The sequence below is a fragment of the Sorangium sp. So ce327 genome (assembly GCF_051530205.1).
In the GTDB taxonomy this organism is placed as follows: domain Bacteria; phylum Myxococcota_A; class Polyangia; order Polyangiales; family Polyangiaceae; genus Sorangium; species Sorangium cellulosum_B.
Genome location: NZ_CP150330.1, coordinates 865,071 through 922,741, shown reverse-complemented (window position 1 = coordinate 922,741; position 57,671 = coordinate 865,071). Strand labels below are relative to the sequence as shown.

39 protein-coding genes and 1 tRNA gene (2 of these 40 cut by a window edge) are annotated in these 57,671 nt (G+C 72.3%); 13 read left to right on the top strand and 27 right to left on the bottom strand.

What is annotated here, in order from left to right:
* From WME95_RS03395 to WME95_RS03320, 16 genes are all read right to left on the bottom strand, one after another.
* Positions 1 to 23, bottom strand: the 5' end (the start) of a protein-coding gene (locus WME95_RS03395; RefSeq protein WP_437906979.1) for a CPBP family intramembrane glutamic endopeptidase. It extends 940 nt beyond the left edge of the window; only the first 23 of its 963 coding nucleotides appear in the window; the start codon lies at positions 21 to 23; its stop codon lies beyond the left edge, outside the window.
* On the bottom strand, positions 20 to 1,702 hold the full coding sequence (locus WME95_RS03390; protein ID WP_437906978.1) for an L-aspartate oxidase: 1,683 nt from the start codon (positions 1,700 to 1,702) through the stop codon (positions 20 to 22). Before WME95_RS03390 ends, WME95_RS03395 begins: the two co-directional genes overlap by 4 nt.
* A gap of 1,262 nt (positions 1,703 to 2,964) precedes the next feature.
* Positions 2,965 to 3,729: a PP2C family protein-serine/threonine phosphatase gene (locus WME95_RS03385; protein ID WP_437906977.1), complete on the bottom strand. Its 765-nt coding sequence runs from the start codon at positions 3,727 to 3,729 to the stop codon at positions 2,965 to 2,967.
* Positions 3,730 to 4,595: 866 nt separating this feature from the next.
* The gene (locus WME95_RS03380; protein WP_437906976.1) at positions 4,596 to 5,411 is read right to left on the bottom strand and encodes a hypothetical protein; all 816 of its coding nucleotides are present in this window, start codon (positions 5,409 to 5,411) and stop codon (positions 4,596 to 4,598) included.
* Between the two features lie 767 nt (positions 5,412 to 6,178).
* Positions 6,179 to 6,727, bottom strand: coding sequence for a hypothetical protein (locus WME95_RS03375; protein WP_437906975.1), 549 nt, complete (start codon positions 6,725 to 6,727; stop codon positions 6,179 to 6,181).
* Positions 6,728 to 7,292: 565 nt separating this feature from the next.
* Positions 7,293 to 8,828: a hypothetical protein gene (locus tag WME95_RS03370; RefSeq protein ID WP_437906974.1), complete on the bottom strand. Its 1,536-nt coding sequence runs from the start codon at positions 8,826 to 8,828 to the stop codon at positions 7,293 to 7,295.
* A gap of 53 nt (positions 8,829 to 8,881) precedes the next feature.
* Positions 8,882 to 9,505, bottom strand: a complete 624-nt coding sequence (locus tag WME95_RS03365) for a hypothetical protein (RefSeq protein ID WP_437906973.1) — start codon at positions 9,503 to 9,505, stop codon at positions 8,882 to 8,884.
* 1,026 nt (positions 9,506 to 10,531) lie between these two features.
* Entirely contained in the window at positions 10,532 to 12,139 is a 1,608-nt protein-coding gene (locus WME95_RS03360) for a hypothetical protein (protein WP_437910945.1), read from the bottom strand.
* On the bottom strand, positions 12,139 to 12,753 hold the full coding sequence (locus WME95_RS03355) for a hypothetical protein (RefSeq protein WP_437906972.1): 615 nt from the start codon (positions 12,751 to 12,753) through the stop codon (positions 12,139 to 12,141). The genes WME95_RS03360 and WME95_RS03355 overlap by 1 nt, the downstream gene beginning before the upstream one ends.
* A gap of 478 nt (positions 12,754 to 13,231) precedes the next feature.
* Positions 13,232 to 14,812, bottom strand: a complete 1,581-nt coding sequence (locus WME95_RS03350) for a hypothetical protein (protein ID WP_437906971.1) — start codon at positions 14,810 to 14,812, stop codon at positions 13,232 to 13,234.
* 20 nt (positions 14,813 to 14,832) lie between these two features.
* Positions 14,833 to 15,774: a PEGA domain-containing protein gene (locus tag WME95_RS03345; RefSeq protein WP_437906970.1), complete on the bottom strand. Its 942-nt coding sequence runs from the start codon at positions 15,772 to 15,774 to the stop codon at positions 14,833 to 14,835.
* A 576-nt stretch (positions 15,775 to 16,350) separates the two neighbouring features.
* Positions 16,351 to 17,907, bottom strand: coding sequence for a hypothetical protein (locus tag WME95_RS03340; protein ID WP_437906969.1), 1,557 nt, complete (start codon positions 17,905 to 17,907; stop codon positions 16,351 to 16,353).
* A gap of 59 nt (positions 17,908 to 17,966) precedes the next feature.
* Entirely contained in the window at positions 17,967 to 19,055 is a 1,089-nt protein-coding gene (locus tag WME95_RS03335; RefSeq protein WP_437906968.1) for a PEGA domain-containing protein, read from the bottom strand.
* A 41-nt stretch (positions 19,056 to 19,096) separates the two neighbouring features.
* Positions 19,097 to 20,197 carry a hypothetical protein gene (locus tag WME95_RS03330; protein ID WP_437906967.1) on the bottom strand — a complete coding sequence of 367 codons (1,101 nt, stop codon included), beginning with the start codon at positions 20,195 to 20,197 and terminating at the stop codon, positions 19,097 to 19,099.
* A 29-nt stretch (positions 20,198 to 20,226) separates the two neighbouring features.
* Positions 20,227 to 22,863 carry a protein kinase domain-containing protein gene (locus WME95_RS03325; protein WP_437910944.1) on the bottom strand — a complete coding sequence of 879 codons (2,637 nt, stop codon included), beginning with the start codon at positions 22,861 to 22,863 and terminating at the stop codon, positions 20,227 to 20,229.
* A complete protein-coding gene (locus WME95_RS03320) occupies positions 22,863 to 24,062 on the bottom strand; it encodes a serine/threonine-protein kinase (protein ID WP_437906966.1) in 1,200 nt (399 codons plus the stop codon). The genes WME95_RS03325 and WME95_RS03320 overlap by 1 nt, the downstream gene beginning before the upstream one ends.
* 346 nt (positions 24,063 to 24,408) lie before the next feature.
* Here WME95_RS03320 and WME95_RS03315 point away from each other — a divergent pair, with 346 nt between their 5' ends.
* The 6 genes from WME95_RS03315 to WME95_RS03290 all read left to right on the top strand — a co-directional run bounded on the left by WME95_RS03315 (position 24,409) and on the right by WME95_RS03290 (position 31,895).
* Positions 24,409 to 24,717 (top strand): hypothetical protein, encoded by a 309-nt coding sequence (locus tag WME95_RS03315; RefSeq protein ID WP_437906965.1) that lies wholly within the window; start codon positions 24,409 to 24,411, stop codon positions 24,715 to 24,717.
* A gap of 50 nt (positions 24,718 to 24,767) precedes the next feature.
* Positions 24,768 to 25,406 (top strand): sigma-70 family RNA polymerase sigma factor, encoded by a 639-nt coding sequence (locus WME95_RS03310; protein ID WP_437906964.1) that lies wholly within the window; start codon positions 24,768 to 24,770, stop codon positions 25,404 to 25,406.
* A 266-nt stretch (positions 25,407 to 25,672) separates the two neighbouring features.
* A complete protein-coding gene (locus WME95_RS03305; RefSeq protein ID WP_437906963.1) occupies positions 25,673 to 26,488 on the top strand; it encodes a hypothetical protein in 816 nt (271 codons plus the stop codon).
* Between the two features lie 540 nt (positions 26,489 to 27,028).
* The gene (locus WME95_RS03300) at positions 27,029 to 27,856 is read left to right on the top strand and encodes an electron transfer flavoprotein subunit beta/FixA family protein (RefSeq protein ID WP_437906962.1); all 828 of its coding nucleotides are present in this window, start codon (positions 27,029 to 27,031) and stop codon (positions 27,854 to 27,856) included.
* A gap of 105 nt (positions 27,857 to 27,961) precedes the next feature.
* Positions 27,962 to 28,966: an electron transfer flavoprotein subunit alpha/FixB family protein gene (locus WME95_RS03295; RefSeq protein ID WP_437906961.1), complete on the top strand. Its 1,005-nt coding sequence runs from the start codon at positions 27,962 to 27,964 to the stop codon at positions 28,964 to 28,966.
* 181 nt (positions 28,967 to 29,147) lie between these two features.
* A complete protein-coding gene (locus WME95_RS03290) occupies positions 29,148 to 31,895 on the top strand; it encodes an ATP-binding protein (RefSeq protein ID WP_437906960.1) in 2,748 nt (915 codons plus the stop codon).
* Between the two features lie 214 nt (positions 31,896 to 32,109).
* On the opposite strand, the gene WME95_RS03285 is transcribed toward WME95_RS03290, so the two are convergent.
* Positions 32,110 to 32,183 (bottom strand) — tRNA-Pro (locus WME95_RS03285).
* A 457-nt stretch (positions 32,184 to 32,640) separates the two neighbouring features.
* Here WME95_RS03285 and WME95_RS03280 point away from each other — a divergent pair.
* Complete coding sequence (locus WME95_RS03280; RefSeq protein WP_012233257.1) at positions 32,641 to 33,249, top strand: response regulator; 609 nt, start codon at positions 32,641 to 32,643, stop codon at positions 33,247 to 33,249.
* A gap of 82 nt (positions 33,250 to 33,331) precedes the next feature.
* Here WME95_RS03280 and WME95_RS03275 read toward each other — a convergent pair whose 3' ends face one another.
* Positions 33,332 to 34,069 (bottom strand): TlpA family protein disulfide reductase, encoded by a 738-nt coding sequence (locus WME95_RS03275; protein ID WP_437906959.1) that lies wholly within the window; start codon positions 34,067 to 34,069, stop codon positions 33,332 to 33,334.
* A 65-nt stretch (positions 34,070 to 34,134) separates the two neighbouring features.
* Between WME95_RS03275 and WME95_RS03270 the strand changes: the two genes are divergently transcribed.
* A complete protein-coding gene (locus WME95_RS03270; protein ID WP_437906958.1) occupies positions 34,135 to 35,376 on the top strand; it encodes a chorismate-binding protein in 1,242 nt (413 codons plus the stop codon).
* Positions 35,377 to 35,386: 10 nt separating this feature from the next.
* Here WME95_RS03270 and WME95_RS03265 read toward each other — a convergent pair whose 3' ends face one another.
* From WME95_RS03265 to cysS, 4 genes are all read right to left on the bottom strand, one after another.
* On the bottom strand, positions 35,387 to 36,832 hold the full coding sequence (locus WME95_RS03265; RefSeq protein ID WP_437906957.1) for a protein kinase domain-containing protein: 1,446 nt from the start codon (positions 36,830 to 36,832) through the stop codon (positions 35,387 to 35,389).
* 200 nt (positions 36,833 to 37,032) lie between these two features.
* Positions 37,033 to 37,938 (bottom strand): AgmX/PglI C-terminal domain-containing protein, encoded by a 906-nt coding sequence (locus WME95_RS03260; protein WP_437906956.1) that lies wholly within the window; start codon positions 37,936 to 37,938, stop codon positions 37,033 to 37,035.
* A gap of 224 nt (positions 37,939 to 38,162) precedes the next feature.
* Positions 38,163 to 39,128 carry a DnaJ C-terminal domain-containing protein gene (locus tag WME95_RS03255; RefSeq protein WP_437906955.1) on the bottom strand — a complete coding sequence of 322 codons (966 nt, stop codon included), beginning with the start codon at positions 39,126 to 39,128 and terminating at the stop codon, positions 38,163 to 38,165.
* A gap of 158 nt (positions 39,129 to 39,286) precedes the next feature.
* Entirely contained in the window at positions 39,287 to 40,867 is a 1,581-nt protein-coding gene (gene cysS, locus WME95_RS03250; protein WP_437906954.1) for a cysteine--tRNA ligase, read from the bottom strand.
* Positions 40,868 to 40,930: 63 nt separating this feature from the next.
* On the opposite strand from cysS, the gene WME95_RS03245 reads away from it, so the two are divergent.
* The 5 genes from WME95_RS03245 (at position 40,931) to WME95_RS03225 (ending at position 45,534) form a co-directional block, all read left to right on the top strand.
* Complete coding sequence (locus WME95_RS03245) at positions 40,931 to 41,707, top strand: rhomboid family intramembrane serine protease (RefSeq protein ID WP_437906953.1); 777 nt, start codon at positions 40,931 to 40,933, stop codon at positions 41,705 to 41,707.
* Positions 41,708 to 41,787: 80 nt separating this feature from the next.
* Positions 41,788 to 42,348 (top strand): hypothetical protein, encoded by a 561-nt coding sequence (locus tag WME95_RS03240; RefSeq protein WP_437549412.1) that lies wholly within the window; start codon positions 41,788 to 41,790, stop codon positions 42,346 to 42,348.
* Positions 42,345 to 43,295 carry an MlaE family lipid ABC transporter permease subunit gene (locus WME95_RS03235; RefSeq protein WP_437906952.1) on the top strand — a complete coding sequence of 317 codons (951 nt, stop codon included), beginning with the start codon at positions 42,345 to 42,347 and terminating at the stop codon, positions 43,293 to 43,295. The genes WME95_RS03240 and WME95_RS03235 overlap by 4 nt, the downstream gene beginning before the upstream one ends.
* A gap of 26 nt (positions 43,296 to 43,321) precedes the next feature.
* Entirely contained in the window at positions 43,322 to 43,789 is a 468-nt protein-coding gene (locus WME95_RS03230) for a hypothetical protein (protein WP_437906951.1), read from the top strand.
* A gap of 107 nt (positions 43,790 to 43,896) precedes the next feature.
* The gene (locus tag WME95_RS03225; RefSeq protein ID WP_437906950.1) at positions 43,897 to 45,534 is read left to right on the top strand and encodes a phytoene desaturase family protein; all 1,638 of its coding nucleotides are present in this window, start codon (positions 43,897 to 43,899) and stop codon (positions 45,532 to 45,534) included.
* A gap of 35 nt (positions 45,535 to 45,569) precedes the next feature.
* Here WME95_RS03225 and WME95_RS03220 read toward each other — a convergent pair whose 3' ends face one another.
* The 5 genes from WME95_RS03220 to WME95_RS03200 form a co-directional block, all read right to left on the bottom strand.
* Positions 45,570 to 45,986 carry a YkgJ family cysteine cluster protein gene (locus WME95_RS03220; RefSeq protein WP_437279621.1) on the bottom strand — a complete coding sequence of 139 codons (417 nt, stop codon included), beginning with the start codon at positions 45,984 to 45,986 and terminating at the stop codon, positions 45,570 to 45,572.
* A 20-nt stretch (positions 45,987 to 46,006) separates the two neighbouring features.
* A complete protein-coding gene (locus tag WME95_RS03215; protein ID WP_437906949.1) occupies positions 46,007 to 52,030 on the bottom strand; it encodes a hypothetical protein in 6,024 nt (2,007 codons plus the stop codon).
* The gene (locus WME95_RS03210) at positions 52,027 to 56,799 is read right to left on the bottom strand and encodes a hypothetical protein (protein ID WP_437906948.1); all 4,773 of its coding nucleotides are present in this window, start codon (positions 56,797 to 56,799) and stop codon (positions 52,027 to 52,029) included. The genes WME95_RS03215 and WME95_RS03210 overlap by 4 nt, the downstream gene beginning before the upstream one ends.
* 435 nt (positions 56,800 to 57,234) lie before the next feature.
* A complete protein-coding gene (locus WME95_RS03205; protein ID WP_272097713.1) occupies positions 57,235 to 57,531 on the bottom strand; it encodes a polyhydroxyalkanoic acid system family protein in 297 nt (98 codons plus the stop codon).
* Positions 57,532 to 57,587: 56 nt separating this feature from the next.
* On the bottom strand, positions 57,588 to 57,671 hold the 3' portion of the coding sequence (locus WME95_RS03200; protein ID WP_437906947.1) for a peptidyl-prolyl cis-trans isomerase. Its footprint extends 516 nt past the window's final position; 84 of the gene's 600 nt are visible here — the last part of the coding sequence; its start codon lies beyond the right edge, outside the window — the gene reads right to left on this strand; it ends in the stop codon at positions 57,588 to 57,590.

Here is a 57,671-nt window from a genome sequence, read left to right as displayed (position 1 = left end):
GGGGTGCCGTGCAGATCGCTCATCGACCTCGCAGATAAGGCAGGACGCCCCGCTTCACGACCGTGTCCGTGCCGAGGCGATCGCTCGTCTCCGGGTAGTCGATCGTCGTGTGCAGCCCCCGGCTCTCGTGCCGGGCGGAGGCGCAGCCGACGATGAGCTCGGCCACGGTGGCGATGTTGCGCAGCTCGAGCAGATCCCGGGTGACAAGGTGCTTCCAGTAGTACTCGCGGATCTCCTCCTGGAGCAGGGAGATCCGCCGGGCGGCGCGCCGGAGGCGGGCGTCCGACCGGACGATGCCGACGTAGTTCCACATGGTGCGGCGCAGCTCGTCCCAGTTGTGGGCGACGACGACCTCCTCGTCGCTGGCGACCGCGTTGCCGACCTGCCACTCGGGCACCTCGGGGAACGGGCTCTGCCGGAGCTCGGCGATCTGGGTGCCGAGGCGCGCGGCCGCGCGCTGGCCGAAGACGAGCCCTTCGAGCAGCGAGTTCGAGGCGAGCCGGTTCGCGCCGTGCAGCCCCGTGCACGTGCACTCGCCGATCGCCCAGAGCCCGGGGATCGTCGTCCTGCCGTAGAGGTCGGTGGTGATCCCGCCGCACATGTAGTGGGCAGCCGGCACGACGGGGATCGGCTGCGCGGTGATGTCGATGCCGTAGCGGAGGCACTGCGCGTGGATGGTCGGGAAGTGCTCGCGGATGAAGCTCGCGGGCCGGTGGGTGATGTCGAGCAGCACGTAGTCCGAGCCGGTCCGCTTCATCTCGAAGTCGATGGCCCGCGCCACGATGTCGCGCGGCGCGAGGTCCTTGCGCGGATCGTGGCTGGCCATGAAGGCCGTCCCGTCGGGCAGCCGGAGGATGGCGCCCTCGCCGCGCAGCGCCTCGCTCACGAGGAAGCTCTTTGCCTCCGGGTGGAACAGGCACGTCGGGTGGAACTGGTAGAACTCCATGTTCGCGATCTCGGCGCCTGCCCGGTAGGCCATGGCGACGCCGTCGCCCGTCGCGACGTCGGGGTTCGTCGTGTAGAGGTAGACCTTGCCTGCGCCGCCGGTCGCGAGCACGGTCGCCCGCGCGAGGTAGGTCTCGACGACGTGCGGCTTCGAGGCTGGCCGGTGCCGGGGCGCTGGCCGCTCCGAGTCGCGCGGCCGCGGCCTGCCCTGGTTCAGCGCGGCGTCGGTCTCGTCGAGCACGTAGGCGCCCGCGCAGATGTCCGGCCCCCCGAACCGGGAGAGCGGGATGAGGTCGATCGCCGTGTGGTGCTCGGCGAAGCGGATGTTCGGGTTCTGCCGGGCCTGCTCGAGGAGCGCGCGCTCGATCTCGAGGCCGGTCGCGTCGGCGGCGTGCACGATCCGCCGCGCGGAGTGCCCCCCTTCGCGCCCGAGGCGCACCTGGCCGTTCTCGTGATCGAACTGGGCGCCCCGCGCGATGAGCTCGCGCACCCGCTCGGGCCCCTCCCGCGCGCAGATCTCGACGACCACCTCGTGACAGAGGCCGGCCCCCGCCTCGAGCGTGTCGGCGATGTGCGCCTCGGGGGAGTCGTCCGGGGCGAAGACCGCGGCGATGCCGCCCTGGGCGTACTTCGTGTTGGATTCGTCACGCGCGCGCTTGGTGACGATGATCACCTCGCCGTGCTCGGCCGCCTCGAGCGCGAAGGTCAGCCCAGCCACACCGCTACCGATGACGAGGAAATCGGTCGTTATCGCCACGGCCAGGAGGGTAGCAGGAGCGGGGCGCACGGAGGTAGGCCGTGGTGCGCTTCCTGCGTGCGACGGCGCTGCGGCCGGGCGTTCGGGCGGGAGGCCGGCGTGGCCGGGGAGAGCCGAGCGCTGGCGTGAGCCTGCTCGAGGTGTGGGCGCGCGCACGGGCTGATCGCGCTCATGGAGGAGCGCCTCGGCCGTTGTCGACGCGCGCCGGGGCGCACGTCGCGCGCTCGTGCTCGCAGCGCGAGCTCATGAGCGCAGTCCATCCATCAGCAGCCGCGACTCGCGAAGACGCGACTCGCGCAGCAACTCGCGAGACGCAGCGAGGATGCCCGAGATGCGGTGTTCTGGCACGACACGACAGGTTCCCGGAGAGCACATCAGAGCCAGCGTCCCCCACACCCTCTGGTCGACTCGCTCGATCCAGACCCTTCGTGAAGGGGCCTCTCGCTCAAGAGTCCTCGCTTCTGCGGTGCACCGAGGGCACGAGCATCAGCTTGGGGTGACGCTTGCTTCGCGCTTTGGGGCCACCTGCCAGGCGTGGGTTCTTCGCCCACAAGAGGCTCTGCGACGCGGGCAGTCTGGGCCCTGACGGCGGCGCAAGCTCCTCCGCTGCCGCCTCTTCGCGAGCGGCCCGCTCCGCGATGCAGTGCATACAATACTTCTCAGGATCCCAGTCGATGTCCTCGAGACCCAGCCTCCGTACCCACATCCGCTCCCACTCCCCCATCTTGCTCAAGCTGGGGCGCTTACCAGAGGGAGGGGGGTCGTCTCCGCGGGACCTTCGGCGCTTCGGCATGGGACTCCTTGAATTCGGGCGGCGCCCATTCTGCCGGCAACGAATGAGCTCGCCAAGGGGTTTCTTCGAATCAGCGTTGCCGTTTTGCCGAGTTACGTTCAGCCCTCCGAAATTGCCACGAAATCATACCGTCTCTCATTTTTTCTGGAGCGCTCGCCGCGATCAGCAGTCCAGCGGGCTCTGCTCGCCGCTCCACCCCTTCGCCGGGCAGTCCGCCGAAGCCGCGGGTCTGCCGCTAACTCCGCTCGCTCCGGCGCCCGGCCTGGCTCCCGGGAAGATCGCCGCCCCGCCCTTCGCGCCACGACGTTCGCCCCCCAAGAACGCTGCCCACCCCCGGCCCGTGCTCGGCCCTCCGGGCCTGCGCGCGGTCCGCCCCTCCCAAGTCCCGCGCTTCGCGCGGGACGGGAGGGGCCGCCTCGCCACAGCCTCGCTGCGCTCCGGCGCTTCTGCGCCGCTCCTCCTTACGAAGTCAACCCACAGACCCCGCCACACGTGCCAGGACGCACATTGCCTGCTCGAGCTCGCCGTTCTCATGAGCGCACTCCATCAGCAGGCTCGCCGCCAGGCGCAGCTCACGGTGCGCTGCGAGGATGCCGGCGATGCGCTGCTCGGACATCGAACCCCAGAGGCCCCCCGAGCACGCCAGGAAAATGTCGCCCGGCTCCGTGTTCTCGACCTGAGCCGTCACCTCCACCGCTGCGTCGCAGCCGAGCGCGCGAGTGGCCGCGCTGGCGAGTTGCCTCAGCACGGCTGCGGCATCCGGCGAGATGGATCCGTTCAACGCCCCACCGTCGGGCGCCGCAACCTCACGCGTTCGCGCCTGCAGCTTCCCCCCACGGAACCGGTAGATGTGCATATCGTCGGCGTAGGCGATATACGCCGCCCCTGGCGCGAGGAGTACACCGGCGAAGCTCACCTGCACGCCGCTCGGTCGCGGCCCCAGACGTTCATCCTCGGAGCGGCCTGTTCGGCGCGGGCTCATCATGAGCCGCACTTCGTCCCGGCACTGCGACGCAATCATCTCACCAGCACCAAGGTCGTCCACGCAATCTGCCTCGACAGCGGGATGCACCATCTCGATCGCCGTGCGGGAGACGACCTCTCCGCCAGGCCGGCCCGTGACCAGGAAGAGGCCCAGGCAAGGCAACTCCCCGGAGCGCTCCTCGTTGCTCGCACGACGCCTCGACACAAGGGCCTCCGCCCCTGCCTCGATGGCGAGCGTTGGACGCACCATCCTCCACCTCGCACGCTCGTCGCAAGGACGAGCCGAGTCAGCGCGCACCACGCTCGCGGTGCGCCGGTCTCCTGTTCTGTCGCCCAGCGCGCTGCGCCGCCGCCGTGCGCCCTCTCGGCGTGCTCAGGTCGTCAGCGGCTGCTCGCTCGAGCTGGGAGCTCGCGACGGGACCTCTCGCTCAAGCGCTCAAAAATCGTCGCGCACGAGACGCGCCAGTCGCACCATCTTCAGCAGCAGCCGCCTGCAGCGGCCCTTGCTACGCCTGCTTCGCCTACCCGCCCTCGGTGGAATCTTCTCCCACCCAGGGCTCAGCCGCAGCTTCGGTCGGTTCCCCGACCTTGCGGCAAGCTCCTCCATCACCGCTTCCCAGGCCGCTCGCTTCGCGATGCAGTGCTCGCAGTGCAGCTCGGGGTCCCACTCCACATCCTCAAGGCCCAGCCTGCGTACCCACATCCGCTCCCATTCCCCCATCCCGCTCGGACTCGGGCTGGGGCGTCTTCCGGAGGGAGGGACGTCGTTTCCACTGGAATTCCGGCGCATCGGCAGGGCGCTCCTTGGATCGAGCGGCGCGCATACTGCCGGCCATGAAAGAGCTCGCCAAGCGTTTTCGTCCAGAAATCGATATCTTTCGACTACTTACGCGAAGCCAGGCCGGGTCGTCACAAGATCGTACGGTCATCCTCACTTTCTCCACCGCTCGCCGGTGGCAGCGGTCCAGCGGGCGCGGCTCGCCGCCGTACGCGTCGCCTGCGGGAGATGCGTCGCCTCCTTGATGGCGCGTCGCGCGATCGTCGGGGTCGCCTCCGCCACACGTCGCGGCGGCAGGCGGCACCAGCGACGAGAGCGCCCGCTGCTTCGTCGCTCACTTACGGAAGTTGTTGCTCCGCCGCCGCCGTGCCTGTCGCGCCTGCGTTGTCCGCCACGTTGTTGCTGCCGCCGGGGCCCCCGGCGCCCGGCATGCCGGGTTCCAGCGTGGTCTGCCCTTCCTGCTTCACCGCCTCGCCTCGGTACGCGATCGCGAACGACTGCCCGCCGAGGCCTCCTCCTCCTGGGCCGCCGTTACCTCCCTGACCTCCATGCCCACCAGCGCACGCGTGCTTCGACCCGCCGACCCCTACGCCACCAGCGCCGCCGAGTCCGCCCGATCCGCCCGGCTGGAGGTTGCCGCCGGCACCTCCTTTGCCCCCATCGCGTGCCTTCAGCACGCAGTCCTTCAGCGTCACTTTCCCCTCCACGCTCGCCAGGGCGATGCTCGCTCCGCCCGCTCCACCCCCTTGGCCGGGCTGCCCGCCGCAACCACCAGGGCCGCCGCTGCCGCCGCTCGCCCCAGCTCCCGGCATGGCGCCTGGGCAGATCGCCGCGCCACCCTTCGCACCCCCGCCTCCGCCGCCGCCCTGCGCTGGCTTCCCCGTTCCGCCGGCTCCGCCGCTCACGCCCACGTAGCCCGACGAGTTCAACGTGCCGAGGCCGCTCGCGGCGACGCCGGCGTCGCCAGGAGCACCGTTGTCGCCGCCCTGGCCGGTGCCAGCCGCGGCGCAGCTCCAGGCGCCTGTCGCCGGCTCTCCAGAGCCTGCCGCGCCGAGCGCACCAGGCTCTCCGACCTGTCCACTGCCACCGTTGTTCACCCTTCCAGCGCCGCCTTCTCCGCCAATCGACAGCGCGCCGCCGCACGCGTTCTCCACCTGCGCGCCTCCCGGTAGTCTTTCATCGGGCGCTCCTGATGTATCAACATCGCTGCACGCGTTCGTTCCGGCGTTCCCGGGAGGCGCCGGCGCCGGCCTCTCACTCGGCGCATCCTCTCCCTCCGCGCCATCCGCTCCGTTCCCCGCGATCAACTCGCACCGCGCCAACTCAGCCGTTGCTCCATCCACCAGCACCGCGATCGACGACCCGCCTGCCTTCGTCGCGCTCGCAGCGCGCACCGCGAAGCTCCGCACCTTTGCCCCGCTCGCTCCCTCCCCCAGCGTGAGCGCGATCTGATCCGCGGGCCCCTCGATCGCGCTCCGCGCCTCTTCGCTCCACGTCCACCCCGCCCCGCAGTCAAAGCCCCCGATCATCTCGACCCCGGCCTCGATCGTCACGCTCTCAGCAAACGGCTCGATCGCGCACGCGAGCACCCGCTTGCCGTTCGCTTTTGCTACTGCCTCCCCGAGCGACGCGAACGGACTCGCCTTCGTCCCGTCTCCCCCCGCTTCCGCTGTCGCGCTCGCGAACACCGCGCACTCGTCCGTCACCGTGCTCGCGTCCTTCGTAGGGTCCGCCTCGCATGCGGGGTTCGGCACGCTGCCGCCACCCCCGTCGAGATAATGGGGACACGTGAGCAGGAACTCGCAGTCATCCGTCAGCCCGACAGACAGGTAGTCGCAGCCGCTCGCCGCCACGGAAACTGCACCCCAGCTCATCAACCACGTCATCCATCTGTTCCTCATTGTGCTCACCCTCGCCCCGCTCACCACACTCCCACCACGAAGACACCGCCCCCGTCTGCGTACGTCTGGGGCAACACGCGCAGCGCGCGACCCGCCGATGTGGCGCGTTGAGGCCACAGCGCATACGTGGCTGCGGCGATCGCCAGCGCTCCCGACGCCGCATAGCTGACCACGGACACCGTGCCGAAACGAGCCGCGCGCCCCGCCTCACGCTCCACGTCGCGACATCTGTAGATCAAGTCGCTCGGCGGCTCGATGCACTGTCCGTGCACCTGCTCGATCTGCGCTCGATGTCCATCCGCGTCGCTCCGCGCGTTTCTCGACGCCACCGTCATTCCGATCCCCACGCCGAGCCACACCGCGCTCGCCGCCCCCAGCGTGATCACCGGCACCCAATTCCTTCTCTTGTCCGGCAGCGGTCGCGGCTCCACCAGCACCGCCGGCGGCCCCGTCACGGGCCGGACGATCCCCGCCCCCGTCGCGCTCACGCCCCCCTCCGTCGTCGCTCCCGCTACCGGCGGCCCCTCGGTCGTCGCGAGCGCCACTTCAGCCTGCGCTCCCTTGGCCACCGGCACGCGCTCCTCGCACCACCCCACACGCGCTGGGGCGCAGCATAGAGCTAACACGAGAAGATAACGGCCCACCCCCGGCCCGTGCTCGGCCCTGCGGGCCTGCGCGCGGTCCGCCCCTCCCAGGTCCCGCGCTCCGCGCGGGACGGGAGGGGCTTCGCCTGCAGCCGCAGTTCGGGATCCAGCGCCACTGCGCCTCTGCCCCGCCGCCACGGCACCGCGATGCTCCAACGCCGCGCAAAAGTGATCTGCTGCCGGGCTGCCTTCAGCGACCGTAGGATGGTATCCGGGTTTGCGGCCCGACGCAGAAGCAGTCAGCAGATCATCGGTCCCTCCGCCCGCGCCTCTTGCGATCCACTCCAGGGTGGTGAAGTTTTCAGCGCCGGGCAGCCCACCGTGCCGCGTCTCCGCGACAAAAGAGTCTCTATCACCCCGGCTCGGGGCGTGTCCATTCATTTCTTGTCTCCTCCTTCAGCTCAGCTGCTCATAAACCGCAGCGCTCGTGACTCAACCAACCGCCTTCCCTTGAGCCTCGCGAAATTCTCACGCAGCGGCACTTTCTTTCTCACTGCCCGCAGCTCTCATTTCCACCGAAGTTCCAGCACGCTCCGCTCACGCCGGGCGTGCCGGCGTCGCCGCCGAACGAGACCTGCCCGCCATCGCCCGCCGCACCCTCGTTGAAGCCCTTCAGCTCCACGTCCGCGTTCGGCGCCGCGGCGTAGGCGATTCCCACTGCATGGCCGCCTCGACCGCCGCCGCCGGGGCCGCCTCGGCCGCCGGTACCGCCACGACCACCATCGCAGCCGGAGCCACCAAGAGACTTACCGGCACCTGCGGTCCCGCCATGGCCCCCGCTGGCGCCAAGTAGTCCGAATCCGCCCTTTCCTCCGTTGCCCGCCTTGCCTACGGCGACGGTTACCTCGGTCAACACCAGCTTCGTTCCCAGGCTGAGGATGCCGATGCTCGATCCGCCGGCCTTCCCGCCACCGCCTCCCTTACCTCCGCAGCCGCCGGCTCCGCCGCCGCCGCCGCTCGCGCCAGTAGCCTCCACTGGGGGGCCGCAGAACTGCCCCGTCTTCGCTCCGCCGCCTCCGCCGCCTCCTTGGCCTTTCTTGCCGGTGCTGCCGGGGGCGCCGTCGCCGCCGGTGATGCCGGTGAGAGCGAGGGTGGTGGCGCGGCCGGCGCGGCCGGAGGTGCCGGGGGCGCCGTCGCGGCCGGGTTGGCCCGGTTCGCATTCGCCCGTCTCCGTTTGGCCCATGCCGCCGAGCCCCGGGCTATTGGGGAGGATTGGGTCCGGCAGGGGGGTTCCAGCCTGTCCGGGCTGGCCGTTGCCGTCGCCCATGCCGGGGATGCCGCCGGGGCCGCCTTGGCCGCCGCGGGTCTCGCCGTCTTCGCAGAGGGTGACGCCGGGGTAGCCGCCGTAGACGCCCGCAGAAATATAGCACGCGGGCGAGGCCGTATTCGTCGACCCGCTCGCTCCTGTGTACGGCGGCTCGCTCGACGTCTCGCCGTCTGCGCCATTCATCCCGTCGCCTGCAGTCACCTCCAGCTGCGCGAGCTCAGCCTCGATGTCCGCGACCGCCACCCCGATCGACGCCCCGCCCACCTTCGTCCCGCTCGCAGCGCGCACCGCGAAGCTGCGCACCGTCGCTCCGCTCGCCCCCTCCCCCAGCGTGAGCGCGATCTGATCCGCCGGCCCCTCGATCGCGCTCCGCGCCTCTTCGCTCCACGTCCATCCCGCCTCGCAGTCGAAGCCGCCGATCACCTCCACCCCCGCTTCGATCGTCACGCTCTCCGCGAACGCTCCGCTCGTGCACGCCAGCACCCGCTTGCCGTGGGCGTTCGCTACCGCCTCCGCGAGCGAAGCGTACGGCTTCCCCATTGTCCCGTCCCCGCCAGGTGCCGCGTTTGCGCTCGCGAACACCGCGCACTCGTCCGTCACCGTGCTGGCATCCTCGGTCGGATCCGGCTCGCATGCAGGGTTGATCCCACCGCCGCCGGGGCCTGTGGATACGAAGTGATCACACGTCAGCATCCGCTCGCAGTCGTCCGTCACGTTGTTCCAGAACCCGCAGCCGCACAGCAACGTGACGAGTCCCAACGTTCCTGGAATCCAGCACCTTCTGATCATGGCCTTCACTCCCTCGCCTGAGCTCACCACATACCCGTCACGTCGACCCCGACGCTGCCTGTTTGCAGACGGGGCAACGCACGAATCCGCCCCGTCGCTGTCGTCTTCGTTCGAGGCCACAGCAGATAGGTCACCGCACCGACAGCCAGCACCCCCGACGCGATATAGGCGACTCGCGCTGCGTTGCCCCAGATCTCGCCCCTCGAGCCAACGCTCTGGAGCTCTTCGCACGACCGCACGACCGCGGGTGATGGGGTCACGCATTGTCCCCCCACCGCCAGAATTGCCTGACCTCTCAAGCGCACCTCATCTACCGCGTTCTTACTCGCTACCGTCGTCGCCACTCCCACACCAAGCCACACCGCGCTGGCCGTCCCCAGCACGATGACCGGCCCCCAGCTCCGCTCCTGCGGCCGTGCGTTCGGCGTCACCGGCGCAACCAGTGAGTTCTCCGCCACAGGCGCACCGGATGCAGCCGAATCGGCCGGCGCATTCGGCGTCGCCTCCTCCTCCGGAGCGGCCGGCGCAGTCTCTTTCGCCTCCTGGCACCACGCGGTCCGTGCTGGTGTGCCCGAGAGAAGAGCGCTGAAAAGATAGATGCCCACACCTAGCTTGTGCTTGGCCCTGCGAATCTGCAGGCGATCCACCCCTCCCATGCCCCGCGCCGCACGCAGGACAGGAGCAGTCCTCCGATTGCCGGCGTTCGTCGCGCCTGCGCGGTGCTGCGTCCGTGCGACCGATACCTCGACGACTGGCCGCTCCGACGCGGCAAAATAGCGACCTGCTGCCGGGCTCCCTTCAGCGACCGTCGGATAACATCCGCTCTCGCGGCCCGACGCAGAAGAAGTCAGCAGATCAACGGTCCCTCCGCCCGCGCATTGGGCAGTCCACTCGGAGGTGGTGAAGTTGTCAGTGCCGGGAAGCCCACCGTGCCGCGTCTCCGCGACAAAACGGTCCCTACCACCCCAGCGCGAGGCACGTCCAATCATTTCTTGTTCCCTCCTTCAGCTCAGCTGCTCACAGACCGCAGCCTTCGTTCGTCGACCAGTCGCATTCCCTTGAACCCTGGACGATTGTCACTCAGCAGCACGTATTTCTCGCTGCCCAAGCGATCGCAATCGAGTGCATTCCCTTGAGAACTGCGGAATCGTCACGCAACGCCACTTTTTCTCTAACCGCCCACAGCTCTCGTTTCCATCGAAGTTGCGGCACGCCCCGCTTGTCCCCAGTTCGCCAGTGTTCCCGCCCGACATCGCGTTGCCGCCGTCGCCTGCGGCACCGGCGGAGCATCCGCTTGCAGCCGCGCGGGTCACCCGCAGGACGCACATCTCCCCATCGATCGCGTTCCATGCGATCGCCAACGCCTTCTTCCGCCGCACTTCGGCCTGGCGAGCGACGCCATCGACGACGCCGCCCGCTACCTCATCGGTCGCTTACGGAGACGCCTGCTCCGCCGCTCCAGTGCCTTCCGCGCCCGCGTTATCCGACACGTTGTTGCTTCCGCCGGCTTCCCCCCCAGCGCTCGGCGTGCCGGGCTGCAGCGCCGTCAGCCCTTCCTGCTTCACCGCTTCGCCCTGGTATGCGATCGCGAACGACGGCCCACCGAGGCCACCTCCTCCTTCATTTGCATTCCGTTGAGCTCTACGAAATTGCCATGCAACAACATCTTTTTCTCACTGCGCGCAGCTCTCGTTCGTAGCAAAGTTCCAGCAGATACCGCCCGCGCCCTGGGCACCGGCACTCTGCTCCGCTCCACCAGGCCCAGCACTGCCTCCGTCTCCGGCTGTGCCCGCCATGAACTCCTTCAGGTCCAGCGTGGCGCTCACCGCTGCAGCGTAGGCAATGCCCACCGCGTGGCCCCCTCGGCCGCCGGCGCCAGGACCTCCAGCTCCGCCTCGGCCACCATCCCCCCCTTTGCATCCGGGGATTGCAGGCGCCGCAGGCGCCGTGCCGCCGGCAGCACCAGTTCCACCCGACCCGCCGAGTTGACCCGCCGCGCCATTCCCCCCCTTGCCCGCCTCACCCACCGCAACGGTCACGTCCGTCAGCACCAGCTTCGTACCCAGGCTTACGATCCCGATGCTCGACCCGCCGGCCTGCCCGCCACCGCCACCCTTGCCACCGCAGCCTCCAGCGCCTCCGCCTCCGCCGCTGGCGCCTACCCCCTCGACGGTGCTCATACTGGGCCCTGGGCAAAACAATCCAGCTTTTGCGCCGCCCCCACCACCTCCCCCTTGACCACGCGTCCCGACTGCGCCGTTCTCACCATCGCCTCCCACGATGCCAGCCAGCGTCAGCGTCGTGTCAGTGCTGGGCACGCCAGCCATGCCGCGAGTTCCGCTCTTCCCGACTGTGCCGGGCTTGCAGTCACCGTCTGGATCCGTCTGCCCCGTGCCGCCTAGCCCGGACGCGTCGGCGTTCGGCTCCGGCAGCGGCGCACCGTCGGCACCCTTCAGCCCGTTGCCGCCCTCAGTGGTGGTAATTCCTCCGAGCCCGCCGACTCCCCCGCGCGTCTCGCCGTCCTCGCACGTCGTCACGCCGGGATCGCCGCCGTATACCAGTGCAGTGCACGCATTCGACACGTTCGTCGGCGCGCCCGCCCCCGCCTGCGGCGCCTCCGTCGGAGTCTCGCCGTTCGCGCCGGCCATCCCATCGCCTGCGGTCACGTCCACCTGCGCCAGTTCCGCCTCGACGTCCGCCACCGCCACGCCGATCGACGACCTGCCCGGCTCCATCGCGCTCGCCGCACGAACCGCGAAGCTCCTCACCTTCGCTCCGCTCGCGGCCTCCGACACCGTAAGCGCGATCAGGTTCGCAGGCGCCTCGATCGCGCTGCGGGCCTCAGCGCTCCACGCCCACTCCGCCTCGCAGTCGAAGCCGCCGATCACCTCGACCTTGGCCCCGATCGTCACGCTCTCCTCGAACGCTCCGCTCGTGCACGCGAGCACTCGCTTGCCCTTCGCGTTCTCCACCGCCTCCCCGAGCGACGCGTACGGCTTCGCCTTCGTCCCGTCTCCCCCCGCTTCCGCCGTCGCGCTCGCGAACACCGCGCACTCGTCCGTCACCGTGCTCGCGTCCTGCGTCGGATCTGCCTCGCACGCCGGGTTCGGCACGCTGCCTCCGGTGCCCGACGGGTAGAAGTGGTCGCAAGTCACCAGGAGTTCACAGTCTTCCGCCCGGTGGCTCCAGAAGCTGTCGCAACCACCGACCGCCAACACGAATGTCAGCCCGCCAAGGGCTCTGCGCATATTCCGCACGTAATTTACCCCTTGAAAATCCATCACCAAGCCCCCATCACAGCAAAGCCTGCACCGCCAGAGTGGATCGTGGGCAGTGCAATAACCGCTTCGCTGCGCTTCGACTGCGGCCAGAACGCATAAGTCGCCGCGCCGATCGCGAGCACGCCCGATATGACATAGGCGACCCGAGCCACGTTCTCCAACGTATCGGCACGTGATGCATGGCTCTGGACCTGTTCGCATCGCCCAACCCACGACGGTTCCGGTCTCACGCATTGCGCGACGCCTTGAAGGATCTCAGCGCTCTGCTTGTGCGCGTCATCGCGTGCACCGCTCGACGCCACCGTCATCCCGATCCCCACGCCGAGCCACATCGCGCTCGCCGCCCCCAGCGTGATCATCGGCACCCAATTCCTCTTGTCCGGCAGCGGTTGCCGCTCCACCAGCACCGCCGACGGCGCCGCCACGAGCCCGACGCTCCCCGCAGCCGTTGCGCTCCCGCCAGCCTCCGTCGTCGCTCCCGGGGCTGTCGACGCCTCGCTCTTCCCTGGCGCCGCGTCGGCCGTCTCTACGATAACCTCCCGCACACGCTGCTCGCACCACGCAGTTCGCGCGGGGGTGCTGACGACGACAGCAATGAGCACGAGGATGCCCACCCCCGGCCCGTGCTCGGCCCTACGGGCCTGCGCGCGGTCCGCCCCTCCCTTGCCCCGCGCTACGCGCGGGACGGGAGGGGTCTCGGTCGCGACGGCCACTCCGCGTCCAGTGCAGCGGCGCGTCCGCCCCCTCGCGCCCCGCGGCTCCCCCGCCGCGCAAAAGCGATCTGCTGCCGGGCTGCCTTCAGCGACCGTAGGATGGTATCCGCGTTTGCGGCCCGACGCAGAAGCAGTCAGCAGATCATCGGTCCCTCCGCCCGCGCCTCTTGCGATCCACTCCAGGGTGGTGAAGTTTTCAGCGCCGGGCAGCCCACCGTGCCGCGTCTCCGCGACAAAAGACTCCCTACCACCCCGGCGCGGGGTGCGTCCAACCATTTCTTGTCTCCTTCTTCAGCTCTGCTGACCGCGGATCACCGCATTCGTCCGCATTAGCTTCAGCTCGCCAAAATTCTCACTCCATCTCAACCGTCGTCGACCTTCACTGGCCGCAGCTCGCATCGCCCGCGAAGTCCCAGCACTCGCCCACTGTCCCCGGGTCGCCCGCGATACCGCCAGGACCCCCGAGACCACCCTCGCCCGCTGTGCCCGCCACGAAGTTCGCCAGCGTTACCGCCGCTCCCGGCGCCACCGCGTACGCAAGCCCCACCGCATGACCGCCTCGGCCGCCTGCGCCGGGGCCACCAGCTCCACCTCGGCCGCCGTCGCCGCCTTTGCAGCCGGGGATGGAGGGTGACACCCCCGATGCTGCTCCACCGGAGGCACCAGCCCCACCGTTGGCCCCGCTCTGTCCGGCGACTCCATCTCCGCCCTTGCCCGCCTTGCCCACCGCAACGGTGACGTCGATCAGCACCAGCTTCGTCCCGAGGCTCACGATCCCGATGCTCGACCCGCCCGCCTTGCCGCCCCCCCCGCCCTTTCCACCACAACCGCCGGCGCCACCGCCGCCGGCGCTGGCGCCAGGACCGACCATCGGGTTCGCTGAGGGCCCGCAGAACAGCCCTGCTTTCGCGCCCCCGCCGCCACCTCCCCCTTGCCCCTTCTTCCCCGTTCTACCTTCACCGCCGTCGCCTCCGGCAATGCCAGCCAGAGTCAACTCCGTGCCGCTCCCAGCCTCACCGGTCTCGCCGTCAGTGCCGGGAAAACCATCTTCCCCGCGCCTGCAGTTGGCGTCAGTTTGCCCAGCTCCGCCGAGCCCGTACGCATCGGGGTTCGGCTCCGGCAACGGCGCGCCATCCGCCCCCTTCTGTCCGTTACCCTCGTCGGTACCGGTCATCCCGCCGAGTCCACCGACGCCGCCGCGCGTCTCACCGTCCTCACACGTCGTCACACCGGGCTCGCCGCCGAAGACAACGGTATTGCACGCATTCGACAGCTCTGCCGGTGCGCTCGCCCCCGCCTGCGGCGCCTCCGTCGGAGTCTCACCACTCGCGCCGGCCATCCCATCGCCCGCCGTCACATCCACCTGCGCCAGTTCCGCCTCGATGTCCGCCACCACCACGCCGATCGACGACCCGCCCGGTTCCATCGCGCTCGCCGCGCGAACCGCGAAGCTCCTCACCTTCGCCCCGCTCGCGGTTTCCGTCATCGTGAGCGCCACCGCGCCCGCAGGCCCATCGATCGCGCTCCGCGCCTCCTCACTCCACGTCCACTCTGCCCCACAGTCGAAGCCGCCGATCACCTCGACCTTGGCCCCAATCGTCACGCTCTCCGCGAACGCACCGCTCGTGCACGCCAGCACTCGCTTGCCCTTCGCGTTCGCCACCGCCTCCCCGAGCGACGCGTACGGCTTCGCCTTCGTCCCGTCTCCCCCCGCTTCCGCCGTCGCGCTCGCGAACACCGCGCACTCGTCCGTCACCGTGCTCGCGTGCTGCGTCGGATCTGCCTCGCACGCCGGGTTCGGCACGCTGCCTCCGGTGCCATCCCACAATCCGCGGTGGTGCTCACACATCAGGGTGAACTCGCAGTCCTCCGCGACGTTGCTCCACACCGTATCGCAACCGGCGGTGCAGACGACCAGCCCCAAGGAGCACAGCTGCCAGCGAACTCGATTCCTCTTCATCGCACCCTCGTGTCGGCTCTTCACCATGCCCCCTGCACCACAATTCCCCTGTAACCTACCTGCGTTTCGGGCAGGACACGCACCTTGCCTGACGCCTTGGTCCCCGAGCGCGGCCACAGCGCGTAGGTCACGGCTGCAATGGCGAGCACGCCCGACGCCGTGTACGCCACGGTGGCTGCACGCCCGAACGTGTCGACCCGCGAAGCCGTCGATCGGAGATCAGAGCACGCTTTACTGTATGCAGCCGGTGCATCCGGGCAGCCACCACCCGCCTTGAGGATTGCATCCGCTTGCGCGTGCCCATCGGCGCTCGCGTTGTTCGACGCCACCGTCATCCCGATCCCCACGCCGAGCCCCACGGCGCTCGCCGCCCCCAGCGCGTTCACCGGCACCCAGTTCTTCTTCTCCGGCACCGGCTGCGGCTCGATCGGCATTACCGGCTGCCCCATCACCGGCGCACCGGCCCCCGCGCCCGGCACGCGCGTTCCTCCGCCTGTCTCCACGCCCGCTGACGCCCCCGGCTCGGCTTTCGCCAGGGCCATCGCCAGTTCCACCTTTGCCGTACCCCCCTTCGCCACTCCCACCGTCTGGCTCGCCGGCTCGTAGTCCGGATGCGTCGCCGCGACCCGGTGCTCGCCCGGGTTCACGAACACCTCACCCTCCAGCGGTGTCTGGCCCACGATCTTGCCGTCCACAAGCACTTCCGCTCCCGCTGCCGTGACCGACACCTTCATCCCACCCACCTGCGCTCGCGACTCCGCGTATCGCTGCTCCGCCGTCGGCTTCAGCTTCGCCACCGTCTTCACGAGCGGCCAGTTCCTCAGCGCAAACGACAGGTGCTGCGCTGCTTCCTTGTGCTTCTTCAGCTGGTACTTCGTGTTCCCCAGGTTGTACGCCACGTCGAACGTCGGGTTCAGCGCCCACGCCGACTCCAGCTCCGCTTCGAAATACGGGTCTGACACCGTGCCAGGCGACGACCCGAGTTCTTCGCCCCTCGCAGCACGCGCAGGCGCGCAGCACAGAAGAGCAGCGACAAGATAGATGCCCACCCCCGGCCCGTGCTCGGCCCTACGGGCCTGCGCGCGGTCCGCCCCTCCCACGCCCCGCGCTACGCGCGGGACGGGAGGGGTCTCGGCCGCGACGGCCACTCCGCGTCCAGCGCAGCGGCGCGTCCGCACCCTCGCGCCCCGCGGCTCCCCCGCCGCGCAAAAGCAATCTGCCGCCGGGCTGCCTTCAGCGACCGTAGGATGGTATCCGCGTTTGCGGCCCGACGCAGAAGCAGTCAGCAGATCATCGGTCCCTCCGCCCGCGCCTCTTGCGATCCACTCCAGGGTGGTGAAGTTTTCAGCGCCGGGCAGCCCACCGTGCCGCGTCTCCGCGACAAAAGAATCCCTACCACCCCGGCGCGGGGTGCGTCCAACCATTTCTTGTCTCCTCCTTCAGCTCTGCTGACCGCGGAGCAACGCGCTCGTCCGTCGCTCCTGCGCATTGCGTTCAGCTATAAAGAATTCTCACTCATCCTCACCCCGCTGCGCACTTCACTCGCCGCAGCTCGCATTGCCTATGAAGTCCCAACATGCTCCGCTCACGCCAACCTTGCCAGCAATTCCACCCGGCGCCGTGCCTCCGCCATCGCCCGCTGTGCCCCCCATGAAGTTCGCTAGCGTCGCCGCAGCACCCGGCGCCGCCGCGTAGGCGATGCCCACCGCGTGGCCGCCTCGGCCGCCTGCACCGGGACCGCCCAAGCCTCCTTGACCGCCATCGCCGCCTCGGCAGCCGATGGATCCACCAAGGGGCGCAGCGGTACCTCCGGTCGCGCCGCTGCCTCCAGCGGCACCACCTCTCCCGCCGGCTCCGTTGCCCCCCTTGCCCGCCTTGCCCACCGCGACGGTCACCTCCTTCAGCACAAGCTTCGTCCCGAGGCTCACAATCCCGATGCTAGACCCGCCGGCCTTACCGCCTCCGCCTCCCTTGCCGCCGCAACCACCTGCGCCACCTCCGCCTCCGCTCGCGCCTACCCCCTCGACGGTGGTCATACCGGGCCCCCGACAAAACAATCCCGCTTTTGCGCCGCCACCACCGCCTCCCCCTTGGCCGCGCGTGCCAGGTGTGCCGTTCTCACCGTCGCCTCCCGAGACGCCGGCCAGCGTCAACGTCATGTCGCTGCCTGCCTCGCCGGCACCTCCGGGGTCCCCGCTCTTGCCATTCGCACCGACTGCACATTCAGCGGCCGCAGTCTCCCCCGTGCCCCCGATGCCCTTGTTGTTCGGGTTCGGCGCCGGCGGCGGCGTGCCATCGGCCGCCTTCTGCCCGTTGCCGTCGTCGGTACCCGTGATCCCGCCGAGCCCACCGGCTCCACCACGCGTCTCGCCATCCTCGCACGTCGTCACGCCTGGCTCTCCGCCAAAGACTGTATTCGGCGCATCGCACGCATCCGACGGCCGCGTCTGCTCCGTGTCTGGCGCGCTCGCCCCCACCTGCGGTGCCTCCGTCGGCGTCGTGCCATCCTCTCCGGCCATCCCGTCACCCGCGGTTACATCCACCTGCGCCAGTTCCGCCTCGACGTCCGCCACCGCCACGCCGATCGACGACCGGCCCAGTTCCGTCGCGCTCGCCGCACGGACCGAGAAGCTACGCACCTTCGCTCCGCTCGCACCTTCGCCCAGCGTGAGCGCGCTCTGGTTCGGCAGTCCCTCGATCGCGCTCCGCGCCTCCCCGCTCCACGTCCACTCCGCCCCACAGTCGAAGCCTCCGATCAGCTCGACCTTGGCCCCAATCGTCACGCTCTCCGCGAACGCACCGCTCGTGCACGCAAGCACTCGCTTGCCCTTCGCGTTCGCCACCGCCTCCCCGAGCGACCCATACGGCTTCGCCTTCGTCCCGTCTCCCCCCGCTTCCGCCGTCGCGCTCGCGAACACAGCGCACTCGTCCCTCACCGTGCTCGCGTCCTTCGTCGGATCCGCGTCGCACTCGGGGTTCGGCGGTCCACCTCCACTGCCGGTCGGCAGGAAGTGCCCGCAGGTGAGCATCAGCTCACAATCCCCTGCCACGTCGTTCCACACGACGTCACAACCGCTCGCAGCGAGGACAAGCACAACATTCGCTGCAACCCAGCGCCTTGCATTCGTTTTCATCGCGTCCTCTTCCGAGCCCTTCACCATGCACCGAGCACGACAACGCCAGCGCCCGTCGGATGCGCCGTGGCCACTACGCGCGGCTGTCCCGCGGTTCTCGTCTCTCCACGCGGCCACAGCGCATAGGTCAACGCAGCGGCGGCCAGTACACCCGACGCAACGTAGGCCGCGCCTGCCACATGCCCGAACGTGTCCACCCGCTCTCCGGCGCTGCTCAGCTCCGCACAATCGTCGACGAACGACGCCGACGGCTTCGTGCACTGCCCTCCAGCGTTCCTGATCGACTGCCGCTGCGCGTGAACGTCGTCGAGCACGTTGCTTCCTGCAACCGTCATCCCGATCCCCACGCCGAGCCCCACCGCGCTCGCCGCGCCCAGCGCGATCACCGGCACCCAATTCCTCTTCTCCGGCACCGGCTGCGGCTCGATCGGCATCACCGGCTGCCCCATCACCGGCGCACCGGCCCCCGCGCCCGGCACGCGCGTTCCCCCGCCTGTCTCCACGCCCGCTGACGCCCGCGGCTCGGCTTTCGCCAGGGCCATCGCCAGTTCCACCTTTGCCGTACCCCCCTTCGCCACTCCCACCGTCTGGCTCGCCGGCTCGTAGTCCGGATGCGTCGCCTCGACCCGGTGCTCGCCCGGGTCCACGAACACCTCACCCTCCAGCGGTGTCTGGCCCACGATCTTGCCGTCCACAAGCACCTCCGCTCCCGCTGCCGTGACCGACACCTTGATCCCACCCACCTGCGCTCGCGACTCCGCGTATCGCTGCTCCGCCGTCGGCTTCAGCTTCGCCACCGTCTTCACGAGCGGCCAGTTCCTCAGCGCGAACGAAAGGTACTGCGCTGCTTCCTTGTGCTTCTTCAGCTGGTACTTCGTGTTCCCCAGGTTGTACGCCACGTCGAACGTCGGGTTCAGCTCCCACGCCGACTCCAGCTCCTTCTCCGCCTCCACGTACTTCTTGTCCGAGTAGAGGCGCAGCCCTTGTCGAAAGAACGCATCCGCGCGCGTCACCGCATCGCCGGTGCTGGCGGGCGCTTCCTGCGGCGCGGCAGGCTGCGCGCTGGCCACATCGGCAGCGGCCATCACGGTCGCGGCGGTCAACAACACGGCAAGGCTTCGGCTCTTCATCATCATGGCTCCAGGCGGGTTCACTCCATCACGTCATCGGCGAGCTGTTTATCGGGCGTGGGCGCTGGCGCGACGGGCGCCTGCGGAACGTGCGGCGCCGCACGCGTCGGCCGCGCGGGCACAGGCGACACCGGCGCTGGCGGCGCCGGCGGCGCTGGCGGTTGGCTCGCCGACGCGGTGTCATCGATGCTCGGCTCGACCGCCTCCGGCGGTGCCGGCGCTGCCGGTGGCAGCAGCTCCGAGGCCTCCGGCGGCGCCTGCGTGCTCCGCGCCGGCATCCGGCTCGATGGCGGCGCCGGCTCCGGCTCTTTCGGCGGCGTCTCTTGCCGCAAGATCGTCGCCAGCACGAACGGGCTGCTCACCGCGATCACCGCCAGCAGCACCATCAGCCACGTCGGCATCCACTGCCGGCGCCGTCCCGTCGACTCCGTCGCGGCCGGCGCCTTCGGCACCGCGATTGGCGGCGGCGTCACCGGCAGCAACGACGACGGCAGCAGCGCCTTGTCGATCGGCGGCAGCGCTCGATCCGCCCACTGGCTCGGCGCCATCGCGCCCGGTTGCTGCACCGGCACGCCCGGCTGCTGCACCGGCGCGCCCTGCGGCGCCGCCGCGCCCCCGAACACCGGCACACGCTGCGTCACCATCGCGCCCGCATGCATCGGCGCGCCGTGCTGCTGCACCGGCGCCCGCTGCGTCATCGTCGCGCCGTGATGCGCCGCCGCCGCCCCGTGCTGCATCGGCGCGCCCTGCTGCTGCACCGGCACTCGCTGCGTCATCGTCGCGCCGTGGGGCGCCGCCGCCCCGTGCTGATGCGCCGCCGTCACCTGCGGTCCTGCCGGCTGCTGCGCCGTCGCAGGAAACGGCGGCGGCACCGCCTGCACCGGCAGCGGCGGCGGCACCGCGGGTTGCCCCTTCGCCAGCGCAGGCACCACCGGGAACTGGAACAGCGGCTGCCCCGTCGGCTTCTGCTGCTGCATCTCCGTGAGCGCGCGGTCCAGCTCCGGGTTGTTCAGCGCTTGCTGCAGCTTGCGCTCCGCCACCTCAGGATCCGCCTCGCGCCGGATGCTCTCGAGGTCCGGCAGGTACTGCCGGATGTCGTCGCTGTCCTTGTTGCTGCCCATCGAAGACCTCTCTCCTCAGCGACCACACTCTAGAACGGCCTGCACCCCGCCGTGGCGCATGGCCCGGCCGGTTTCGCGCCCTGTTGCTTCGCAGGCGCGGCCGGCTTCGCGGGCGCCGCCTTCTTCTGCTCCTCGATCACCCGCAGAAACGACGGCTTCTGGCGCTTCGGCATCGGGTAGAAGTCCTCGTCGTCGTCCGTCTCCGCCGGCGCCGCCTTCACAGGCGCTGCCTTCGCCGGCTCCGCCTTCACCGCCGCCGCTTGCTCCTTCGCCACCGCCGCTTGCTCCTTGGGAGCGGGCGCCTTGGCCTCCGCCACCGTTCCCGTCTTCTCCACGGCTCCGGCCTCCACTGCCGCCTCGGCCGTGCTCGCCTCCGGCGGCGCCGCTGCCGCCGCCGCCGCGCTCTCGGCCGGCGCCGTCGCTACCGCGTTCGCCGCCGCGCTCGCCTCCGGCAGCGCCGCTGCCGCTGCCGCCATGGCGCTCTCCGCCGCCGCCGCCGTTGCCGCCGGCTCTCCTGTCACCGGCGCCGGCGCCGTGTCGCGCGCCGAGCGCAGCCCCAGCACCGCCCCCACGCCTCCCAGCGTCAGCGCCAGCGCCACCACCGGCGCCAGCACGTACGCCCTCGGCGCTCGCCGCGGCTGCGTCAGCAGCGCCGCCACCGGCGTCATCGGCGTCTCTTTCCGCAACGACTCCGCCGGTCCCGCGCTCGGTGCCGTCACCGAGCTCGGCGCCGCTGGCCGCCCCGCAACCGGTGACGCCGTTCCCGGACGCGACGCTTCCGTCGCCAGGAGCTGCGGCGTCACGTACGGCAGCTCCACCTCCTGCGGCGGCTGCGGTGCCGCTCGTCGTGCCTCCGTCAATGGCACGGCGTGCTGCGTCTCCATCACCGGCAACGGCGGCGGTCCACCGTACCCCTGCGCCCCCGTGTGCGACGCCGGCCCGCCGTACGCCTGCGGCATCGGCGGCGGCGGTCCCGCATACGCCTGCGGCATCGGCGCCGACGCACCATACGACTGCGGCGTCGGCACCGGCCCGCCCTGCGCCTGCGGCATCGGCGCCCGCCCACCGTGCGACTGCGGCATCGGCGGCGGTCCCGCATACGCCTGCGGCATCGGCACCGGCCCTCCATACGACTGCGGCATCTGCGCCGGCCCACCGTGCGACTGCGGCATCGGTACCGGCCCCGCATACGCCTGCGGCATCGGTACCGGCCCCGCATACGCCTGCGGCATCGGCACCGGCCCTCCGTGCGACTGCGGCAGCGACGGCGGTCCACCGTGCGACTGCGGCATCGGCACCGGCCCCGCATAACTCCCCGACCTCACCTCCGCCGGCGGCTGCGGCGCCCCCGCCTGCGGCATCGCCGCCGCCGCCGCTCGCTGCGCCATCTTCTCCGCCCACGCCCCGGACAGCTTCGCCGTCGACTCCAGCGCCTTCAGCGCCGGCAGCGGCTCCGTATGCCCCACCCCCCGCCCCCGCGGCACGCGCGACGACGGCACGAACGGCAGCGCGCTCGCCGGCGCCACGAATTGCTCCAGCGGCGCCGTCTCCCCGTGCACCACCCGCCGCCCTCTCTTCTTCCTCTCCTCCTCCGTCGCCGCCGCGCTCCCTCGCTCCATCCCGCCCTCCTGCCCCGCCTCCTCCGTCTCCGCCTCGCCCTCCACCGGCGCGCTGTCCTCCAGCGCCACTCCCGCGAACGCCGCCTGACGCTCCGCCTCCATCCGCTCCCGCGCCAGCCGCTGCGCCAGCACGTGCCCCGCCGGCACCGTCTCTCTCAACAGCCCCCGAAGGTCCCGCGCCACGTCGTCGAACCTCGGATACCGCTCCTCACGGTCGATCGCGATGCACCGCGCCACCACCGGCCACACGAACTCCGGGCAATCCGGCACGATCTCGTGCACCGGCTCCGGCGCCGCCACAAGGTGCCCTGTCAGCGTCTCCTCCGCCGTCGCCGGCTCGCTGTCGTCCAGGAACAGGTGCTTCCCCGTGAGCACCTCATAAAAAATCGCACCGAACGCGTAGATGTCCGTACGCCCATCCGGCCTCGCCCGCTCCACGCGCTCGGCCTTCCTCGAGCTCGTGTACAGCATCTTCACCTGCTCCGGCGAGATGTACCTCACCGTCCCGACGTCCGGCAGATCATCGGTGTTCATCCCGCCGTCCGCGAACTTCGCTATCCCGAAGTCGAGCAGCCACACGTGCCCTTTCGCGTCCGCCTTCGTCCCCACCATGATGTTCTCGGGCTTCAGGTCCCGGTGCCATATCCCCTTCGAGTGCACGAACGTCATCGCGTCCGCCACCTGCAGCATCACGTGCATCGCGCTCAGAAAATCGAGACGGTACGCCTTGTTCAAGAGCTTCCTCAGCGTCCTGCCCTCGAGGTAATCCATCACGATGTACGCCACGTGATCCGGCGACACACCCGCCTTCTTCATCCTCACGATGTTCGGGTGCTTCAGCTTCGGATAGAACTTGCACTCCTGCCGGAACCGCCTCGCGAAGTCCTCTCTCTTCAGGTGCCGTGGCAGCATGCACTTGATCGCCACCACATCCTCCGAGTAGTCCTCCACTGCCTTGTACACCTCTCCCATCCCACCGGCGTCGATCACCTCCGTGATCCGGTAGTCCAGGAACACGTCCCCGGCCTTCAGCGCCTCCCGCGCCATCACCACACCCCCATCCCGCGCAGCACCAGCGCCGCGATCGCCGAGAACACCACCGTGCTCGCAAGCGTCAGCCCCGCGAACAGCCGCGCGTCCACCGGCGCCGCCCCCGCCTCCACCGCCACGCCCGCCACCCCCGCGCCCGCCCTCGCCCCGCTGCTCCCCTCCGGCTTCGCCTCGAACCACGCCCTGCTCTGCGGCCCCCACCCCGCCTCCGCCTCCGGCATCCGCGCCGCTCTCCCGCTCCCGTCCTCCTCCGCGAGCGCCGCGCCGATCCGCCCCAGCTCCTCCCCGAACGCCTCGGCGCTCTGAAACCGCTCCTCCGGCCGCTTCGCAAGCGCCCTCAGCACCGCACGGTCCAGCGCCCCCGGGATCCGCTGCCCCGCGTACCGCGACGGCGGCGCCGGCGGCTCCACCACGTGCGCCCGCAGCAGCGCCAGCGCGTCCTCGACATGGGCGAACGGACCGTGCCCCACAACCAGCGTATACATCAGCAGCCCCACCGCATACACATCCGCCCGCGCGTCCACAGGCTGGCACCGCGCCTGCTCCGGCGAGGCCGTCCGTGGCGTCCCCACCAGCAGTCCGGCGTCGGTCGGATACGCCGGCCCGTCCACCGCAGGCAGCGCCCCGGGCGCCGCGCCCGCCAGGGCGCCGTCGAGCACCTTCGCGACGCCGAAGTCGAGCACCTTCGCGACCCGGGCGCCGCCCGGCGCCGCCGCCCCCGGCGCGCACAGGAACACGTTGTCGAGCTTCACGTCGCGGTGCACCAGCCCCACCCGGTGCGCCGCCGCGAGCCCCGCCAGCACCTGCCGCACCAGCTCGATCGCCTCGGCCACCGGCAGCGGACCGCGCCGCTGGAGCTCCTCCCCCAGGGTCCGCCCTTCGAGCCGTTCCATCACGAAATACGGGCGCCCCGCCGGCGTCTGCCCCAGATCGAGGACCGACACCACATGCGGCGACGACACCGCCGCCAGCGCCCGCGCCTCCACCTGCAGCCGGTCCGCGAACCGCGGATCGTGCGCCAGCGCGCGGCGGACCAGCTTCACCACGACCCGCTTCCGGAGCGCGCGGTGCTCCGCCTCGACGACCTCCCCCATGCCCCCGCGCCCGAGCACCCGGACGGCCCGGTAAGGTGTGCCTTCCAGCACATCCCAGGCACCGCCCGAGCGCCCTGAGCCGTCTGAGGTGCCGCGTTCCACCAGCGAGGTCTCCTGAGATGGAAATCACGACCAGGGCGCCGGTTCAGACAAAGAAAATGCACCGGCGATGTCGATTCCTGAAAACGACGTCAATTCAAGCTGTTACCAGCCCTCGCGGCCATGGCCACGACCACGGCCGCGGCGCCCCCCCGGCGCTCCGGCGCACGGTCCGGCCCTCCCCGGCCCCGGCATCCCGCCCGCGCCCGGCGACGGCGCGCCTCCGGGGGCGGGGCGCGACAAAACGATCCCGGCGTGTCGCTTTCCTTGTCTGAAACGAGCACCCGGCAGTGATTTAGGAGAAGAAAGGGGCGCCGCACGCACGCGGGCCCCCCTGCGCGAGGTCCCCATGACGCACGACGCTTCCGACCAGCACGACGACCTGGAGCCGCCCGGCGACGCCGATCCCATCGTGGAGGCCTGTCTCGCCGACGCGCTCGGCCCGTACCTCGGGGTGCTCTCCCCCGAGGAGCTCGAGGATTACCGCAGGTTCCTCACTGTCTTCATCACGACCCACCCGGCGGCGGCGCCGCTCCACGCTCGCTTGCGGGCGAAGGGCTACGTCCCGGCCGGGAGCGGCGCGGTGGCCCGCGAGGGCGGGGGCGCGAGCGAGGAGGCGGCGGCGCCCGACGACGGGACCTCCGGCGGGCGGCATTGATCAGGGACCAGCGTCCTCCTCCTTCACCTCACCCCCCGCGGGAGCGCATCATGGCGGCGCTCCCCCTCGCTCGCCGCGTCGCCAGGGCGACCGCGAGGATCTACGGCGTGAGGACGCGCCAGGGCATCGAGGACTGCGAGCAGACGGCCTACCAGGCCCTCCTGGAAGCCGGGCTCGGGTTCGATGAAACGCGCGGCGTCCCCCTCGGCATCTATGCCTGGAAGCGGGTCGCCGGCGCCGTGATGCGGCAGCTGACCCGCGACGCGCCGATCCGTCGCGCCGGCGCCGCCGCCGCGCTCGACGCGGCCGAGTCGATGCGCGACACAAGCGATCCGTTCAGCGACGACGACGACGACGCGTCGGGCCAGCTCATGGCCCATTGCCGGACGCTCGCCTTCACCCGCTTCGTCGGGGACACGGGCGAGCGGCTCAGGGCGCCCCCGGAAGACGCGCTCGCGCGCGCGCGCGCCTTCGAGGCGCTCGCCGCGGCGCTCCGCGGCCTCGACGAACGGGAGGCGCGCCTCATCGAGCTGCGGTACTGGCAGGAGCTCTCGTGGGCCCAGGTCGCCGCGGCGCTCGGCGTCCACGAGAAGTACGCGACCCGCATGGACGAACAGCTGCGGAAACGCCTTCGGGGCGATCTGCAGACGAGCCACGTCGAGGAGCCGCCGCCGAGCGAAGGGGCCTGAAGGGACCTCCGCGCCGGACCACCCGCGCTTCCGGCGCAAAAGGCAATTACAGGCGATAACACCGTCCTCCCCCCCGAGCCCCTCTCGAGCCGCGAATTAGCCGTAATTGAGCGGTAATCGCGCCGCGGCGCCCCTCCCGGACGCGCACTGGACCGACTCGAAATCTCGCGCCGCGCAAAAGAGCATTTACAACGCCCATCCTGCCTGGGAGCGTGACGGATGGTGCATTCCCCGGCGCGTCGCCGGAGGACAACCAAGGAGGCACCATGGCCCTCAAAGACCTCTCTCCTCGTCAAATGGTCCAGATCACCGGCGCCTGGCTCGACCCGGAGCGCGAAAGGCCGCGCCTCGTGTCGCTGAAGCGGTGTGCCCCGCTCATCGACGATATCGAGGAGGCGCACGAAGGCGTCTTGAAGTCGCACCGGCGGCAGAAGAAGGCGGACGACCAGATCTCCGAGATCCAGCAAAAGCTGGTCGCGAACGATCAGATCCATGATCGCAAGGCCCGCGGCGCCCATGCGGTGCTCACCGGCTTCGCCGATCTGGCCGACGATGCCGAGGACGCGGCGATCTACCTCGAGATCCGCGATCAGCTCTTCGCGGATGGGCTCAGGTTCATCGGGGCGAGCTACAGCGATGAGGCGGGCGAGGTGAAGCTCGCGCGCGACCGGCTCACGCCGGAGTCCAAGGCGGCGCTCAGGGCGCTGCCGACGCCGGGGGGCAGCCTGCTCAAGGCGGTGCAGGCGTGGTTTGCCGCGGGCGACGAGCTCGGCAAGCTCGACGCGCAGCGGATCCACCTGCATGCGCAGGAGCGGCCGGACGGGGCCGACCCACGCGGCGGGCAGCTCCGGGCGCGCAACCGCTGGATCAAGGTGGTGCGCAGCGTCCTCCAGATGCTGGAGCTCGAGGGGGCCGATGAGGAGACGGCGCGCCGTCTGCTCGCGCCGCTCCAGCGGGAGGCGGCCAAGGCCGAGCGCCGGCGCTCGGGCGGCAAGGAGGGGACCGAAGTGGAAGGCAGCGCGCCGCCCGAGGCCAGCGAGCCAGCAATCGACGAGGGAGCCCCGGCGACCGGCGTGGATTGACGGGGCCGCCCCTCCGACGGGGCCTCCTGGCAGACTCGCTCCGTTAATCCCCCCTCCGACGGGCCCTCCTGGCAAACTCGATCCGTTAACCACCCCCCTCCGACGGGGCCTCCTGGCAGACTCGACCCGTTAACCCCCCCTCCGACGGGCCCTCCTGGCAAACTCGATCCGTTAACCGCCCCCCTCCGACGGGCCCTCTTGACGAACTCCATCCATCAAGAGCCCCCTACGCCACCCCCTCTCAACGGCTCGCATCGATCAACGCCCCCCTGCGCCACCCCCTCACAATGGAGCACCTCGCCTCTCCCGCTCCGCGAGACCCCTCACAATGGCTCGCGCCTTCGAATAGGCCGTCGCGCCTGCTTGACGCACCACGTCGGCGCTGCCATGACCGGCTCCCTCCGCCTCGGGCGTGCTGTTTCAGCCGCGCGCGCCGGGTCCACGCATGGGGCCGCCGGCCCGGCTGCCGCAGGCGTGGCGCGTCCTTGCCGAGGCGGACTACGCTCTGCGTTACCACACAGCAACAGGAGCCACCGAGCCGTGAAGATCCTCGTTCCGCTCAAGCGCGTCGCCGATCCGGATAACGCGAACAAGGTGAAGATCCCCGCTTCCGGGGACAAAATCGAGACGACCGGGCTCGAGTGGAAGCCGAACCCGTTCGATGAGTACGCGCTCGAAGCGGCGCTGCGCCTGACCGAGGACGGCAAGGCGCCGAAGACGCGGGCGGGCGAGGTCGTCGTCGTCACCTTCGGACCGAAGGAGACCGAGCAGACCCTCCGCGCCGCGCTCGCCACCGGCGCCGACAAGGCCATCCGGGTCGACGTCACCGACGACAAGCTCGACGGCGACCTCGTGGCCCGCGCGCTCAAGACGCTCGTCGAGCGCGAGAAGCCCGACGTCGTGCTGATGGGCAAGCAGGCCGTCGACGGCGACTCCAACCAGGTCGGCCAGATCCTCGCCGAGCTGCTCGACTGGCCGCTCGCCACGTTCGCCGCGACCATCAAGGAAGAGAAGGGCGCGCTCCTCGTCGGCCGCGAGGTCGACGGCGGCGTCTCCACCCTCCGCGTGCGCCTGCCGGCCGTCGTCACCGTCGACCTGCGCATCGTCGCGCCGACCAGCGTCTACTCCGCGAAGACGGCGCCCGCGTTCAAGTACAACGACGGCGTCCGCTTCGCGGCGCTCCCCGCGATCATGGCCGCCAAGAAGAAGCCCCTCACCGAGGTGAAGCTCGCCGACCTCGCCGCGGACCAGGCGCTCAAGGTCCAGTACAGCGCGTTCCAGCCGCCCCCCGCGCGCAAGGCGGGCATCAAGGTGAAGGACGTCAGCGAGCTCGTCTCGCGCCTCAAGAACGAGGCGAAGGTCATCTGACGGGACGCAGCAGGGACAAGACCGGACGCGACAAGAGGCCGAAGACATCGAGGGTGCCGCCGACGCGGACCCCGACCCGCAGCGGCGGGTCGTGCAGGAGGGATCATGGCTGACGTTCTCGTGGTGGCCGAGGCCGCCGATGGAAAGCTGAAGAAGACGACCCACTCCGCTGTCACGTTCGCGAGGCAGGCGGCGGCGGCGCTCGGCGGGACGTACTCGATCCTCGTGATCGGCGACGCCCTCGGCGACGCGGCCACCGAGGCGGCGACGCTCGGCGCGGCCAAGGTGCTCGTGGCCCAGGCGAGCTCGCTGAAGGACTACGTCGCCGAGCGCTACGTGCCGACCGTCGCGGCGGCCGCCAAGGGGACCGCGAACGCGGATCCCCGCACGCCAGCGACGTACGCCGTCGTCGTGGGCACCGCGAGCGCCTACGGCAAGGACCTGCTCCCGCGCGTCGCGGCGCGGCTCTCGGCAGGGTTCGCGAGCGACATCTCCGAGCTCCTCCCCGAGGGGAGCAAGCTCAAGTACAAGCGCCCCATGTACGCCGGCAACGCGTACGGCGTCTGCACCGTCTCGACCCCCGTCCAGGTCGTGAGCGTCCGCCAGAGCGCGTTCGCCGCCGCCGAGCCCACCGGGTCGACGTCGCCGATCGAGCAGGTCGCGGTCGTCCCGCCGAGCGCGGCGGCCGAGCGCGTCGAGTTCGTCTCCTTCGACCAGGTGAAGAGCGAGCGCCCCGAGCTCGCCGAGGCCAAGGTCGTCGTCTCCGGCGGCCGCGCCCTGAAGGAGCGCTTCAACGAGGTCCTCGACCCGCTCGCCGACGTCCTCGGCGCCGCCGTCGGCGCCAGCCGCGCCGCGTGCGACGCCGGCTACGCCGCCAGCGACCTCCAGGTCGGCCAGACGGGCAAGGTCGTCGCCCCCTCGCTCTACGTCGCGGTCGGCATCTCGGGCGCCATCCAGCACCTCGCCGGGATGAAGGGCTCGAAGGTCATCGTCGCCATCAACAAGGACGCCGACGCGCCCATCTTCCAGGTCGCCGACTACGGCCTGGTCGCCGATCTCTTCGCGACCGTGCCCGAGCTCGTGAAGCAGATCCAGGCAGCCCGCAGCTGATCCTCGCGCGACCGACCCCGCCGGGGTGCACCTCGTCCGCCCTCCAGGGACGCGGGCGTACCCCGGCTCACCGGATGAGTCCGTCCAGCGAGGAGTCCACGTTCACGGGCGCGATTTCCGTGTCAGGTCGCGCACGTAGCATCTTGTTCGCGTCCTGCGGCCGTGGGATCCCTTGACCTCTATGCCCGAACGCCCGGACATGCCGATCGTCGCGGCGCTCGCGCAGGCGCGGGCATTGCTGTACGACACGGCCAGGACAACGGAGCAGCGGCGGCTCATCGGCCCGACGGTCATGGAGATCGACCGCGCGATCGTGAGCCTCGATCCGACCGCGAGCGCCTCCTTCGAGCTCACGCCGCTCGCGGCGTCGGTGCCGCCGGTCGACACGGAGATCGAGGCGCTGCGCCGCGAGGTCGAGCGGCTGCGCGTGATCACCCAGCACGAGCGCGGGCTCCTCGACGCGCTCCTCAGCGAGAGCCCGCACGGCATCATCGTCTCCGACAGCCAGGGCAAGCTGATCCTCCAGAACCGCGCCTCCGAGCGGATCTGGGCCGGCAGCTCCACCGCCGAGAACGTCGAGGGCTGGGGGCGCTACCGCGCGTTCCACCCCGACGGGCGGCCGTTCGAGGGCGGCGACTGGTCCATGGCGCGGTGCCTGTCGCGCAGGGAGACCGTCCCCGCGGAGGAGATCCACTTCCAGCGCTTCGACGGCACCCACGGGATGCTGCTCGGCAGCTGCGCGCCGCTCTTCTCGCCGGAGGGCGAGATGCTCGGCGCGGTGTCCATCTTCGCCGACATCACCCAGTTCAAGCAGCTCGAGGCGGACCTCCGGGTCAGCAAGACGAAGTTCTCGACCACCCTGAAGAGCATCGGCGACGCGGTGATCTCGACCGACGGCACCGGGCGGATCGACTTCATGAACGCCGTGGCCGAGACGCTGACCGGCTGGACGCTCGACGAGGCGAAGGACCGCCGCCTGTCCGATGTCTTCCGGATCATCTCGGAGCAGACGCGCCACGACCTCGACAACCCCGTCACCGAGGTGCTGCGCCACGGCGGCATCATCGGGCTCGACGACACCACGCTGCTGCTGCGCAAGGACGGCTCGGAGCTCGCGATCGACTCGAACGGCGCGCCGATCCGGAGCGAGGAGGGCGAGCTCGTCGGGCTCGTGCTGGTCTTCCGCGACGTGACCGAGAAGCGGCTCGCGGACAAGCGGCGCTACTTCATCGGCGAGGCGAGCCGGCAGCTCGCGCTGTCGGGCCTCGACTACGAGAGCACGCTGGCCAACGTCGCCCGCCTCGCGGTGCCGCACATCGCCGACGCCACGGTGGTGGACATCGTCGAGCCGGACGGCTCGCTGGGCCGGCTCGCGGCCGTGCACGCGAGCGACACGAAGAAGGCGCTGGGGCGGGATCTCCCGGCCCGCTACCCGACCGATCCCGAGGTGCCGCGCGCGGTGCACGCGGTGCTCCGGTGCGGCGAGTCGCTCCTGCTCCCCGAGGTCGAGGGCATGGCGTGGCAGCGCGCCGCGTCGCTGAAGCCGGGCAACGAGTGCTGGTCCGGCGCCCACGACCCGGCCTACCTCGCGCTGCTCCGGGAGCTCGGCGTCCGCTCGGCGATGATCGTGCCGCTGCGCGCCCGGGACCGGACGCGCGGGGCGATCACGCTGCTCTCGACCGAGCCGAGCCGGCGCTACACCGTCGAGGATCTCGCGCTCGCCGAGGAGCTCTGCAACTTCGCCGCGCTCGCGCTCGACAACGCCCAGCTCTACCGCGAGTCGCAGCAGGTCAACCGCGCCAAGGACGAGTTCCTCGCGACGCTCTCGCACGAGCTCAGGACCCCGCTCACCGCGATCCTCGGCTGGGCGCGCATGCTGCGGCAGGGCTCGCTGAAGCCGGACACGCACGTCCGCGCGCTGGAGGCGATCGAGCGCAACGGCACGCTCCAGGCGCAGCTCGTCGAGGACCTCCTCGACGCCTCCCGCATCATCACCGGCAAGCTGCGGCTCGACGTGATGCTGGTCGACCTGCCGCCCATCATCAACGCCGCCATCGACGCGGTCCGCCACGGCGCGGACGCGAAGGGCATCGAGTTGCTCGTGCAGCTCGACCCGAACGCGGGGCCGATCTCGGGCGACCAGACGCGGCTGCAGCAGGTGGTGTGGAACCTCCTGTCGAACGCGATCAAGTTCACCCCGCGCGGCGGCAAGGTGTCGATCCAGCTCGGCAGGGCCGAGGGCCTGGCCCGCATCCAGGTGAGCGACACGGGCCAGGGCATCGTGCCGGAGTTCCTGCCGTATGTGTTCGACCGCTTCCGCCAGGCCGACAGCACGAGCACGCGGCCGCACAGCGGGCTCGGGCTCGGCCTTGCGATCGCCCGCCACCTCATCGAGCTCCACGGCGGCACGGTGAAGGCGGAGAGCGCCGGGGACGGCAAGGGCGCGACGTTCACGGTGGACATCCCGCTCGCGCCCCGGGGCGCCATCGCGGCGCTCCGGAGGGCCGACGGGCTGGTCCCCCTGTCCAACGAGCTGGAGCCGACGCTCCAGGGCGTCCGGGTGCTGATGGTCGACGACGAGCCGGACGCGCGGGAGCTCGTGACCACGGTGCTGGAGCGCAAGGGGGCGAGCATCACCGCGGTCGCGACGGTCGACGAGGCGCTGTCCGCGATCGAGCGCGAGAAGCCCGACGTGATCCTGAGCGATCTCGGGATGCCCGGTGAGGACGGCTACAGCCTGATCCGGCGCCTGCGCGCGCAGAGCCCCGAGCAGGGAGGGCGCATCCCCGCCGCGGCGCTGACCGCGTACGCGAGCGCCCAGGACCGCACCCGCGCGCTGCTGGCCGGCTTCCAGTCGCACGTGCCCAAGCCGATCGAGGCGTCGGAGCTAGCAGCCGTGATCGCCAACCTGGCCGGCCGCACCGGCTAGGACCGCCCACGCCCACCCCAACGTCAACGTGGTCGTGGACGTCCACGTTGACGTGGACGTCAACGTGGACGTGGTCGTGGACGTCAACGGCCAGACGTCAACGTAGACGCCCCCCGGCCAGGAAGCCCCCCCGCTCCCCGTCTTCCCGTCGGCACGCCCAAACGACGAAGGGCGGCCATCAGGCCGCCCTTCGTGGATCCCCAGATGAACTGAGTCGGGGCGAGAGGATTTGAACCTCCGACTCCTCGGTCCCGAACCGAGTGCGCTACCAGGCTGCGCTACGCCCCGTTCGCTGCCCCAAGAGCAACGCCCGCTGAACAGCGGGCGCGCAACATCGCCAAGAGCGAGCCGCTTGTCAATACGAAATGATCACGGCTCCACCGCTGCACCGCGGGCGCGCACGGTATCCCCGGGAGCGCCCGCGCGCCGCATGAGCGCCAGATGACAAAAAGCGGCAAGAATTCGCTCACTTCGGGGTCGCCCCGGCGCCCCGGACGTTTCACGAAGCCAAGAATCGTGGGAGCGCAAGAAAAATGTCCCGTCCTAACTTGCTCAGGCCGTGTTAAAGTGTCACTGGAATCCCGATGTTGCCGAAAGGAAGCAGAGAGCGAGGCGTCTGGTGCGCCGGTGAGGGCCTCGCCCCCTGCTCGCGCAACTTGAGCAGGGGACCGCACGGGCGGCCCCTTCCAGAACGGACCAGGGCGACCGGCCGGCTCCGGCGGTCGTGACGTGAGAGGAGGAACAGGTGGCAATTGAGCTTCCCGCTGTACGCATTCTGATCGTCGACGACGACCGCGCGATCTGTGACTACATGCAGACGCTTCTCGAGCGCGACGGGTACCAGGTCAAGACGCTGGGCGACCCCACGACCGTGGAGGAAGAGGTGCGCACGGGCGGCTATCACCTCATCATCCTCGACCTGATGATGCCGAAGCTCGACGGCATCGAGGTGCTCAAGCGCATCCGCAAGGTCGACAACGACATCGCCGTCGTCATCTTCACCGGCTTCCCCAACCTCGAGAGCGCCGTCGCGTCTATGAAGCTCGACGCGGTCGATTACATCAAGAAGCCGTTCAACGTGGACGAGTTCCGCGAGGTGCTCGCCCGCGTCATGCGCAAGAAGGGCCTCGCGCGCACGCCCGAGGAGCAGCTCCACCGCGTCATCGGCGACACGATCAGGAACCTCCGCAAGGACAAGGACCTCACGCTGAAGCAGATGGCGCGCCGCACGGGGCTCAGCGTGTCGCTGCTGTCGCAGATCGAGCGCGCCGAGTCGTCGGCGTCCATCTCGTCGCTCTACAAGATCGCGGTCGCGCTCGAGTCGCGCATCCAGGACCTCTTCGGCCACTACTGATCCGCTCGCCGAGCGGCGACGCCTGGCCCGCCGCGCGCCCAGCGTGGACAGCGTGGACGCGCGCGCCCGGGCCAGCGCCGGCTCAGCGCCGCGCGCCGCGCTCGATCGCCGCGTCGAGCTCGTCGAGCGCGAGGCCGGCGATCGCCTCGACCCGCGCGCCCGACGTGTCGAAGACGATCACGTACGGCAGCTTCGAGATCTGCTTCAGATACCGCCGGGCGAGCGGGCTGTCCCAGTCGACGATGTCGAGCTTGCGGTACGCGACGTCCTTGCGGGCCTCGAGCACCGTGACCATGTGCGCGTCCAGCTTGCGGCAGGGCATGCACCAGGCCGCCACGAAGTCGATGACCGTGACCTTGCCCGGGACGATCTGGGCGCCGAGGTCGGGGATGTCCGCGCCGCCGTCCTCGATCGTCCGGGCGTCCGCGCCCTCTGGGAACGTCGCCCAGCCGAGGTACTGCCCCTGGCCGGCGCCGAGCACCGCCTCGAACCCCTCGTCGGCGGCGAGCCGCTTCACCGTCCCCGCGACGTCGAACGACCGCGACGCGGTGACGGAGATCTCGGCGCGGCGCCTGTCGAAGGCGGCCGAATAGACGCCCGGGCGCTCGCGGAGATCCGCGACGAGCTCGGCGCCGCACGCCTCGCAGTCGATCTTCCGCAGCGAGACGACCGTGGTGCGCGCGCCCTCCGGGGCGGGCTGCGCGCCGCCGCAGGCAGCCGCCAGGCTGCCAAAGGCGACCAGCCAGCCGCCGCAGGCAGTCAGCCAGCCGCCGCGGGCAGTCAAACCGAGGGCCGAAGAGAGGGCTTTCGCGCTTCGCACCGCGTCCTTCGAGGTACCTTGCCCGCCTTCTCCGCGCGGCGCAACGTCGTGTAGGCTGGGCCGCGATGAGCTCCGTCGTGACCCGCACCCTGCCGGCCGATCACGTCACGCCGGTCCGCGCCTACGCCGCGCTCCGCGCCCATTCGCCGGGCCGGTCGTCGTTCATGCTGGAGTCCGCCCTGCCCGGCGAGCGCTGGGGCCGCTACGCGATCCTCGGTTACAGGGCGCGCGCCGAGACCCTCCTCCCGAGCGGGTTCGACCCGTTCGCGACGCTCGCGGACGGGCTCGCGCAAGCCTCGGCCGCGGACACGCGGAATGCGCCGGACGCACAGGGCACGGCGCGCGACCTGGCGGCCCGCGTCTGTCAGGCCTGGGTCGGCTTCCTCGCGTACGATGCGGTGCACCTGCTCCTCGGCGTCGAGCCGTGGCCCGACGAGGCCTACCTCGGACGGGTCATGAAGGACGCGACCGTCGTCGTGTTCGACAGCGTGGCGCAGACCATGACGATCGCCGGCCAGTCGCAAGGCGCCGTGAGCCGATGCGCCTGGGAGCTGTCGCACGGGCCAGAGCAGATGAGCCTCCCCGCGCTCGATCCGCACGCCCTGCCAGAGCACGTGGAGACGCCGGTGGCCGACGAGGACTTCGCCGCGAAGGTGGCCGCCGCGCACGAGCGCGTCGCGGCCGGCGAGGCGAAGGAGGTCGTGCTCGCCCGCAGGTTCCGAGCCCCGCTGCGCGGCGCGGATCCGTTCGACGTGTACCGGGCGCTGCGGGTGCTCGCGCCGTCGACCCACCTCTACTTCCTCGACTTCGCGGAGTCGCCGTTCGCGCCGGGGCTCACCGTGGCAGGCGCGTCGGGCGAGACGCTCGTCCGCGTCGAGCGCGATCCATCGGCGGGGCCGAGCGAGGGCGACGCGTCGCCCGTCGAGGCGCTGCGCGCCGCCTTCGCGCGCGGCAGCGCTGTCGGCGCGCCGGCGGCGCGCGCGAGCGGCGTCAGCCGCCGCCTCGAGGTCGGCCCGCGCCAGATCTACGGCGGCTCGGTCGGGTACTTCGGGCCGGAGGGCGCGGAGATGGCGCACACGCTCGGCGCCGTCTGGGTCGAGTCGGGCTACTTCGAGACGATGACCGGCGCGCGCATCGGGAACGAGAGCGACCCGCGCGCGGCGTCGGAACGGACGCGCGGCGACGCGCGCGCGGCGCTGTCGGCGATCCGCGCGGCGCAGGAGGCGCGCAAGGCGAGCGACGCGGCCGCGGAGAAGAGGGCCGCCGCCGAGAAGGCCGCTGACGACGACGCGGTCCGGAGCGCGTAGCGCGCAGCGCTCAGTCGTGCAGCAGGCTCTGGCGCACGCGCGCGCCCGTGGGGGCCGCCCCCGTGGCGGTGCCTGGCCGCGCGAGCCGCGACGAAGCGGTGGCCTGGGGCGCGGTTGCCGCCGCGCGGGCGCCGCGCTGAGGAGGCTCGGGAAGCGCCGGCCGAGCCGGCGGCGAGGCGATCGCCTCGAGCGCTGCGGCGCGCGCCGCCTGCGCCTTGCCGGCGGCGAGCACCGCCGTGAGCACGGCCGCCCTGGCGCCGGTCGCGGCCATCGCGGGCCTCGGGCGCTCGGGCCGCGTGAGGGTCACGAACGTCGCGACGCCCATCAGCGCGACGAGGCCGGCGGGGAGGAGCCAGCCCAGGCGCGCAGGCGCCGCGAGACCGCGCAGCACGTTGGCGCTCTCCGCGCCGAGCAGCGTGTCCGGCGGCGTCGTGCGGCTCGCGGTCGGCGGCTCGGAGCCGGCCTCCGGCCCCATGATGGCGCGAGGGGCCGCCGCGTTCCCCTGCGCGAACGCCGCGACCGGCGCCCGCACCGAGGCGATCCCGGAAGCGCGCGCCGACAGGGGCGGGCGCTGGAGGCCAGAGGAGGGAGGCGGCGCGTGCTCCGCGATGCGAGCGAGCGACGACACCATCTCCTCGACCGAGCGGAAGCGCCGGGCCCGGTCGCGCGCGAACGCCTTCTCGAAGAAGCCGTCCAGCGCGGCAGGCAGCCTCGGCGCGAGCCGCGTCGCGATGGGCACCGGCGCGAGCAGGATCTTCGAGGCGACGACGCTGGCGATGTCGCCGGGGAACGGGAGGTGACCGGTCACCGCGCGAAACAGGATCGCGGCCAGCGACCAGAGATCGGTCTGCGCGTCGAGGGTCCGCTCCGCACGGATCTGTTCCGGGCTGAGGTAGTGGAGCGCGCCCGCGCTGATCTCTGCCGCGATCTCGCCGACGAGCCGTGGCGCGACCGCCCTCGGGAGGCCGAAGTCGAGCACCTTCACGACCTCCTCGTCGCCCTCCAGCGCGAGGAAGAGGCTCTCCGGCCGGAGGCCCTGGTGAAGGAGGCCCGCCGCGTGGGCGGCCTGCAGGGCGTCGCCGGCCTGCGCCGCGACGCGCGCGGCCTCGTCCAGCGAGAGCCGGCCGCGCCGGACGAGGCGCGCCGCGAGATCCTCGCCGGAGAGCAGGTCCATCGCCAGGTAGACCACGCCATCCTCGGTGCCGTGATCGCGCACGCTCACGACGTGCCGCGACGAGAGCTCGGCGGCGGCGCGGACCCAGCGGTCGAGCCAGAGGATCTCCCCCGTGGCGCCGGCGTCGGGGTCGAAGAGCTTCAGGGCGACGCGAACGCCCAGCCGGAGCTCGCGCGCGGCCCAGACCGAGCCGCGGTCGCGCGCGATCCGCGCGAACGGACGCGCGAGCTGCCTCTCCAGCAGATACTTCCCCCCAACGATGGTGCCCGGTGAGATATCCATGGGTTACCTGAGCCTCCTCCCCCACCGTAAAGTTGCACATACGCCATGCGGCGCAATTTGGCGTTGCGGGTCGCTGCACGGTTTGCCTGTGCGACCGCCTCGACCGTGCAGGCGGCGGGAGCGTTCGCACCGCACGCAGCGCGCGGGAAGAGGCGAGTCGTAGCGTGGAGCACAAGGAGCCCGTCCCGGTTGGGGCGGAACTAGGGTGCTGAGGGCTGCGGGTCGGGCGAAAACCGGAGCGGTACGACGAAGCGCAGGTCGCCGCCCTCCGGCGCCGGGAACGTGAGCGCTCGCGCGCGCCGGAGCACGCAGCGGGTGAGCCGTTCGTCCGGGAAGCGCGACTCGGCCTCGAAGGCCTCGTCGACGGCGCCGCTGTCGGTCACGTGGAAGCGGATCGCGAGGCGGCCCCAGAGCGCCGGCGCGCCCGCGAGGGCCTCTTCGTAGCAGCTCCGCCACGCGGGCAAGGCCTCGGCAAGGGCCGCGGAGATCGCGTCCGGCGGGAGCTCGCCCGGGCCAGGAGCGAGGACGGACGGCGGAGGCTCGACCGGCTCGTCGCCCGGATAGACCTGCAGCGTGGCCGTGACCGTCGAGCCGGCCTTGGCCCCGGGGAGCGGGAGCGACCGGGCGCGCGCGGCGAGGCACGAGACGACGTCCGGCGCGGAGAGCGTGGACGAGGTGGCGCGCGCCCCCGTGACCTTGCCGGCGCGGCTCACCGTGAGCCGCACCGTGGTCTTGCCGTGCAGCGTCGGGTCCCGGTACGCGCGCAGGCGGTAGCACGAGTAGACGTGGATCCAGAGGTGCCGCCGGGCGATGCGCTGCACCTCGCTCGCCTTGAGCGGACCCTTCACGTGGTCGATGTCCACGATGATCCTCGGCAGCGGGTGCCCCTCGGTCGGAGGCGGCGGCGCGGGGGGATCCCCCCTGCCCCCGGCGTTCCAGCGATTCTGCTCCGCCACCTCGGCCTGGCCGCGAGGGACGAGGTGGCGGCCGAGCTTGTAGGGCGGATCGATCGCGATCGAGGGCCCCTGCGAGGCGCCTCGCGCGTCGCCCTCGGCGGCCGCCGCGGACGGGTCCCCGAGGGAGGCGCCCGGCGCCGCAGGCGACACCGCCGGAGGCGCGGCCGGGGCGCGCGGCTCAGTGGAGGAGGCGGCAGGCGCCAGGGCGTCCACTCGCCGGGGCGGACGCCCTGGCTGGGCGGCGGCCGCGGCGGAGAGGCCGGCGGCGCGCGAGGCTGGGCGCGGCGGCGCCGGCGAGGCGCACGCGGCGAGCGCGATGGCCACGGCGAGGAGCGGACCGTACGCGCGGCCCGCGCCGCACCGCGAGGCCGCGCTCAGAACCGGAGATCGCCGCGCGGCGCCTCCACCTTGCCCTCGAGCGCGTCGATCGCCTTCGCGACCTCGGGGTCGTCGACGGTGGGGACGTGCACCACGAACTTCACGTAGAGATCCCCGGGCTCCTTCGCCTTGCGGGCGATGCCCTTGCCGCGCAGCCGCATCACCTGGCCGGTCTGGGTGCGCGCCGGGATCTTGAGCGTCACCTCGCCGTCGGGCGTGGGGATGCGGATCTTCTCGCCCCGGTAGGCCTCGCCCAGGGTGACGGGGACGTCGAGGTGGAGGTCGTCGCCCTCGCGCTTGAAGAACGGGTGCGGCGTGACGTGGATGTTGAGCAGCAGATCGCCGGGCTCGCCGCCGCCCATGCCCGGCGCGCCCTGGCCGCGGATGCGCAGGCGGCTGCCCTCGGCGGCCCCGGGCGGGACGCGCACCGTGACCGGCTCGGGATCCCCCTCGCGCTGGAGCTGGAGCGTCGTGCCGCGCACCGCCGACACGAAATCGATGGTGAGGTTCTGCTCGATGTCGCCGCCGCGGCCGCGCGCCGGCTGCGGGCGGCGGCCCGCGCCCCCCGCGCCGGCGCGGCCACGGCCAAAGAGGTCGCCGAGGATGTCGCTGAGGTCGCCTCCGGCTTGGGCGTTGCCGAAGATCTCCTGGACGTCGAAGCCGCCGGGGCCGCGGCCCCCGCCGCCGGCCCGCGCGTTCGCGTAGCGGCGATAGGCGCGGGCGCGCTCCGGATCGAAGTTCTGCGAGAGGCTCTCCTCGCCGAACTCGTCGTAGAGCGCGCGCTTCGTCTTGTCGCTCAGCACCTCGTGAGCCTGGTTGATCTCCTTGAACTTCTGCTCGTTGGCCTTCCCCGGGCTCTTGTCCGGGTGGAACTTCATCGCGAGCTTGCGGAACGCCTTCTTGATGCTGTCCTCGTCCGCGTCGCGCGAGACGCCGAGCACGGAGTAGAGATCACGAGCCATGGTCGTCCGTCATCGTTCTGGTCCGCGGGAGGTGCGAGCCGCGCGGACCGCTGCGGGCCTTCATCGGGCCGAAACCTAGATCTGCCGTCGGTCCTCGTCCACTGGGGGCAGCCGCCTGCACGAGCGTCAGCGGTGGAACGCGCGCGGCGCGGCGCGCCTCAGGCGCTCACCCGGAATGTCGTACCGGTGGGAGAGTCGGCAACCTCGATGCCGTCGCGCTCGAGCTCCTTCCGGAGGGCGTCGCCCCGCGCGAAGTCCTTCGCGGCGCGCGCCGCGGCGCGCTCGGCGAGCTTCGCCTCGATCGCCTGCCGGGTCGTGCCGAGGAGCTCGAGGCGCTGCTCCTGCGTGCGGGCCTGGTAGACCGGAGACGGCGTCTGCAGCAGGCCGAGGACGTCGAGCGAGGACCGCAGGGCCGCGTGGAGGCGGCGCGCCAGCGGCGGGGCGGCGCGGGCGACGTCCTGGTCCTTCCCCCGCCGCTGCGCGGCATCGGCGAGCTCGTTGGCAGCCTTGGCGACCTCGGCGATGATCGAGAGCACGACGGGGGTGTTGAGATCGTCGTCGAGCGCGGCGGCGGCGCGGCCCGGCGCGCCGTCGGCGAGCGCGGCGAGCGCCGCGAACCCCTTCGGGAGCCGCGCCGGCAGCTCCGGCGCGGCGCCCTCGCCGGCGTCGGGCGGGCCGGCAAGCGCGGACGGCGCGGAGAGCGCGGACAGTCGATCGAGCGTCGCATACAGGTAGTCGACGCGGCGCTCGGCCTCGACCACGCCGGGGAACACGACGCGGCCGTCGTCGCGCTTGTGGGTGTCGAACTCGAGCGGGCCCCGGTAGTGGACCGTGAGCAGGAAGTAGCGGAGCGCCTCCGGGTCGTTGCGCGCGTAGACGTCGCGGAGCTTGACGAAGTTGCCGAGCGACTTCGCCATCTTCTCCTTGTCGACGTTGACGAAGCCGTTGTGGATCCAGATCGAGGCGAGCGGCGCGCCGTCCGGATCGGCAGCCTCGCTCTGCGCGATCTCGTTCTCGTGATGGGGAAAGACGAGATCCATGCCGCCGCAGTGGACGTCGAAGCCGGCCCCGAGGTAGCGGCCCGCCATGGCGGAGCACTCGATGTGCCACCCGGGGCGCCCCTTGCCCCACGGGCTGTCCCAGCCCCACCCGCCGGGGGCGACCCCCTTCCAGAGCGCGAAGTCGAGCGGATCGCGCTTGTCCTCGCACGGACCGACGCGCGCGCCGACCCGCAGCTCGTCGAGGTTGCGCTTCGAGAGCTTGCCGTAGGAGGGGAAGCTGCGGACCGAGTAATACACGTCGCGAACGTCGCCGGGCCGCTCGACGACATAGGCCGCGCCTCGCTCGATCAGCCGCTCGACGAGGGCGATGACCTCCGGGATGTGCTCCGAGACCTTCGGCTCGACGTCGGGCGTCAGACAGCCGAGGGCGGCGACGTCGTCCTGGTACAGGCGAGCCATCCGCGCCGACAGGTCCATGGGAGGCTCGCCGGACTCGGCCGACCGCTGCAGGATCTTGTCGTCGACGTCCGTGACGTTTCGAACGTAGACGACGCGGAGGCCGCGCGCCCTCAGGTGGCGGACGAGGATATCCGGGGCGAGCGCGGCGCGGCCGTGCCCCACGTGCGCGACGTCGTAGGTCGTCGGGCCGCAGCAGTACATGCGGACCTCGCCAGGCCGTCGTGGGGCGAGCGGGGCGAGCTTCTGGGTCAGCGTGTCGTGGAGGCGCAGGGCGGACATCGGCCGGGGGTCTATCAAGGCAGGCGGATGCTGTCACGGGCCCGCGTGCTTAAGGTGGTCACGATGCTGCCCGTCCGTGACCAACTGCCGACCCGCAAGCTGCCGGTCGTCAACTACCTGCTGATCGCGCTCAACGTCCTCGGTTTCTTCTGGATGCGATCGACGATCGCTGCCGGGTTGCCGCCCGACCGGCTGCTCTCGGCGTGGGGCCTCGTCCCCGAGCAGCTCCTGGAAGCGCCGAGCGACGCGTGGTGGACGGTCTTCAGCAGCATGTTCCTGCACGATCCGACGGGGTGGGCCCACCTCGGCGGGAACATGCTGTTCCTCTGGATCTTTGGCGACAACGTCGAGGACGCGCTGGGCAGCGCCCGCTACGCGGCCTTCTATGTGCTGTCCGGGATCGCCGCCGCGGGCGCGCAGATCATCATCGATCCCGGCTCGACGATCCCGATGGTGGGCGCCTCGGGCGCGATCTCGGGCGTCCTGGCCGCGTACGCGTCGCTCTACCCGCGATCGCCGATCACGGTGCTGAACCCGATCTTCCTCCTGTGGTTCATCTTCGGGCTGTTCCTGGAGCTCCCGGCGTGGCTGGTCATCCTCGAGTACTTCGTGGTGAACCTGCTGAACGGGCTCGGCTCCATCGGCGTGCGCGGCGGCGGCGTGGCGTTCTTCGCGCACCTCGGGGGGTTCGTCGCCGGGCTCTTCCTTGTCCGCATCTTCATGACAGGGCGCGCCCGGCGCGAGCACGAGCGCTGGCAGCACTTTCGCCCGTCCCCCCGGCGCCCCGCTGCGCGCCGGTCCCCGCCGTGGGACGCGCCGCGGCGAAGAGACTCCTGGTGACGGCGAGGATCTCGCCGGAACGGCCGGGCTGCTCGCGGTTCGCCCAGGATGCAAAAGCGTGATAGCGTCGGCCCGCAGCGATGCGACGACCCCTTCGAAGGCGCCTCACCGCCGCGGGTTCTGCGGGCGAGGCAGCGGACCCCCGAGCCTGGCTGCTCGCCGTCGCGATCGCGCTCGCCGCCTGCGGAGGGCCGTCGTTCGACGGAACGGTCTACCGCGGCACGGACGTGGCGTTCCGCGTGCCCCCGGCGCCGGCGAGCTGGGAGCGGCTCGAGGTGTCGGACGCGGCCGTGGCGTACCGCGACGACGCGAACGGGGCGACCATCGCCCTCAACGGGCGCTGCCGGAACGAGGAGGACATCCCGCTCGTCTCGCTGACCAACCACCTCTTCCTGCACTTCACCGAGCGCGAGGTGCTGAAGCAGGAGGTCGTGCCGTTCGACGGCCGCGAGGCGATGCACACCGTCATGTCGGCGAAGCTCGACGGGGTGCCGAAGGTCTTCGACATCTGGGTGCTCAAGAAGAACGGCTGCGTGTACGACATGCTCCTCATCGCCGATCCCGCCCGCTACGCCGGAAGCGAGCCGGCGTTCACGCGGATGGTCCGCGGCTTCTCGACCCTGCGCACCGATGACCGATGACGACTGATCGCAAACGGCCCGTGGCGCCGCCGCCCGCCTCGAACGGCCCGCCGGCCGCCTCCTCCGGCGGGGGCTCCACCAGCGTGCCCCCGCAGAGCCTGCAGCCGACGAGCGTGCCCCCGCAGAGCCTGGCGCCGAACAGCCTGCCCCCCCCGCCGCTCCCCCCGCTGCTCGCCCGGATCAACGAGAACGCGGTCGGGTTCGTCGAGCACCTCGGGCAGTTCGGGCGGATGACCTGGGGGGCGCTCAGGTCGATGTTCGAGCGGCCGCTCGAGATCCGCTCGACCCTCTACCAGATGGAGGCGCTCGGCGTCCGCTCGGCCGCCATCGCGTCGGTGACGGCGCTCTTCGTCGGGATGGTCATGGCGGTGCAGTTCGCCATCGGCCTGCAGAAGTTCGGCGGCATGGAGTACACGGGCCGCATCATCGGCCTGTCGTTCTCGCGCGAGCTGGCGCCGACGCTGACGGCGGTGATCGTCGGCGGCCGCATCGGCGCCGGCATCGCGGCCGAGGTCGGGTCGATGGCCGTCACCGAGCAGATCGACGCGATCCGCGCCCTCGGCGCCAGCCCGCTGAAGAAGCTCGTCTTGCCGCGGCTGCTCGCGAGCATCGTGGTGATGCCCGTGCTCGGCGCGTTCGCGCTCGTGCTGGGCTTCGGCGGGGCGATGCTGGTCTGCGCGACCGAGTTCGGCATCCCCGCCGGCTTCTTCCTGAGGACGGCGCTCGGCTCGGTCACGTTCAACGATTACTTCAGCGGGATGTACAAGACGCCCTTCTTCGGGGCGATCATCGCGCTCGTCGGGTGCCACTTCGGGCTGATCACGCGGGGCGGAACGGAGGGCGTCGGCCACGCGACCACGCGCACGGTGGTCGTGACGTCGATCACCATCCTGATCGCCGACTTCTTCCTGACCAAGATGTCCATCCTGCTCTTCCCGACCCGGTGAGCAGGGGCGGTCCGGGAGGCGCCCAGATGCCGCCGCCGACGTCGCCGCGAACGCTGGCCGGGCTCCTGCCGGCGCTGCTGGCCGGGGTGCTGTTCGGGGTGCTGTTCGGGGTGACCGCCTGCCAGGGGGACGCCGGGAGGGAGGGCGGGGTCGCGGAGGCGAGCGACGGCGGCGCCGCGCTCCCGGAGGGCACGCCGGCGCCGCGGCGGCCGACGCGGCACTACCACCTCCGCCGGACGGACGACGGGTGCGAGCTCTTCTGGATCGACGGGGATCTCGTCTCCGCGTCCCAGGCGGTCGTGTGCCCGCCCGACCTCGAGGTGGGCGAGCGCCTCCGCCTGACCGGCAAGACTTGCCTCCGCGAGTCGGCGCAGACCCCCGCGCGCGCCGTGCCCGTCGTCTGCCCGCTGCCGCTCATGACGATGGAGAAGGCGGACAGGGCGCCGCCCGACGCCGGGGCGCCGCCCGACGCCGGCAAGCGAGACGGCGGGTAAGCGACGGGCAAGCGGCGGGGCCATCGAGGGCACAAGCGCGCAGCCGCCCACGTCCCTGGAGCATCGTAGTCCGGGGGGGTAGCGTCATGCGGCACGCGGATACCGTCGTGATCGGATCGGGCGCCGGCGGGCTCACTGCGGCGCTCGCGCTGGCGCGCGCGGGACAGAAGGTGCTCGTCGTCGAGCAGCACTACCTGCCCGGCGGGTGGACGCACAGCTTCTCGTTGAATGGGTACCTGTTCAGCCCGGGAGTCCATTATATCGGCGGGCTCGGCCCGGGGGGCGCCGTGCGGCGGCTCTACGAGGGGCTCGGGCTCTCGGGAGATCTCGAGTTCTGCGAGCTCAACCCGGATGGGCTCGATCACCTGATCATCGGCGACGAGCGGCTCGACGTGCCCAAGGGCCTCGATCGGCTCATCGCCCGGCTCACGGCGCGGTTCCCGCACGAGGCCGCGGGGATAGCGCGGTATTTCCGTGTGCTGCGCGGGGTCAACGACGATCTCGGGCGCCTCGAGGCGATGCTCGAGTTCCCGAGGGTGCTGCTCGCGCCGTTCAAGGCGCCGAGCCTCGTGCGCTGGGGCCTCCGCACCCAGGAAGATCTGCTGGACGCGACGATCCGTGATCCCCTGCTGCGCGCGTTCCTTTCGGCGCAGGGGGGCGATCACGGGCTCTCGCCGTCGCGCGTGGCGCTGCCGGTCCACGCGGGCATCGTCTGCCATTACATGGACGGCGGGTACTACCCGCGCGGGGGCGCGAAGCGCATCCCGCTCGCGATGATCAGGGCCCTTCGCCGGCTCGGCGGGCAGGTGCGGACGCGCGCGCGGGTGAAGCGCATCCTCGTCGAGCGAGGGAGAGCGGCCGGCGTCGAGCTGGAAGGGGGCGAGGTCCTGCGCGCGGCGAGCGTCGTCTCGAACGCGGACCCGGCGATCACCTATGGAGAGCTGCTGCCGCCCGAGCTGACCGCCCGCGAGCGCCGCAAGGTCCAGCGGATGGAGTACTCGGTCAGCCTGCTCAGCGTGTTCTGCGCGGTGGACATGGACCTCCGGTCGATGGGTTACGACTCAGGCAACTACTGGTGGTACCGCGGGCGAGACGTGGGGCGCCTCTACGAGCGCATGGAGCACCAGCTGCCGCGCGGGGCGGTGGACGGGCTGTTCCTGACCATCACGACGCTGAAGGACCCGGGCCACCCGACCCGGGGCGACCACCACACGATCGAGATGTTCACGTTCGTGCCCCACGGCCCCTTCACGCGCTGGGAGAAGACCCGCACGGGCGAGCGAGGGGCGGAGTACGAGGCGTTCAAGGAGTCGATCGGAGATCAGATGATCGCGGCGGCGGAGAACGTCATCCCAGGCATCTCGCGCGCGCTCGTGTTCCGCTCGGTGGCGACGCCGCTGACCAACGACTTCTACTGCGCCACGTACCGCGGCGCCGCCTACGGCACCGCCAAGACGAGGTGGCAGCTCGGCCCGCTGTCGTTCTCCATCGGGACGAGGATCCCGGGGCTGTACCAGTGCGGGGCGAGCACGCTGAGCCACGGGGTGGCAGGCGCCGCGATGTCAGGCCTCATGGCCGCGCAGCGGATCACGGGCGCGGCGCGCGCGGAGGATCTGCTCGGGCCGGCCGACGGCTCGCTGCGGATCTACCCCGCCGATCGGCCGGAGGAGTGGCTGCACGAGCGGAGGAAGGCGAGCGCGGCGGCGCAGGCGGACACGGGCGACGAGGTGCCCGAGTGGACGTGAGCCGCGCTTGAGCCGCGCTGCCGCCCTAGCGAGCGCTAACCGGCCGGCGTCCTGGACCGGAACGTGATCTGCACGAGCGGCATCACGTCGGGATCGTCCTGTGTCTCCCGCTCGAACTGGAGCACGTCGTAATAGCCGCACCGCGGCCTGCCCGGGTAGTCGCGGCAGACCTCGGGCCGGGCCTCGTAGATGGTGCAGCCGCGGGTCGTGAGATCGAGGAAGCGGCAGACCCGGCCGAGCACCGGATCCGACTGCCGCCGGAGGATGCGCTCGTCGTTGTAGCGCTTCGTGAAGCGCGCCTCCGCGGCCTCGAGCGTGAGGCCGAAATGGCGGGCGAGCCGCCGCAGGTCGCGCGGCGTGACCTCGACCCGCTCGTAGATGGAGCAGCAGTAGGCCGGGCACTTCGAGCAATCGTAAGAGACGCGGGGCTTGGCCTTGAGGGTCGTCGTCATGGATCGTGGGGGACGTGCCTTCACTCGTTGAAGCCGAGCTGCTCCCGCGCCTCGGTCAGGCCGTCGCTCACGGCGAAGACGATGAGGTCGCGCGCCTCGGCGTTGCGCCCGATCCAGGTGACGCGGTCCTTGCCCGCGGCGGGCGGCGCGTTCGTGTTGCCGCCGGACCAGGCGATGCCCGTGAGGACGACGTTGATGTCGCCCACGGCGAGGAACGCGGCCCGGTTCCCCCAGCCGTTGATCGCGGTGTTCAACGTCGAGGCGCGGTTGCCGATCGAGCCGATGACGTCGGCGGCGAGCACGCTGATCTTCGGATCCACGCCGCCCGCCATCACCCGCTCGATGCGGCCGTGGTACTCGCGCAGGCGCCCGGCGTCCGCGCCCTGCGGCGACCACGACGGGACGAACGCCTTCAGGTAAGCCGCGAGCAGCGGCCAGAGATCGATCGGCGCCGTCCGCGAGAAGGCCGAGGCGTTGGTCTGGAGGATCTTGACGGCGCGGTGGATGAGGGCGAGCCGGACGTCCTCGCGCGGCGAGGTGACGAGCGCCTGGCCGAGGACGATCTTGGGCGGGCTCGTGGACGCCGGCACGCAGACGGCGCCGAGCGCGCCCGTCATGTAGACCTGCAGGCCGGGGAGGCCGTACGCCGCGCCGATGCCGCGCGCCAGATCGGTGATCTCGGCGTGCTGGGGCGGCAGCGGCGTCGCGCGGATCGAGTCGAGATCGAACGGCACCGCGGCGTCGAGCAGCGGGCCCGTCTTGAGCAGGAGCTCCCGGAACGCCGGGGTCATGAGCTCCGGCGCGAGGTGGGCGTCGAGGCGGGCGGCGCCGGCGGCGTTGCCCGCGCCGCCCATCGCGGCGTCGCGGCCGTCGAGCGCGTCGACCGTCGCGCGCGCGATCTTCGCGGCGCCGGCGCGTCCGCGGAGCTCCGCGACCGTCGCGACCGTCGAGAAGAGGTAGGGCTCGAAGCGGCCGGTGTTGAGCGCGCGGCGCGCGTCGGCGAGGGCGCGATCGAGCAGGGTGGTCGCCGCGGAGGCCTGCTCGGTGCGCTGGTAGTAGCTGGCCAGCGCGCCGAGGGCGAAGTCGTCCTTCGGCCACGTCTTGCGGGCCGTGAGCAGCGTGGCCTCGGCCTTCTTGGCGTCCCCCATCGCCTCGTAGATCTCGGCGAGCTCCGCGGTGCGGCGGCACTTCTGCTCGGGCGCCTCCGCGGCGCTGATGAGGAGGTTCTGCTGCTCGAGCGCGCGGGCGCCGTCGCCGGCGCGCTTGTAGAGCGAGACGAGGCGCTCGCGCGCGCTCACGTCGCCCGGCGAGCGCTTCAGGATCTCCTGGTACGCGAGCTCGGCGCGCTCCGCGTTCGGGAGGTGCTCGTCGTAGAGCTCGCCGAGGCGGAGGTAGATCGCGACCTGCTTCGCGGGCTCGGGCACGAGGCGCGCGAGGCGGATCCACGCCTGCTCGGCGCCGGCCCAGTCGCCCTCGCCGGCGCAGACGTCGGCGAACGCGGTCAGGGCCTCGACGTGATCGGGGTTCGCGTCGAGCGCGGCGGCGAGCGCGCGCTTCGCGGCCGCCGCGTCGCCCACGTCGGCGAGCGCCCGGCCGCGCAGGACCTCCATCTCGACCCGCTCCGCGGGATCCGTCACCGCCTCGAGGCGGCGCTCGAGGAGCGCGGCGAGCTCGGCGCGCGCGCCCTCGGCGATGTAGATGGCCCTGAGCCGCGAGAAGACGTCGGCGTACGACGGATCGACCGTGGCGACCGCCTCGAGGACGTCGCGCGCCCGCGCGACGTTCTGGACCTTGTCCTGCCAGAGCACGGCCGCGGCGTAGAGCGAGTGCGCGCGCCCCTCGGGGCCGACGCTCGCGCCCGCGGCGGACTCGAGCGCCGCGGCGGCGGCCGCCGGGTCGCCGCCGCGCTCGAGCGCGTCGGCGAGATCGAGGTGCGCGACGAGGTAGTGCGGGACGAGCGTGATCGCGTGCCGGAAGAAGGCGACGGCGTCCTCGATCGAGCCCGCGAGCAGGGCGTCCCTGGCGGCGCGCACCGAGAGGGCCGCGGCCTCGGACGGGCGATCGGTGCGCTCGATGAGCTGGCGATCCGCCTCGATCGCGAGGGCGTGATCCGCCTTCGCGCGGGCCTGGGCGGCCATCTGGCGCAGCGCCCAGATGCCGCGGGGCTCGTTCCTGTACGCGATCTGGACCGGCTCGAGCGCCTCCTCCCACGGGAGCACGCGCAGGCGCAGCCGCGCCGACAGGAGCGCGTGGGCGATCGCCTCCGGGCCGTCGAGGACACGCGCGATCTCCAGCGCGATCGGCTCGAGCTCCTCGTCGCGGCCCTCGCTGATGAGGTACGAGGCGACCCGGCGGAGCGTCGGCAGGTGGTGCGGCGTCTCCTCCAGGATGGATCGGCGCCAGAGCAGGGCGCTGCCGGCGTCCTTGCGCCCGTGCTCGTCCAGCTCAGCGAGGCGCTCGTAGATGTCGAGGCGCTCCGCCGCGTCCGCCGCCTCGCGGGCGCGCGGGATCAGGGCGTCGACGAGCTCTCCTGTGCCGTGGCCCGCGACGGCCGCGCGGTAGAGCGCGATCGGCGCGAGCGCGTTGTCCCCGGCGGCGATCGCCTGGCGGGCGCACGCGGCGGCCTGCGCGAGATCGCCGGCGCGCTCGTGGTCGAGGGCGGCCTCGAGCGCGAGGCGAGCGGCCTCGATGCCCGCGGCGGCGCGGTCGTCACCCGGGCGGCCGTCGCCATCACCGCCTGCGTCGAGGGCGCGCAGGAGCTCGGCGGCGCGCTCGGCGCGCCAGGAGGCGCGGTCGGCGGGCGGCTCCGGCGCGAGCCGCTCGAAGAGCTCGCGCAGGCCGATGTCCTGGGGGCGCGAGCGGTGCGCCGTCTCGAGGAGCGACGCCGCGGCCGCGGGGTCGGCCTCGGCGACGAGGAGCGCCTCGCGGACGAGATCGTGGGCCCGCTCGAGGGGGTCGGCCGCGCCCTCGCGGCGGGTCCTGAGCCACTCGAGGAGGCCGTCGCGGTCGACCCGGGCGCGCGCGCTCCGCTCGCCGAGGTGGAGCGCGACGGGGAGCTTCGGATCGATCTGGGCGGCGCGCGAGAGCAGGCGCTCGCCCTCCTCGTTGTCGCCGCCGTCGAGCAGGCGGATCGCGGCCTCGGTGACGAGCACCGCGGCCCGCGGCCCCTCGTCGAGCGTGAGCGCGTGCTCCGCGAGGATGCGGGCCGCGCCGACGCCGCTCTCCTGCGCGGCGCGGGCGCGCGCGGCGCCCTCGTGCTGCGGGTCCGCGGCGCGGGCGCGATCGAGATCGCTCATCGCCGCGCGCTGATCGCCCGCGATCTCCGCGAGGACGGCGGCGGCGAGCGCGCTGTCGCGCTCGGACGCGACCTCGCGCAGCGACGCCACGGCCCTGGCGACGCGGGCGCCGCGATCGCCGTCGAGATCGAGCTCGAGCGCGAGCGCCCGGAAGAGCGGGCTCTCCGGCGCGGTGTCGCCGTACGTGACGACCGCGCGGGAGAAGGCGTCGCTCGCGTCGACGCCGCCCTCGGCGGGGACGGCCTCGCGCGAGAGCGCGCGGCCGAGGGCCGCGGCGGCGCGGGCCCTCGGGCCGCCGAGGGGGCGCACGCCCCTCGACGCGGGCGCGCCGTCCACGGAGGCCACCGCGGCGTCGCCGCCGGCGTCGCTCAGGGCGGCGCTCGCCGCGGCGCAGAGCGGCGCGAACTCGGGATCGTCGGCGAGGGCGTCGAGCCACGGGTCGATCTCGCCCGCGGCGCCGCCGGCGAGCGCCGAGAGGACGATGCGATCGGCCGGCGAGAAGGCGCCGCCGGCGTCGCCGTCGTCGAGCGTCGCGTCGCGCACCGCGGCGGCGTCGCCGAGCTCGATCGCCTGCGCCGCGAGGGCGCGGCGCGCCTGGCCGCCGTGCGAGCCGGCGGCGACGCTGCGGAGCGCGCCGAGCGACGCCGGGCGGGTCTCCTTGCGCGCGGCGCTCAGCGCGGCGGTGAGCCACGCGACGGCGGGCGCGAGCGAGGTGCCGCGCAGGGGATCGAGGGTCGCGAGGCCCTCGGCGAGGTCGCCGGCGCCGAGCAGGGCGCGGGCGCGGAGCAGCGCCTCGTACGGCGTGGCGGGGGCGGCGCGGCCGCGCGCCGGCCGCGGGGCGCCGCGGTGCGCTGCGACCTGAGCGCTCGCGGCGGCGAGCGGCGCGAGCTCGGGCGCCTCGGGGAGGCGGAACTTCGCGAGCACGGCGGAGGCCGCCGCGTCCGAGTCCGGCGCGGCGAGCGCCTCGCAGAAGCGCTGGACGTGCGCGCGGGGATCGGCGGGGTGCGTCCGCGCCGCGAGCTCGAAGCGTTTGTGGGCGCCCTCGGGATCCGCGAGCGGGATGCGGCAGAGCTCCGCGCCGAGCACGAGGTTGTGGCAGCGCGCGACCGGCGTGCCGAGGACGCGGGTCTCGCTCTCCAGCGCCTCGAGCGCGGCGGGCAGATCTGCCTCGCGCATCAGGAGGCCGCGGAGCTGGCGGTGCGCGAAGATGAGGCTCGGGGCGAGATCCCGCGCCTCGGCGGCGATGGCGCGGGCGGTGGCGTCCTCCCCGGCCATCACGTAGAGCTCGGCGACGGGAAGCAGCGCGCGCGCCCGGGCCGCGGGGTCCTCGATGAGCTCGGCCTCGGAGCGGAGCCACGCGGCGCGCGCCGCCCACACGTCGCGCTGCTGCGACTGGACGAGGATCGCGCTCGCGTCCTGCTCGCCGTCGAACACCGAGGCGGGCGGCGGGATCGACGGCAGCGGCGGGAGGCTCTCGGGCGCGCGGGAAGGAGCCGATGACAACGGGCCCGAAGGAGGCGCCGACGGGACGCGCGCTGACGAAGACGGGCGCGGCGGCGACGACGACGGCACGCGCGACGACGACGGCACAAACGATGACGGCGACGGCACGAACGACGACGACGGCCGGACGTGGGACGGCGCAAACGGGCGTGGCGACGACGACGACGGCGCGCGCGACGACGAAGACGGGCGCGGCGGCGACGACGACGCGCGCGGCGATGAAGGCGGGCGCGGCGGCGTGAAGGCGACGCCGCTGTCGGGTCTCCGGGTCGCGACGCGCGTCTGCGCGAGATCGTCCTCGAGCTCTTCATCGGTCGGCTCGGCCGACCCGCTGAGCAGGCTGGACTCGTCGACGAGCTCGCCGGGATCGCTGTCGGCGGCGGGCTGATCCCAGCGGCTGGCGGAGGCGGACGACTGGCCGGTGTACGGCCGGGTCGTGGGCCCAGGCTCGTCGAGGGCGTTCGTCTCCTCGTCGTCGATGCCGTGCGTCTCCTCGTCGTCGAAGGCGTGCGCGTCCGCGAACCGGCCGCTGCTGGCGCCGCTGGGCGGCGCGAACTCGAACGGGGAGTCGCCGCCGTCGGGGATGGGCGTCGCGCGGTCGCCCGGCTCGGCGGTGTCCTCCTCGAACACAGGCTCCCGGCGCACCGACGGCGGCGGCGGCGGGGCGGCGGGCTGGGGGCGCGGCGCCGTGAACCTCGCGGACGGGGCCGGCGGCGGGATCTTCGGCGTGCGATCACCGGGCGCGCCGGGCGTGAGCTCCGCGCCGAGCGACGCCTTCACGTCGCCCGGCCTGCTGCCCGAGCGGGGCGGGGCGGCGGGGCGGGGCAGCGACGGGGGGCGCGGCGGCGGGATGGGCGCCGGGGGCCGGCGCGTCCCGTGCAACGCCGGCGCCGAGGTCACGACCCCGTCGTCGGCGTCCTCGGCGCGCTGATCCTCGAACAGCATGTCGAGCAGCGCGTCGCTCTCTCCGGCGCTCTGCGCGGGCCTCGCGGGCACGGGCACGGGCTCGCGGGAGAACAGCTGCTTCAGGCCGCCTTCACCGGCGCGCTCGCCCTCCTCGGCGCCGCGGATCGACTGGATGAGCTCTTCGGGGATCTTCGCGAGGAGCGTGGCCTCCTCGACGTCGCCCTCCGAGACCGCCGCGCCGTACATCGCCGGCGGGGGGACCGTGATCTTCTCCTGCGACGGCGCGCCCTCGTCGCCGCCGCCGCCAGAGGAGCTCTTGGATTGCGGATTCTTGCTCACCGGACCCCCATGCCGAGCTTCTTCCGGAGCTCGAGGTAGCTCTGCGAGAGGACGAACGCGACCAGCTGGCGCGCCCGCTCGCTCTCGGCGACGACACCGCCGAGCTGCTCGCGCGGGGTATTGAGGATGTCCGAGAGGACCAGCGAGACGTCGCCTGCGGCGATGACGGCCATGCGATCGATGCTCCTGCGCGCGGCCTGCGCCCAGCGGAGCGGGTCCTGCTGGCTCGAGACGATGCGCTGGCAGACGTCGGCGATGGCCTTGCGGGTCGCGCGCGACATCTCCTTGTGGATGGCGCGCGAGACCTCGCCGAAGACGGCGTAGGGCGGCTGCGGGACCGTGAAGCCCGCCTCGATGCACGCGGCCGCGACGAGCGAGGCGACGGTGCTGTCGTCCCGCGTCCTGAGCGAGGAGATGCCCCGGCGCAGCGCGAACGCCTCGCGCGCGATCGCCGAGCGCGAGGCGGCGTCGAGCGGCGTCGTGATCTCGGCGCCGAGCACGAGCGCCGGCAGCTGGCCGTAGACGCCGGTCGCGCCGCGAGGGCTGGGGCCGCCGACGTAGAGCTCGAAGTCCGTCTCGAAGCTGAGCGCGCCCATCCACTCGGCGACCGCCACGCGCAGCGGGTGGCCGCCGCGCGAGTCGATGCGGTCCTTCTTGCCGACGCCGAGCGACACGAGCGACGGGCCGAGCGCCATGCAGATGGTCTCGGCCATCTTCGCGAACAGCTCGCCGACGGGCCCGGTGTCGAGCGGATCGGCGATGTCGGCCATGGCCTTGGCGTCGAGGGCGATCTGCGGCCGCGCCGGGACGCGGGCGTCGATCTTCCTGAGCTCCGCGGAGATGCCGTCGTCGATGCGGACGAGCGAGACGAGCGCGCCGAGCGTGGCCTGCCGGAGCGCCGCGTCCTGCCCCGCGCCGGCGATCTTCGCGAGGAGCGCGACCCGGGCCGCGTCGAGCGGCTCGACCGCGAGCGCCTGGATCAGCGTCGCCTTGGCGCGGCCGAGCACGCGGGTGCGGAACGCGGGCTCGTAGTCGGTCGTGAGGACGAGATCGATCGCCTCGCCGTCGTCCGGCGCCTCTTCGAGGAGCTTCGCGACGGCCCGCTCGGCGCGGCGCGGCGCGCCGAGCTGATCCCGGTAGATGGCCATCGCGAGGCGCGCCGCCTCGATCCGCCCCTCGGGGGTGTCGCGCTCGACCATGAGCTCCTCGAGCAGGCGCGTCGCCTCGTCCCAGGAGCCGACCCGGGCGGCGACGCGGACGAGGCGCTCGCGGACGACGAGCGTCGACAGCCCGGCCCGGTGCAGGCCGATCAGCACCTCGAGCGCCCTGTCGTGCTCGCCGAGCTTCTCGTAGGCGTCGACGGCCGTGATCCCCGACATGAGGCGCTGCTCCCCCGGCGCCTTCGCGACGCGCGAGAGCTCGGCGTAGAAGGCGGCCGCCTGGCCGAGGTCGCCCTGCGCCTTCGAGATGTCGGCCGAGAGCGCCAGCGCGCCGATGTGATCCGGCTCGAGCAGCGTCACGTTCTCGAGCGCGGCGAGCGCGTCGTCGAGCCTGCCCTTCTTGCGGAGCACGCGCGCGCGCTCCCAGAACAGCTTGCAGAGCTCGAGGTCGTTGTCCGCCACGCCGAGCCGCCTCTCGATGATGTCGAGCAGCCGGTCGTCCTCGTTGCGCGCGCGGACCCGGCGGAACAGCCGGTCGAAGGCGACGCCGCGCCGCGGGTCGCGCGCGAACGCGCGATCGAAGGCGATCTCCGCGTCGTCGTGGGCCTCGGTGTGCTGGAGGAGCAGGAGCCCAGCGCTCTCCCAGAACCCCGCGCCGCGCGCGTCGTCCTTGCAGAGCGCCCCGAGCTGCGCCGAGGCGAGCGCCGTCGACACGGGGTCGCGCAGCGCCTCGGACGTCGCGCGAACGCCCTCCCAGGCGGCGACGTCGTCGGGCCGCCGCTCGACGACCGCGCGGAACGCGGCGAGCGCGCGCTCGTGATCCCCGGCCGCGAAGTCCGACCAGCCCGCGAGGCCGAGCGCGGTGAGCTGCGCCTCCTCGCCGAGCGCGTCGCCGAGCCCGTGCAGCGCCGCGGCGCGGCGCCGCGGATCGCAGCCGGGGAGCGCGAGCTCGAGGTTGGCGAGCTGCGCGGGCGCGTGCTCGCCCGTGAGGAACGGCCGCGGCAGGTTCGGCTGATCGAGCGCCCCGACGATCGCGGCCGAGGCCTCCATCGCGGCGCGGGCCTCGCCCTCCATGTGCCGCGCGAGCGCGCTCCGCGCGGCGACCTCCGCCTCGCGGTCCTCGGCGCCGAGCGCGGCGCCGAGCCACTCGAGCTCGGCGTGCGGGCTCGGGTCGGCAGCGGCCCACGCCGCCGCGCGCGCCGCGGTGCGCGCGCGATCCTGGTCCAGGGTCCGCGCGAGGCGGAAGCGCTCGGCGTGCGCGATCGTCGCGGCGCCGTCGCCGCGCTCCTCGATGTAGTCGAGCGCGCGCTCGACGGCGCTCCGCTGCTCGAGGGCCGGCTGCCAGAGGAGGCGCCCGAGCGCGGCGGCCAGGGCGAGGTCGTCGCTCGCCTGCGACTCCAGCGCCTCGAGCGTCGCGAGCGCCTCGTCGGCGTCGCCGCCCTCGGCCGCGCCGACCTCGAGGCCGAACCGCGACAGCGCGAGCGCCGCCGGGTCCTCGCCCGCCTCGCCGGCGACCTCGAGGGCGCGGCGCCGGCTCTCCAGATCGCCCGCCTCGTGGCCGCGGAGGGCCCAGGTGAGCGCCGTCGCGCCGGCGCGCGGCGCCTTGCCGCGCGCCGCCTCGAGCTCCTCGACGGCGCGCCCGCGCTCGCCGGCGCGCCAGAGCAGGATCGCCGCCTCGATGTGCAGCGCCGCCGAGAGATCGGCGTCGTCGATCGCCGCGGCGCAGGCCGACAGCGTCGCGGCCGCGGCGGCGGGGCTCCCGGCGCGCCGGTGGAGCTCGGCCAGGAACACCGCGACGACCTCGTCGTCCGCGGATCGCTCGAAGAGCGCGCGGAGCCGGCTCCGCGCGCGATCCAGATCGCCGCCGCGCGCGCTGCGCAGGGCAGCGACGAGCCACAGCCCGCGCGCGGTCTCCTCGCCCTCGACCTCGGCGAGCGCCTCGATGACCGTCGGCGAGCGCCGTGGGCCTGGGGCGCCGGGCTCGTCGCCGCGCTCGCGCCGGCTGCGGACGAGATCGACCGCGAAGGCGCCGAGCGCCCGCCCGAGCCACGCGTTCGGCGTGGCGCCGTCGTCGGCGCCGGCGTCGGCGAGCTCGGCGAAGGCGCCCTCGGCGCCGTCCGCGTCCCCCCGGAGGAGGCGGCTCCGGCCGATCTCGAACCACAGGCTCGCCTTCTCGGCCGGGTCGACGCCCGTCGAGAGCAGCCGCTTCGTCGACTCCTCGTACCAGGCCGCGTCGCCGCGGAGCGCGGCGAACGACCGGCCGAAGCGCGCGAGCACGCCCGGGTGGACGCCGGCCATGCCGGCCTGCGACAGGGCCGCCTTCGCCGCGCCGACGTCGTCCGTCCGCACCGCCCAGACGTAGGCCGCGAGGAGCAGCGCGCGCCCCCTCGCGTCGTCGCTCGCGTACGAGGCCGCCGTCGCCTCGAGCGAGGCCGCGAACGCGGACGGGTCCTGACCGTCTCCGAGGAGATCGATCTCCAGCGCGCGGGCCGGGATGCACTGCGGGTCGGCCGCGAGCGCGCTCCGGAGCGCCGCGAGCGCGGCCTCGCGATCGCTCGCGAGCGCCGCCGCCTCGGCGACGCGCAGCCACAGGGCCGCGGCGCCGGGCCCGCTCGCGCCGCGCGCGATCTCCTGCTTGGCCAGGCTGGCGGCGGCCTCGGCCTCGCCGGCGGACTCGAGCGCGGCGATGCGCGCCCGGCCGAGCAGCGTCGACTGGGGCAGCCGCTCCGCGGCCCGCTCGAGGAGCGACGCGAAGCCGCCCGTCCCGGCCCGCTGCGTCAGCTCGGCGGCGCGGAGCCACGCGTCGGCCGCGTGCTCCGGCTTGCGCAGGGTCCGCGGGACGCCGTTGGCGTCGCCGCTCGCCTCGTCGTCGAGCGCGTCGGCGATGAGCTCCGCCTGCCCCTCGAGGGCGCGCGCGAGCGCGCCGAGGTCCTCCTCGCGCCGGGCGATGACCTCGAGCGCGAGCTGCGACCTGAAGCGCGCCCGCCCCTCCAGCGCGGCGGCCGCGTCGAGCAGCTCGTAGGCGCGCTCCACGTTCTCGGTCGCCGCCGCGAGGTCGGCGAGCTCGATGAAGAGCAGCCCCTTCCACGTCGCGTCCGTCGCGAGCTCCGCGCGGGCCTCCAGCGCGCGCATCCGGCCGGCGAGGTCCCCTTCCTTGGCCGCGATGAGCTCGAGCTCGAGCCACGGGGTCGCGTCCTCCGGGTTGCTGAGCGCCGCCTCTTCGAGCGCCTCCTTGGCCGCCGCGAGGTTCTGCTCGTGGTCCTGGAGGTACGCCGCGCGCTCCCAGAACGAGCGTGCCCGCTCCTCGGGCGTGGCCGCGGCGCGCGTGAGCGCGTCGAGCAGCTTGCCGAGGTTCTTGATGGACTTGCGCCGCGTGAGGATGCGGACCAGCGCCTCGAGCGGCTCGCGGAACTGGGGATCCGCGTTGAACGCGGCGAGGTAGTCGCGCGCCGCCGTGGGCTCCTCGCCGAGCGCCTCCTCGAGCGCGCCGAGCTCGTGCAGCAAGAGCGCCTGGAGCTGTCGCTCCGGCTGCTCGCCTTGCTCCGCGCGCAGCCGCGCGATCAGGGCCGTCATGCTCTCCGCTTGCCCCTCGGGTGCCTGAACCGTCATCTCGCTCGCGACGCCTCCGAACGGGGTCTCATCTGTGCGCACCGCATGACGATGGCGGAGAGTAGCGAACCGAACCTGACGGAGTAAAGCGCGCCGGGCAGGGAGCGGGCTCGAACAGCGTCGAGTGGCCTGGCCTGGCCTGGCCGCGCGCGATCGGTGGGTCGAGCGGCGGACACGGATGTGCGGGCGCCCGCGCCCGGCGAGGAGATCCGCGGAGCGCGCCGGTCGACCGCGTACGCCGCCGGAACCGCCGGAAAACGAAGAACGGTGGGCGCGCTCGCGCGCGGCGCGACACGCGCGAGCGGGCGGAGATCGCTCGCTCGCGAGGAGGAGGCGGGGCTGAGGAGGAGGGAGCGCGTGTCGGCCGGGGCGCCGCGCGCTGCGGGGCGGCGCGGTCGATCGAGCCGCCGGAGCGCGCCTGGCCCGGCTGCCGGGCTAGGCCCTGCCCAGCACGGCGTCGAGCTTGTCGTTGACCTTCGACTCGACCATGCCCTTCATCGCCTTCAGCAGGAACGGTAGATCGATCTCCACATGGACCGCGGACGCCTCGACGCGAACGAGGCCCTTCGTCCCCTTCGCGGCGCCGCCCGGCGCCTCGAACCGGATGACGTCGCCATCCCATCGCCACTGGATGCCGAGCTTGTCTTCCATGCCCCGCGCAAGCTCTTCCGCGCGCTTCCTGGCCTCGTCCTTGGTGAGCGCGTGCTGCCGACGGATGTCGATCGTCGCCATACGGTATCTCCACTCGTTCGCGTCCACGGCGACGCGCCGCGCGCGGTTCGCTTTACTTACTCGATCCGACGCGCGATCCAAAAGCCGCGCGGCGTGTCGACCGGGCCGCTCACGCCGCCCTTGGGGAGGCTGAACAGCTC

What these genes read in the sequence shown, in the direction of transcription:
- WME95_RS03385 (WP_437906977.1), bottom strand. Translation starts at nt 3,729, where the DNA reads ATGGTGCGTCCAACGCTCGCCATCGAGGCAGGGGCGGAGGCCCTTGTG.
- WME95_RS03360 (WP_437910945.1), bottom strand. Translation starts at nt 12,139, where the DNA reads ATGGATTTTCAAGGGGTAAATTACGTGCGGAATATGCGCAGAGCCCTT.
- WME95_RS03350 (WP_437906971.1), bottom strand. Translation starts at nt 14,812, where the DNA reads ATGAAGAGGAATCGAGTTCGCTGGCAGCTGTGCTCCTTGGGGCTGGTC.
- WME95_RS03330 (WP_437906967.1), bottom strand. Translation starts at nt 20,197, where the DNA reads ATGGGCAGCAACAAGGACAGCGACGACATCCGGCAGTACCTGCCGGAC.
- WME95_RS03325 (WP_437910944.1), bottom strand. Translation starts at nt 22,863, where the DNA reads ATGGCGCGGGAGGCGCTGAAGGCCGGGGACGTGTTCCTGGACTACCGG.
- WME95_RS03315 (WP_437906965.1), top strand. Translation starts at nt 24,409, where the DNA reads ATGACGCACGACGCTTCCGACCAGCACGACGACCTGGAGCCGCCCGGC.
- WME95_RS03310 (WP_437906964.1), top strand. Translation starts at nt 24,768, where the DNA reads ATGGCGGCGCTCCCCCTCGCTCGCCGCGTCGCCAGGGCGACCGCGAGG.
- WME95_RS03305 (WP_437906963.1), top strand. Translation starts at nt 25,673, where the DNA reads ATGGCCCTCAAAGACCTCTCTCCTCGTCAAATGGTCCAGATCACCGGC.
- WME95_RS03295 (WP_437906961.1), top strand. Translation starts at nt 27,962, where the DNA reads ATGGCTGACGTTCTCGTGGTGGCCGAGGCCGCCGATGGAAAGCTGAAG.
- WME95_RS03290 (WP_437906960.1), top strand. Translation starts at nt 29,148, where the DNA reads ATGCCCGAACGCCCGGACATGCCGATCGTCGCGGCGCTCGCGCAGGCG.
- WME95_RS03270 (WP_437906958.1), top strand. Translation starts at nt 34,135, where the DNA reads ATGAGCTCCGTCGTGACCCGCACCCTGCCGGCCGATCACGTCACGCCG.
- WME95_RS03265 (WP_437906957.1), bottom strand. Translation starts at nt 36,832, where the DNA reads ATGGATATCTCACCGGGCACCATCGTTGGGGGGAAGTATCTGCTGGAG.
- WME95_RS03255 (WP_437906955.1), bottom strand. Translation starts at nt 39,128, where the DNA reads ATGGCTCGTGATCTCTACTCCGTGCTCGGCGTCTCGCGCGACGCGGAC.
- cysS (WP_437906954.1), bottom strand. Translation starts at nt 40,867, where the DNA reads ATGTCCGCCCTGCGCCTCCACGACACGCTGACCCAGAAGCTCGCCCCG.
- WME95_RS03245 (WP_437906953.1), top strand. Translation starts at nt 40,931, where the DNA reads ATGCTGCCCGTCCGTGACCAACTGCCGACCCGCAAGCTGCCGGTCGTC.
- WME95_RS03240 (WP_437549412.1), top strand. Translation starts at nt 41,788, where the DNA reads ATGCGACGACCCCTTCGAAGGCGCCTCACCGCCGCGGGTTCTGCGGGC.
- WME95_RS03235 (WP_437906952.1), top strand. Translation starts at nt 42,345, where the DNA reads ATGACGACTGATCGCAAACGGCCCGTGGCGCCGCCGCCCGCCTCGAAC.
- WME95_RS03230 (WP_437906951.1), top strand. Translation starts at nt 43,322, where the DNA reads ATGCCGCCGCCGACGTCGCCGCGAACGCTGGCCGGGCTCCTGCCGGCG.
- WME95_RS03220 (WP_437279621.1), bottom strand. Translation starts at nt 45,986, where the DNA reads ATGACGACGACCCTCAAGGCCAAGCCCCGCGTCTCTTACGATTGCTCG.
- WME95_RS03210 (WP_437906948.1), bottom strand. Translation starts at nt 56,799, where the DNA reads ATGACGGTTCAGGCACCCGAGGGGCAAGCGGAGAGCATGACGGCCCTG.
- WME95_RS03205 (WP_272097713.1), bottom strand. Translation starts at nt 57,531, where the DNA reads ATGGCGACGATCGACATCCGTCGGCAGCACGCGCTCACCAAGGACGAG.